The sequence below is a fragment of the Parasphingorhabdus sp. genome (assembly GCF_036963705.1).
Classification (GTDB): domain Bacteria; phylum Pseudomonadota; class Alphaproteobacteria; order Sphingomonadales; family Sphingomonadaceae; genus Parasphingorhabdus.
This window is the reverse complement of the sequence record NZ_JBALUT010000014.1, coordinates 1-57,671: the sequence shown is the minus strand read 5'-3', so window position 1 is coordinate 57,671 and position 57,671 is coordinate 1. Positions and strand designations below refer to the sequence as shown.

Annotated in this window: 48 protein-coding genes, 1 tRNA gene and 1 pseudogene (1 of these 50 running past the window's edge); 27 read left to right on the top strand and 23 right to left on the bottom strand. The window is 56.3% G+C overall.

Features of this window, described 5'->3' with window-relative positions; translation table 11 throughout:
- Window positions 1-525: the 5' portion of a TIGR00730 family Rossman fold protein gene (locus V7680_RS05370; RefSeq protein WP_335652260.1), read on the bottom strand. 45 nt of this gene lie to the left of the window's left edge; the window shows 525 of its 570 coding nt (coding positions 1-525); its start codon is at window positions 523-525; its stop codon lies beyond the left edge, outside the window.
- A 126-nt stretch (window positions 526-651) separates the two neighbouring features.
- Between V7680_RS05370 and V7680_RS05365 the strand changes: the two genes are divergently transcribed.
- Complete coding sequence (locus tag V7680_RS05365) at window positions 652-1,293, top strand: queuosine precursor transporter (protein ID WP_335652259.1); 642 nt, start codon at window positions 652-654, stop codon at window positions 1,291-1,293.
- Between the two features lie 19 nt (window positions 1,294-1,312).
- Here the strand turns inward: V7680_RS05365 and V7680_RS05360 are convergent, their stop codons facing one another.
- From V7680_RS05360 to V7680_RS05340, 5 genes are all read right to left on the bottom strand, one after another.
- Window positions 1,313-1,915 carry a nucleotidyltransferase family protein gene (locus V7680_RS05360; protein WP_335652258.1) on the bottom strand — a complete coding sequence of 201 codons (603 nt, stop codon included), beginning with the start codon at window positions 1,913-1,915 and terminating at the stop codon, window positions 1,313-1,315.
- Window positions 1,912-2,379, bottom strand: coding sequence for a c-type cytochrome (locus V7680_RS05355; RefSeq protein WP_335652257.1), 468 nt, complete (start codon window positions 2,377-2,379; stop codon window positions 1,912-1,914). The genes V7680_RS05360 and V7680_RS05355 overlap by 4 nt, the downstream gene beginning before the upstream one ends.
- Before the next feature lie 13 nt (window positions 2,380-2,392).
- Window positions 2,393-4,600 carry a xanthine dehydrogenase family protein molybdopterin-binding subunit gene (locus V7680_RS05350; RefSeq protein WP_335652256.1) on the bottom strand — a complete coding sequence of 736 codons (2,208 nt, stop codon included), beginning with the start codon at window positions 4,598-4,600 and terminating at the stop codon, window positions 2,393-2,395.
- 2 nt (window positions 4,601-4,602) lie between these two features.
- Window positions 4,603-5,082, bottom strand: a complete 480-nt coding sequence (locus V7680_RS05345) for a (2Fe-2S)-binding protein (protein ID WP_335652255.1) — start codon at window positions 5,080-5,082, stop codon at window positions 4,603-4,605.
- Window positions 5,083-5,184: 102 nt separating this feature from the next.
- The gene (locus V7680_RS05340) at window positions 5,185-5,943 is read right to left on the bottom strand and encodes a YciC family protein (protein ID WP_335652254.1); all 759 of its coding nucleotides are present in this window, start codon (window positions 5,941-5,943) and stop codon (window positions 5,185-5,187) included.
- Window positions 5,944-6,065: 122 nt separating this feature from the next.
- Between V7680_RS05340 and V7680_RS05335 the strand changes: the two genes are divergently transcribed.
- The 8 genes from V7680_RS05335 to V7680_RS05300 all read left to right on the top strand — a co-directional run bounded on the left by V7680_RS05335 (window position 6,066) and on the right by V7680_RS05300 (window position 14,717).
- Window positions 6,066-6,734 carry a hypothetical protein gene (locus V7680_RS05335; RefSeq protein WP_335652253.1) on the top strand — a complete coding sequence of 223 codons (669 nt, stop codon included), beginning with the start codon at window positions 6,066-6,068 and terminating at the stop codon, window positions 6,732-6,734.
- On the top strand, window positions 6,731-8,011 hold the full coding sequence (locus tag V7680_RS05330; protein ID WP_335652252.1) for a DUF4350 domain-containing protein: 1,281 nt from the start codon (window positions 6,731-6,733) through the stop codon (window positions 8,009-8,011). Before V7680_RS05335 ends, V7680_RS05330 begins: the two co-directional genes overlap by 4 nt.
- The gene (locus tag V7680_RS05325) at window positions 8,008-8,964 is read left to right on the top strand and encodes an AAA family ATPase (RefSeq protein ID WP_335652251.1); all 957 of its coding nucleotides are present in this window, start codon (window positions 8,008-8,010) and stop codon (window positions 8,962-8,964) included. Before V7680_RS05330 ends, V7680_RS05325 begins: the two co-directional genes overlap by 4 nt.
- Window positions 8,961-10,283 carry a DUF58 domain-containing protein gene (locus V7680_RS05320; RefSeq protein ID WP_335652250.1) on the top strand — a complete coding sequence of 441 codons (1,323 nt, stop codon included), beginning with the start codon at window positions 8,961-8,963 and terminating at the stop codon, window positions 10,281-10,283. The genes V7680_RS05325 and V7680_RS05320 overlap by 4 nt, the downstream gene beginning before the upstream one ends.
- Entirely contained in the window at window positions 10,280-11,302 is a 1,023-nt protein-coding gene (locus tag V7680_RS05315) for a stage II sporulation protein M (protein WP_335652249.1), read from the top strand. The genes V7680_RS05320 and V7680_RS05315 overlap by 4 nt, the downstream gene beginning before the upstream one ends.
- Entirely contained in the window at window positions 11,299-12,243 is a 945-nt protein-coding gene (locus tag V7680_RS05310) for an RDD family protein (protein ID WP_335652248.1), read from the top strand. The genes V7680_RS05315 and V7680_RS05310 overlap by 4 nt, the downstream gene beginning before the upstream one ends.
- A 120-nt stretch (window positions 12,244-12,363) precedes the next feature.
- Window positions 12,364-13,560 carry an acyl-CoA dehydrogenase family protein gene (locus V7680_RS05305; protein ID WP_335652247.1) on the top strand — a complete coding sequence of 399 codons (1,197 nt, stop codon included), beginning with the start codon at window positions 12,364-12,366 and terminating at the stop codon, window positions 13,558-13,560.
- A gap of 23 nt (window positions 13,561-13,583) precedes the next feature.
- Window positions 13,584-14,717 (top strand): acyl-CoA dehydrogenase family protein, encoded by a 1,134-nt coding sequence (locus V7680_RS05300; RefSeq protein WP_335652246.1) that lies wholly within the window; start codon window positions 13,584-13,586, stop codon window positions 14,715-14,717.
- Window positions 14,718-14,797: 80 nt separating this feature from the next.
- Here V7680_RS05300 and V7680_RS05295 read toward each other — a convergent pair whose 3' ends face one another.
- On the bottom strand, window positions 14,798-15,538 hold the full coding sequence (locus V7680_RS05295; protein WP_335652245.1) for an SDR family NAD(P)-dependent oxidoreductase: 741 nt from the start codon (window positions 15,536-15,538) through the stop codon (window positions 14,798-14,800).
- 88 nt (window positions 15,539-15,626) lie between these two features.
- Here V7680_RS05295 and V7680_RS05290 point away from each other — a divergent pair, with 88 nt between their 5' ends.
- Entirely contained in the window at window positions 15,627-16,397 is a 771-nt protein-coding gene (locus V7680_RS05290; protein ID WP_335652244.1) for an SDR family NAD(P)-dependent oxidoreductase, read from the top strand.
- A 48-nt stretch (window positions 16,398-16,445) separates the two neighbouring features.
- On the opposite strand, the gene V7680_RS05285 is transcribed toward V7680_RS05290, so the two are convergent.
- From V7680_RS05285 to V7680_RS05275, 3 genes are read right to left on the bottom strand one after another with little or no spacing between them, the layout of a single operon-like run.
- The gene (locus V7680_RS05285) at window positions 16,446-18,311 is read right to left on the bottom strand and encodes a hydantoinase B/oxoprolinase family protein (RefSeq protein WP_335652243.1); all 1,866 of its coding nucleotides are present in this window, start codon (window positions 18,309-18,311) and stop codon (window positions 16,446-16,448) included.
- Window position 18,312: 1 nt separating this feature from the next.
- Window positions 18,313-20,367, bottom strand: coding sequence for a hydantoinase/oxoprolinase family protein (locus V7680_RS05280; RefSeq protein WP_335652242.1), 2,055 nt, complete (start codon window positions 20,365-20,367; stop codon window positions 18,313-18,315).
- Between the two features lie 30 nt (window positions 20,368-20,397).
- A complete protein-coding gene (locus V7680_RS05275) occupies window positions 20,398-21,318 on the bottom strand; it encodes a hydroxymethylglutaryl-CoA lyase (RefSeq protein ID WP_335652241.1) in 921 nt (306 codons plus the stop codon).
- 64 nt (window positions 21,319-21,382) lie between these two features.
- On the opposite strand from V7680_RS05275, the gene V7680_RS05270 reads away from it, so the two are divergent.
- The gene (locus V7680_RS05270) at window positions 21,383-22,564 is read left to right on the top strand and encodes a CaiB/BaiF CoA transferase family protein (protein ID WP_335652240.1); all 1,182 of its coding nucleotides are present in this window, start codon (window positions 21,383-21,385) and stop codon (window positions 22,562-22,564) included.
- Between the two features lie 3 nt (window positions 22,565-22,567).
- Here V7680_RS05270 and V7680_RS05265 read toward each other — a convergent pair whose 3' ends face one another.
- Window positions 22,568-23,224, bottom strand: a complete 657-nt coding sequence (locus tag V7680_RS05265; protein WP_335652239.1) for a GntR family transcriptional regulator — start codon at window positions 23,222-23,224, stop codon at window positions 22,568-22,570.
- Window positions 23,225-23,358: 134 nt separating this feature from the next.
- On the opposite strand from V7680_RS05265, the gene V7680_RS05260 reads away from it, so the two are divergent.
- Genes V7680_RS05260 through V7680_RS05250 form a run of 3 tightly spaced genes read left to right on the top strand, consistent with a single transcriptional unit; the run spans window position 23,359 to window position 26,934 of the window.
- Entirely contained in the window at window positions 23,359-23,670 is a 312-nt protein-coding gene (locus V7680_RS05260) for a hypothetical protein (RefSeq protein WP_335652238.1), read from the top strand.
- 57 nt (window positions 23,671-23,727) lie between these two features.
- Window positions 23,728-26,271: a TonB-dependent receptor gene (locus V7680_RS05255; protein ID WP_335652237.1), complete on the top strand. Its 2,544-nt coding sequence runs from the start codon at window positions 23,728-23,730 to the stop codon at window positions 26,269-26,271.
- A 39-nt stretch (window positions 26,272-26,310) separates the two neighbouring features.
- Window positions 26,311-26,934 (top strand): isochorismatase family protein, encoded by a 624-nt coding sequence (locus V7680_RS05250; protein WP_335652236.1) that lies wholly within the window; start codon window positions 26,311-26,313, stop codon window positions 26,932-26,934.
- A gap of 67 nt (window positions 26,935-27,001) precedes the next feature.
- Here the strand turns inward: V7680_RS05250 and V7680_RS05245 are convergent, their stop codons facing one another.
- Window positions 27,002-28,111 carry a glycosyltransferase family 4 protein gene (locus V7680_RS05245; protein WP_335652235.1) on the bottom strand — a complete coding sequence of 370 codons (1,110 nt, stop codon included), beginning with the start codon at window positions 28,109-28,111 and terminating at the stop codon, window positions 27,002-27,004.
- A 217-nt stretch (window positions 28,112-28,328) separates the two neighbouring features.
- Between V7680_RS05245 and V7680_RS05240 the strand changes: the two genes are divergently transcribed.
- Window positions 28,329-29,318, top strand: a complete 990-nt coding sequence (locus V7680_RS05240) for a DUF1702 family protein (RefSeq protein WP_335652234.1) — start codon at window positions 28,329-28,331, stop codon at window positions 29,316-29,318.
- Between the two features lie 27 nt (window positions 29,319-29,345).
- On the opposite strand, the gene glk is transcribed toward V7680_RS05240, so the two are convergent.
- Both glk and V7680_RS05230 read right to left on the bottom strand, forming a co-directional pair.
- A complete protein-coding gene (gene glk, locus V7680_RS05235) occupies window positions 29,346-30,317 on the bottom strand; it encodes a glucokinase (protein WP_335652233.1) in 972 nt (323 codons plus the stop codon).
- A gap of 80 nt (window positions 30,318-30,397) precedes the next feature.
- Complete coding sequence (locus V7680_RS05230; protein ID WP_335652232.1) at window positions 30,398-32,932, bottom strand: glycoside hydrolase family 3 protein; 2,535 nt, start codon at window positions 32,930-32,932, stop codon at window positions 30,398-30,400.
- 328 nt (window positions 32,933-33,260) lie between these two features.
- Between V7680_RS05230 and V7680_RS05225 the strand changes: the two genes are divergently transcribed.
- Together V7680_RS05225 and V7680_RS05220 are read left to right on the top strand one after the other, a co-directional pair.
- On the top strand, window positions 33,261-36,251 hold the full coding sequence (locus V7680_RS05225) for a TonB-dependent receptor (RefSeq protein ID WP_335652231.1): 2,991 nt from the start codon (window positions 33,261-33,263) through the stop codon (window positions 36,249-36,251).
- A 121-nt stretch (window positions 36,252-36,372) separates the two neighbouring features.
- Window positions 36,373-37,929, top strand: a complete 1,557-nt coding sequence (locus V7680_RS05220; protein ID WP_335652230.1) for a tryptophan halogenase family protein — start codon at window positions 36,373-36,375, stop codon at window positions 37,927-37,929.
- A 4-nt stretch (window positions 37,930-37,933) separates the two neighbouring features.
- On the opposite strand, the gene V7680_RS05215 is transcribed toward V7680_RS05220, so the two are convergent.
- Both V7680_RS05215 and V7680_RS05210 read right to left on the bottom strand, forming a co-directional pair.
- Window positions 37,934-39,223, bottom strand: a complete 1,290-nt coding sequence (locus tag V7680_RS05215; RefSeq protein ID WP_335652229.1) for an MFS transporter — start codon at window positions 39,221-39,223, stop codon at window positions 37,934-37,936.
- A 10-nt stretch (window positions 39,224-39,233) separates the two neighbouring features.
- On the bottom strand, window positions 39,234-40,259 hold the full coding sequence (locus V7680_RS05210) for a LacI family DNA-binding transcriptional regulator (RefSeq protein WP_335652228.1): 1,026 nt from the start codon (window positions 40,257-40,259) through the stop codon (window positions 39,234-39,236).
- Between the two features lie 191 nt (window positions 40,260-40,450).
- Between V7680_RS05210 and V7680_RS05205 the strand changes: the two genes are divergently transcribed.
- Together V7680_RS05205 and V7680_RS05200 are read left to right on the top strand one after the other, a co-directional pair.
- On the top strand, window positions 40,451-41,776 hold the full coding sequence (locus V7680_RS05205) for a glycoside hydrolase 5 family protein (RefSeq protein ID WP_335652227.1): 1,326 nt from the start codon (window positions 40,451-40,453) through the stop codon (window positions 41,774-41,776).
- A gap of 122 nt (window positions 41,777-41,898) precedes the next feature.
- A complete protein-coding gene (locus V7680_RS05200) occupies window positions 41,899-43,182 on the top strand; it encodes a Xaa-Pro dipeptidase (protein WP_442954976.1) in 1,284 nt (427 codons plus the stop codon).
- 8 nt (window positions 43,183-43,190) lie between these two features.
- Here the strand turns inward: V7680_RS05200 and V7680_RS05195 are convergent, their stop codons facing one another.
- Both V7680_RS05195 and V7680_RS05190 read right to left on the bottom strand, forming a co-directional pair.
- Complete coding sequence (locus tag V7680_RS05195; protein ID WP_335652226.1) at window positions 43,191-44,801, bottom strand: phytoene desaturase family protein; 1,611 nt, start codon at window positions 44,799-44,801, stop codon at window positions 43,191-43,193.
- Window positions 44,798-45,958 carry an aromatic ring-hydroxylating oxygenase subunit alpha gene (locus V7680_RS05190; protein WP_335652225.1) on the bottom strand — a complete coding sequence of 387 codons (1,161 nt, stop codon included), beginning with the start codon at window positions 45,956-45,958 and terminating at the stop codon, window positions 44,798-44,800. The genes V7680_RS05195 and V7680_RS05190 overlap by 4 nt, the downstream gene beginning before the upstream one ends.
- A 36-nt stretch (window positions 45,959-45,994) precedes the next feature.
- Here V7680_RS05190 and V7680_RS05185 point away from each other — a divergent pair, with 36 nt between their 5' ends.
- Window positions 45,995-46,594: a TetR family transcriptional regulator C-terminal domain-containing protein gene (locus V7680_RS05185; protein ID WP_335652224.1), complete on the top strand. Its 600-nt coding sequence runs from the start codon at window positions 45,995-45,997 to the stop codon at window positions 46,592-46,594.
- A gap of 120 nt (window positions 46,595-46,714) precedes the next feature.
- On the opposite strand, the gene V7680_RS05180 is transcribed toward V7680_RS05185, so the two are convergent.
- The 3 genes from V7680_RS05180 to V7680_RS05170 all read right to left on the bottom strand — a co-directional run bounded on the left by V7680_RS05180 (window position 46,715) and on the right by V7680_RS05170 (window position 51,362).
- On the bottom strand, window positions 46,715-49,114 hold the full coding sequence (locus V7680_RS05180; RefSeq protein WP_335652223.1) for a TonB-dependent receptor: 2,400 nt from the start codon (window positions 49,112-49,114) through the stop codon (window positions 46,715-46,717).
- A gap of 157 nt (window positions 49,115-49,271) precedes the next feature.
- The gene (locus V7680_RS05175) at window positions 49,272-51,092 is read right to left on the bottom strand and encodes a tetratricopeptide repeat-containing sulfotransferase family protein (protein ID WP_442954974.1); all 1,821 of its coding nucleotides are present in this window, start codon (window positions 51,090-51,092) and stop codon (window positions 49,272-49,274) included.
- 181 nt (window positions 51,093-51,273) lie between these two features.
- Window positions 51,274-51,362 (bottom strand) — tRNA-Leu (locus tag V7680_RS05170).
- Window positions 51,363-51,604: 242 nt separating this feature from the next.
- Between V7680_RS05170 and V7680_RS05165 the strand changes: the two genes are divergently transcribed.
- On the top strand, window positions 51,605-51,877 hold the full coding sequence (locus tag V7680_RS05165) for a hypothetical protein (protein ID WP_335652221.1): 273 nt from the start codon (window positions 51,605-51,607) through the stop codon (window positions 51,875-51,877).
- Window positions 51,878-51,895: 18 nt separating this feature from the next.
- Here V7680_RS05165 and V7680_RS05160 read toward each other — a convergent pair whose 3' ends face one another.
- Window positions 51,896-52,660, bottom strand: a complete 765-nt coding sequence (locus V7680_RS05160) for an MJ0042-type zinc finger domain-containing protein (RefSeq protein WP_335652220.1) — start codon at window positions 52,658-52,660, stop codon at window positions 51,896-51,898.
- 189 nt (window positions 52,661-52,849) lie between these two features.
- Between V7680_RS05160 and ftsE the strand changes: the two genes are divergently transcribed.
- The 6 genes from ftsE to V7680_RS05130 all read left to right on the top strand — a co-directional run bounded on the left by ftsE (window position 52,850) and on the right by V7680_RS05130 (window position 56,917).
- On the top strand, window positions 52,850-53,563 hold the full coding sequence (gene ftsE / locus V7680_RS05155) for a cell division ATP-binding protein FtsE (protein ID WP_335652219.1): 714 nt from the start codon (window positions 52,850-52,852) through the stop codon (window positions 53,561-53,563).
- Window positions 53,564-53,575: 12 nt separating this feature from the next.
- Window positions 53,576-54,472 (top strand): cell division protein FtsX, encoded by an 897-nt coding sequence (locus V7680_RS05150; protein ID WP_335652218.1) that lies wholly within the window; start codon window positions 53,576-53,578, stop codon window positions 54,470-54,472.
- Window positions 54,473-54,481: 9 nt separating this feature from the next.
- A complete protein-coding gene (locus tag V7680_RS05145; protein WP_335652217.1) occupies window positions 54,482-55,015 on the top strand; it encodes a YdcF family protein in 534 nt (177 codons plus the stop codon).
- 1 nt (window position 55,016) lies between these two features.
- Entirely contained in the window at window positions 55,017-55,706 is a 690-nt protein-coding gene (locus tag V7680_RS05140; protein ID WP_335652216.1) for a lysophospholipid acyltransferase family protein, read from the top strand.
- A gap of 165 nt (window positions 55,707-55,871) precedes the next feature.
- Window positions 55,872-56,477, top strand: a complete 606-nt coding sequence (locus V7680_RS05135) for a hypothetical protein (RefSeq protein WP_335652215.1) — start codon at window positions 55,872-55,874, stop codon at window positions 56,475-56,477.
- A 44-nt stretch (window positions 56,478-56,521) separates the two neighbouring features.
- Window positions 56,522-56,917, top strand: a complete 396-nt coding sequence (locus V7680_RS05130; RefSeq protein WP_335652214.1) for a cupin domain-containing protein — start codon at window positions 56,522-56,524, stop codon at window positions 56,915-56,917.
- A gap of 85 nt (window positions 56,918-57,002) precedes the next feature.
- On the opposite strand, the pseudogene V7680_RS05125 reads toward V7680_RS05130, so the two are convergent.
- Window positions 57,003-57,671: pseudogene (locus V7680_RS05125) on the bottom strand (spinster family MFS transporter); the annotation flags it as partial.

Below are 57,671 nucleotides of genomic sequence, written 5' to 3'. Positions count from 1 at the left end.
GCGATCGAGGCAGTCGTCGATATTGTCGGACACGATCAGATGTTTGCGCCGTTCGGCCGAAACGAACCCCTGTTCCGACATTTTGTCGAGAAAATCGATCAGCGAATCCCAGTAGCCACCAATATTCAATATCGCGAATGGCTTGTTATGATAGCCGAGCGCGTTCCAGCTCCAGGCCTCGAACAATTCATCCATCGTGCCGACTCCACCCGGCAAGGCGACAAAGGCATCGGTCAAGTCGGTCATCTTGGCTTTGCGTTCGTGCATATTCTGGACGATGTGCAGCTCTGTGACCCCTTGATGGGCGACTTCGAGATCTTTCAGCATTTCCGGAATAACGCCGTGGACCCGGCCGCCTTCGGCGAGCACAGTGTCGGCAATAATCCCCATCAGGCCGAGCCTGCCGCCGCCATAGACCAGATCGACATGGCGAGCTGCCATGGTCTTGCCAAGCAATATCGTCGCTTCGGCATAGGCCGGGTCTTGTCCGGCATTGGCGCCGCAATATACTGCAAGTCTCTGCAAACTGTCCCCCGATCGTGCGACTTAATGGGCCGCGTCCTGCTGCTTTCAATATTCTTTTCCCTATAGAAAAAATCGCACCTGTGACTATTTCTTTTTTTTCGTCGCAGACCGCGCTAGGCAATCGCGATGATTGAAACTGCAAAAACCAACCTCATCCCGCGATCCCTGTTTGTCTTCGCCGTGCTTTATGGCGGGATGACCTGCATTGCCGGAATATTGGGTGCGAAACAGGTCGCGCTTGGGCCCTTGGCCGTCGAATCGGGGATTTTTCCGTTTCTGCTTCTGGTCGTATTATCCAGCGCAGTCGCGGAATTGCATGGCCGGGATGTTGCCAACCGGCTGGTCCGCTTCGGCTTCATTCCTCTGATCACCGCGATCATATTGATCCAGATCGTGCTGGCATTGCCGACCGACCCGGGGATGTACGAACCAGCGAAAGAAGCCTTTCCGATCATTCTTTCCCAAGGCGCACGGCTGATGTTTGCCGGGATTATCGCTTATGGTGTGTCGCAGTTTCTCAACGTCTATATCTTTTCCCGTCTGGCCAATATGAAAGGCGCGATGCTGGCATTGCGCGCTGCCATTGCCAGCGCCTTGTCGCAACTTGTCGATACGGTCATTTTCATCACCATCGCTTTCTATGGCGAGCGCCCGATCGGCCAATTGCTGCTTGGTCAGGGTTCGGCCAAGGTCGTCTTGTCCTTCCTGCTGGTACCATTTTTGATCATCTTCTTCGTGAAACTGGGGCAAAGACTGGATCGCGACTGAATCCATTTTTAGCCAATAGCTATTTGCTCTGTTTGAAGTTTCGGTTAGCGTCTGCCAAATCTTCCGGTGTGTCGATATCCGTCAGCAGCTGATCGCTGCCCGCAATTAAAAGAGCATCGCCCAGGAGCTTTCTAGCCCCAGCATCTCCTGTCAGGTCCAATAGCGTTTCCAGCGCGCCGGAAGGAAAAATTGCCGGTGGCATCGGCTGTTCGTGGCGGGCGGATGCAATGGTGCGGGTCCCGCCTTCTTGCTCGAAGGCAGCAATCAGTCTTCCGATATGCCCGTTTGTTACAAAAGGCATGTCGGCAAGCATGATGCACAATGCGCTGGCTCCGGATGCAATCGCCTGGGCAGCGGCGAGGCGGACAGATGTTGCCTGACCTTGTGCGGCGGCTTCATTGGCGATCATTTGATAGCCGAGCGCACCCCATTGCGGCGCACAATCATGTGCGGGCGAACCGATCACAAGCTTCCGGGCGAAGGGAAGGTCCGAGGCAGCATCGGCTGCGTACAGGCCCAGCATCTTGTCGCCCAGCAAGGCGCTGAGCTTGTCCTTATCACCGAATCTGCTCGATTGTCCGGCAGCCAGCAGCGCCAGCATGATGCCGAAGCTCTCGTTCAATTGGTGGTAGCACTTTCGATATAGGCGATGACTGCCTGTCGTTTGGCCTGATCCGCAATTGCGCCGGCAACCATCGTCGTGCCGGGAATTTTTGCGGCTGGATCGGCGATATAGCTGTCCAGTTCGGCTGCGGTCCAGGTGACGCCCGATGCCTTTAGCGCATCGGAATAGTTAAAGCCGGCAACAGACCCGGCCGCTTTGCCGACAATCCCGAAGAGATTGGGGCCAGCGCCATTGGGCGCGCCCTGTTCCAGCGTGTGGCAGGCAGCGCAATTGGCGAATGCCGCTTTTCCATCGGCGAGCATCGTGTTGGCCGGAGCAGCATCGGTCGCGGCAGCACTTGCCACCGGTGTGGCTCCCGGTTCGCGGACGATGATCTGTTCCACTGGTCCCGGTGCAGGATCGGCACCGCATGCGGCGAGCAGAAAAATGGAAAGGCAGGCAAGGTTTCGCGCTGTGGTCATGTCTAGACTCCGATCAGGCAAAGCTATGTTTGGATAAAGGCAGTTCACGAATGCGCGTACCGGTGGCAGCAAAAATCGCGTTGGTGACGGCCGGTGCAATCGGCGGCAGGCCGGGTTCACCGCCACCGCCGAGACGTTCGTGATCGCCGTTGATCAGCGCCACTTCAACGTCGGGCATTTCGTCGATCCGGAGCATCGGATAGTCGTGGAAATTGCTTTGCTGGACCGCGCCGTCCTTGATCGTGATATCGCCATAGAGCGCTGCTGTCAGACCATAGACAATCGCGCTTTCCATCTGCGCGGTAAAACCGTCGGGATTGATGACAAAACCGGGATCTGCAGCGACATAGACTTTTGTCACCTTCGGCTTGGGTCCGCTCATGTCGACTTCGGCAACCTGTGCGACAATCGATCCGAAGGACGGCACAAAGGCGATACCGCGACCATGTTTTTCGGGAAGCGGGCTGCCCCAGCCCGACATTTTCGCGGCGGTCTCGAGTACCTTCAAATGGCGCGGCGATTCTGCCAGCAGTTCGCGGCGGAAGGCATAGCCATCCTTGCCGGCAGCATGGGCCATTTCGTCGACAAAGGATTCGATGAAGAATCCGTGCTGGCTGTGATCGACCGAACGCCAGGGCCCAAAGCGCAGATGCATTGGCACATCGACCTTGCGGATCTTGTGACTGGCGATGTTATAATAAGGCACGGTCGGCGCGTCTGCGGGATCAAAGAGATGGGTGTGGATATTGTCCCAGCTGACCAGTTTTCCGTCCTTGTCGAGCCCGCCCTTGAAGCGACTGGTCGCCGACGGACGATAATGATCCTGCGCCGTGTCCTCTTCCCGCGACCAGATCATCTTGACCGGATAGCCGGTTGCCTTGGCAATCCGCGTCGCCATGATGATAGCGTCGCTGTTGGACCGGCGTCCGAAACCGCCGCCAAGATAGGCGTTATGATAGGTCACATCCTCGAACGGCAGGCCGGCGGCATCGGCGGCTGCCTGACGCGCATTGACCGGTGCCTGATGGCCCGACCATACGTCGCATTTGCCGTCGCGCACCCAGGCGGTGCAGTTCATCGGCTCCATCGTCGCGTGGGCAAGAAACGGCACTTTATACTCCGCTTCGACCTTGGTTGCTGCCTCGGCAAAGCCCTTGGCGACATCGCCCGCTTCGGTCTGCATATCGCCGCCGTCTTCACCGGCCTCGTCGAGATGGCTGGCGTAACGGGCGAAGATTGCGTCCTGATCAAGGCTGTCGCCTTCGGTTTTGCTATATTGGGTGTCGATCGTACCCAGCGCTTGCTGCGCCTGCCAATAGCCGTCGGCCACCACGGCGACAAAATCGCCCATGTTGAGGATCTGCAGCACGCCGGGCATGGTCTTGGCGGTGGTTGCATCCATCGATTCAACCGTGGCGCCTATCACCGGAGGGGCCTTGACCGCTGCATATTTCATCCCCGGGACATCGGCATCTATGCCGAAAACCGCACTGCCATCGACCTTTTCCGGAATATCGTGGCGGGCCTTTGGCTGACCCATGATCTTGTAATTTTCTGGTGATTTGAGCTTGGGCTTGGCGGGCAGGCTTTGCTCCGCTGCGGCGAGGGCAAATGTCGCAAAGGGTTCGGACTTGCCGCTCTTGGCATGGATGAGCATGCTGTCCGCGGTGCTGATTTCGCTTGCCGGAACTTGCCATTCGCTGGCTGCGGCTGCCACCAGCATTTCGCGGGCTGCGGCGCCGGCGGTGCGCATCGCGCGCTGGCCGGTGGCGCGGACCGAGTAACTGCCGCCGGTAAATTGCAGGCCCATTGCCTGCGCCAGTTCCAATATGCCGCCCGCGACCGTCGGTTCGAACAGCGCCGGGACCTGGAGATTGGGAAACAGAAAATCGCGGCCGATCGAATCGGATACATATTGCATGTCGGCAGGCGCTTCGAGAATCTGCACCTTGTTCCAGTCGGCATCCATCTCGTCCGCCAGCATCTGGGCCAGTGCTGTATAGACTCCTTGCCCCATTTCGACATGCGGGATGACGGCGGTGACGACATTGTCGGTATCGACCTTGACCCAGGCGTTGAGCAGTTGTTCATTCTCGCCGTTTGTGAGTAGCGGACTCAGCCGGTCGATCGGATTGCCCTGACGGACCGCTACGCCGACAACCAGTGCGCTACCGGCAACTACACCGGCTCCGATGAACGCGCGTCTTGACCATTTGCCCATGACTACGCCTCCACTTTCGCGGGTTGTTCGATGCCGGCAGCCGCCTTGATCGCCTTGCGTATCCGGCCATACATGCCGCAGCGGCAGACATTGCCGGCCATGGCAGCATCGATCTGCGTGTCGGTTGGTTGGGGATTTTCCTTGAGCAATGCAGTGGCCGACATGATCTGGCCCGATTGGCAATAGCCGCATTGCGGAACCTGCGCTTCGATCCAGGCCTGCTGGACCTTGTGCAAAGTGCCGTCTTCGCTGGCGAGGCCTTCGATGGTGGTGATTGTCTTGCCTTCAGCGGCGGAAAGCGGCGTCGAGCAGCTGCGGATCGGCTTGCCATCGAGATGTACGGTGCAGGCGCCGCACTGGGCGATGCCGCAGCCGAACTTGGTGCCGGACATTTTCAGATTCTCGCGCACAACCCATAATATTGGTGTCGCCGGGTCGACATCGACCTCTTTGCTTTGACCGTTGACGTTCAGCTTGATCATGGAAGTTTCACCCGGGTGATTGAATGGCAATATGCAACCTATAGGCAATTAAGCCTCTTATGCCAACAATCCTGTTGGCTGGTGCGAGTCGACTGTTCCGGTTCAGGCAAACACATCTGCCAGCGCGTCTGTGTTGCCGCCTTCTTTCACTATGCGAAGATCAACATAGACCGCAGCAATACCTGTCCCCTGTATCGCGCCGGAAAGGGTGTTGATGATCAATCCAGCGATCGCGATTGCGGTGGTGCCGGCAAAAGCAAAAGGGATCATGAACATTCCCAATATCATGGTGATAATGATGTAGACGATGAACAAAAGCACAATCCAGCGTTTTGAACCCTTGGTCAGTTCCGCACTGCGCTTCAATGAATCGATAATTCCTTTGTCTTCAGCCATCATGACCGGCGAGGCTACAATCCACATCAGCGCCAGTATGAGGCCGGGGATGACGAGCAACATCATGCCAAGCATGATGCCCAATATCATTAATATCGCCAGACCGATCAGAGGCACTATTTTGACGACCGCATGGCCGATACATTCGCCCAGACTGACTTTTTGTCCATTGAGGTCCTTGACCGTGGCGATGATGAATGTGGCCTGCAATAGAACCGATAATATGATGAACAAGAGCCATCCGCCGAACGCCGCTGCCATCAACGACGGGGAATCGAACATCGCCATCATCGCGGCTGCGTCGCTGCCAGCCATCGAAGTGCCGGTCGCCAACTGAATAAGCGACTGGGGCAGAGCGACGATCAAGAATGACAGGCCGAGGAAGATCAACGGATTGCGCGCAATCACGCCCAAAGTGTTATTGAGCACCCTGCCAATATCCAAATGTTGTGCTGTGTCCGCCATCTCATATCCCCCTTTTTTGTTGTCTGTTGGTCAAGTTGTCATAATTTATACTAGAGGTAAAGCTTAACAAAACGACGATCTTCGCCCTTGCCCGATCGGCTTGTTTCTGCAACATCTTCACCGTGGCAACGGACGCACAAGTACAAGGTGACAGTAACACCGCTTCTTTCAACGTTGCTTGGGACGAGGTAAGCGCTGACGCGGATATCCAGTTCACGCCAACCCCGGTCCCCAAGCCGCCGGAATCACCGCAATGGTGGCTGGATTTTGTCGACTGGCTTGGCGAATTGCTCAAGCCTGTGTTCGAAATTGTCGCTGAGGCTTGGCCGATATTACGCATCCTTTTGATGCTTCTGCTCGCAGCCGGTGTGCTGACGTTATTGTGGATCATTATAGCGCCTTATGTCGAACAACGGCGCGGCCGGAAACGTCCGGCGAGGGATGACTGGCAACCGCAACCGGCAGAAGCCCGGGAATTGCTCGCGCAGGCAGAGGCGCTGGCCGCCAAGGGACAATTTGATCAGGCGGTTCACCTGCTGCTCCATCACAGCATTGACGATATCGAAAAACGGCGGCCGGATTTGCTGCGTCCATCGAGCACATCACGCGAGATCGAGCGGTTTGAAAGTCTGCCCGAAACCGCGCGAGCGATGTTTGCGGTGATCGCAGGCCAGGTCGAGCGCGGCATATTCGCAGCTCTGCCGATTGACGAAAGCGGTTGGCGGGTATCGCGGGATGCCTATGCCGGTTTTGCGCTGAAGGAAACCTGGCGGAAAGCGGGGAAAGGATGAGCGTTCAGGCGAACCCCTTCCGGCGGACGACGATCATGATCATGTTTGCCGTCGGCTTTTCGGCGTTCATCGTGCTGCTCTATGGACTGGGTGCGGCTGATCCGCTTGCTTCGGGTAAAAACGGCGATGCGCACGGTGCTTCCAACAGCATCGTCGGCTATAAGGCGCTCGCCAACCTGCTCGAAAAAACCGGTGTGCCGGTGCAATATTCCCGATCTCAGGCGGGTATGGATAATGGCGGTCTGCTGATTTTGACACCAGGTCCGTTTACCCCCGCTGCAGAAATTGATGCCGTGATCCAGCAGCGAGCCTATGTCGGACCGACAATGATCATCCTGCCCAAGTGGCAGATCGGCACGAGCCCCGACTTGCAGAAGGGCTGGGTCCACCGTGGAGAACCGTGGGGCGGAAATCCCGGCACAGAAATGCTGAAAGATCTGGTCGAGGTCAATATCACCGTCGAGGACAAGTCCCTGGCCGGACGCTCGGTGGCGTCCTCGGTGGGGGGTAGAGTGAAGGCGCCCGAAATGCCGGTCACGATCAAGGGAGATACCGTTCGCACCGTTGTGCGGGGGCCGTCGTCCGAGGGTGCATTGGTCGCCTATCTTGATGACGGGGGCGTTTACGACCAGCTGGACAGCCTGGATGCATCACAAATTGCGGTTGAAGAGGAGATTGATGAATCCTTCTACCCGGTGGTGATCGTCGCCGATGCCGACCTGCTCAACAATGCCGGCATGGCCGACAAACCAACCGCGCGTCATGCTCTGGCATTGATCAAGGCGGTTGCAACCGCCAGCGATGGCGATGTGACCTTCGATCTTACCTTCAACGGCCTGGGGAGCGCGGAGAATTTGCTGACTCTGGCTTTTGCGCCGCCGTTTCTTTCCGCGACCATTTGCCTGATCACCGCCGCACTGGCTGCGGTGTGGATGGCGTTCAACCGCTTCGGGCCGCCGATCATGGAAAAACGCAGCATGGATTTCGGTAAATCCGCTCTGGTCAACAACAGCGCCGCTTTTATCAGCCGTATGCAGCGCGGATATCTGGTCACCGATCCCTATGCCGAGATTATAAGGACGCAAGCGGCCAAGGCAGTCGGGATCAGCCCGAAAGCGACCGAACAGGAAATCCATCAACGACTGGATGCACTGGGGGAGAGCGGCGGAAATAGCTTCTCCGCCTTGTTCCAACAGCTCGTTCGCGCGCGCAAGCCACAAGAAATAGCTGACGGGGCCGCAGCCCTTCACGCCTGGAAAAAGGAAATTATCGGATGAATATCGACGAACTCAAGTCTCTGGCAGACAATATCCGGGGTCAGGTGGCCAAGGCGATCATCGGGCAGGAAGAAATTGTCGACCATCTGCTGATTGCGCTGTTTTCGTCCGGCCATGTGCTGCTCGAAGGGCCGCCGGGGACAGCGAAAACCTTTCTGGCGCAATGTTTTTCGGCCACGCTCGGCCTGGATTTCGGGCGTATCCAGTTCACCCCCGATCTGATGCCCGGTGACATTATCGGGTCCAACCTGTTCAACTTCCAGACCAGCAATTTCACTCTGACCCGGGGGCCGATTTTCTGCGACTTGCTGCTCGCCGACGAAATCAACCGTACGCCGCCGAAAACACAGGCGGCGATGCTGGAGGCGATGCAGGAACGGTCGGTGACGATCGATGGCGAAACCCACGCGCTCGGTTCGCGCTTCATGGTTGTTGCCACCCAGAACCCGATCGAACAGCAGGGCGTCTATCCGCTACCCGAGGCCCAGCTCGACCGGTTCCTGTTCAAGCTTCTGGTCGAATATCCCGATGCCGAGGAAGAGAAGCAGATCGTTATTCAATATGGCGAGCGCGTTGGCGCGCCGGTGCCAAAGGACTTCGGCATTGAAACGCAGGCAGATGGTGCGATGCTGACTGCCGCGAGCGAGGTGGTGAAGTCGGTGAAGCTGGTCGAGGATGTGGTAGACTATGTCGTCCGTCTGATCCGGGCGACCCGCGAAACCGCCGATCTTGAAAATGGGGCCAGTCCGCGCGCGGCGATCATGCTGGCCAATGCGGCGCGGGCACGGGCGGCGATTGCCGGCCGAGACTATGTCATTCCCGATGATGTCAAAGCGCTGGCGCCATCGGTGCTCCGCCACCGGACCATGCTTTCTCCGGCAGCCGAGATTGAAGGCCGTCAGATCGACAGCATTATCACCGGGCTGGTCGAACGGACGGAAGCGCCTCGTTGAATTTCTACCCGACCGGGCGGGCCATCTGGCTCATTGCGCTTGGTGCGCCGATCGCTGCGGTCCTGGCGGCGATCATCCCGTCGCTGTGGGCGATTGGTGCTGGCTGGGCGGCGATGCTGCTGCTCCTGCTCATTCTCGATGGACTGGTCGCTGCCAAGGCAAACGAGGTGCGTTTGACGGTGTCGAGCAGCACTGAGATTGGTGAACCGCTCTTCCTGGGACTGGCGGCGGATTTTTCCGGAAAGATCGGGCCGCGGAAATTGTTCGGCAATCTCGGTCTGGACGAGCGGCTGGCGGAGGATGGAACGGTCGCCTTCTCCCTGAGCCGGAGCGCTGCAGATGGTTATTCCTATTCCGGGCAGGCGACCACAGTTCCCGCCAGACGAGGGATTGGAGACATCGGCAAGCTGTGGTTGAGATGGACCGGGCCGCTTGGTCTGGCCTGGCGGCAGATTCAAAAGCAGAGCAATCAGAGTGTCGCGGTGATGCCGAATATTTCGGCGGTGCGCAGTCCAACGCTGCAAATGTTCATGCGCGATTCGATATTCGGTTTGCTCGCGCGGAAAATTCGCGGCGAAGGCAGTGAATTTGAAGCCCTGTCCGAATATCAGCCGGGCATGGACCGGCGCAGCATCGACTGGAAAGGATCGGCCCGGCACAGCAAATTGCTGGCCAAGGAATTTGACACCGAGCGCAACAACCAGATTGTTTTCGCGCTGGATTGCGGGTCGGCCATGTGCGAACCGGTTGACGGCTTGCCGCGTATCGACCGGGCGGTCTCAGCGGCACTGCTGACTGCCTATATCATGCTCAAGGCGGGCGACCGGGCCAGCCTGTTCAGCTTTGCCGCCAAACCCGAACTGTCGACACCCTTTCTCTCCGGTAGTCGAAATTTTTTCCGGTTGCAGCAGGAAGCGGCGACCATCGACTATCGCCATCAGGAGAGCAATTACACATTGGCGCTGTCGAGCTTGCAGCACCGGCTCAAGCGGCGCTCGCTGATCATCATCTTCACCGACTTCACCGATCCGACCGCAGCCGATCTGATGCTCGAGGCGGCAGGCCGGTTGATCGACAAGCATCTGGTGCTCTTCGTGGTTCTTGAGGACCGGGAACTGACCTTGATTATCGACAAGCCGCCCGAGAGCGCGGAGGATGTCGTGCGAGCGGTGACCGCGCAAAATTTGCTCGATCAGAAAAAACTGGTGCTGACCAAACTCAGGCACATGGGAATTGATGTAATCGAGGGAGCGCATCAGGAAATCGGACCGCGACTGATCAACTCCTACCTCAAGATCAAAAGGCGGGGCGCCCTGTGAGTACAGAACAGGCATTGAGCGCAGCGGTGTTGCGGAGCGACCGCTTCCGGCTGGAGCGGGAGGCGGACTGGATCCGGCTGGAAGATATTGTCACCAAGATGGAGAAGGGCAAGAATCGGCGGCTGTCTGATGACGATGTGCTGGCGCTGCCGACCCTGTACCGCACATTATTGTCCAGCCTGTCGATCGCCCGGGAAAATTCGCTCGACGCCGGCCTGATCGACTATCTCGAAGGTCTGGCGCTGCGGTCCTATTTTCTGGTCTACGGCACCCAGACCAGTTTCGGCCGCTGGCTTGGCAGCTTTTTCGGCGGCGGCTGGAGTCGCGCGGTTCGCGCCATCCATCTCGATATCTGGATTGCCTTGTCGGTGATGATCGCCGGAGCGGCGATAGGCTATATACTGGTCGCTGGGGATAGTGACTGGTTCTATGCTCTGGTACCGGGAGGTTTCTCCGAAGTGCGGGTACCGGGCGCGACTGAAGAAGCACTGCGCGGGACGCTTTTCGGCACCGAGGAATCCGATGGCCTGGGTGTGTTTGCGGCATTTCTTTTCAGCAACAACGCGCAGGTCGCGATTCTAGCCTTTGCGCTAGGATTTGCCTTTGCCATTCCCAGCATATTGCTGCTGATTCACAATATGGCGCTACTCGGAGCGATGCTCTGGGTGTTCGCGCAACGCGGCCTGACGGTCGATTTTGTCGGCTGGTTGTCGATTCACGGCACGACCGAACTATTCGCGATTCTGCTGGCTGGTGCGGCAGGAATTCATGTCGGTCGTTCTATGGCCTTTCCTGGCGCGCGTTCCCATCTCAAGGCTGCCAGCGATGCCGGCAAGCGGGCGGCTCTGGTGATGGCAGGCGTCATCATCATGCTGGTCTGCGCCGGATTGCTCGAGGGTTTTGCCCGTCAGCTTATCAACAATACCGCGGGCCGCTTTGGCGTTGGCGGCGGGATGCTGCTGCTATGGCTTGTCTATTTCATCGGCTTTGGCCGGGACAGGCGGAGGCCCAACGCATGAGTCGCAGCAAAGCCGTCGACCCCTGGATTCGCCATTCCGCCGATCCGAAACTCGACCGTATCATGGTTACGCCGGAGGGTGTCCCGCTCAATGTCACGATTGCCAGTGCCGGTGCAAGGGCCGGAGCTCTGCTGCTCGATCTGATATTCATCCAGCTTGTCTCAACGGTGATCGCGCTTTTATGTCTGGCTTTGGCATTTCTTCTTTTTGCGGGAGGCGACGATTTTTTTGATCTGGATGGTCCGTTGGGAGTCGTCGGGATTTTCTATTTCATAGCCAATTTTCTGTTACTCAACGGCTATTTCATATATTTTGAATTGGGGCACAGGTCGGCTACTTGGGGAAAAAGGATCGTCGGGATTCGGGTCGCCAGTCGTGACGGAAGTCGCCTGACCGCAGAAGCGGTTATCGCCCGCAACATTGTTCGTGCGGTCGAACTTTTCCTGCCATTGACCTTTTTGACTTCGGCAGGAGCCGACGGGACGATGACGGATTTCACCGCCTGGGCCGGGTTTCTCTGGGTGTTGATGTTTCTGCTCTTTCCGTTGTTCAACAAGGATCGGCTACGCGGCGGTGACGTGATCGCCGGGACCTGGGTGATCCAGAATGTGAAAAGAAATCTCGGTGATATTGTCGCACCTTCGGTGGCACAGATATCGTCAGACGGGGCTCCTGTTGCTGGGCGCTATCAATTTTCCGATGCAGAATTGTCGGTCTATGGCGAATATGAATTGCAGACATTGGAAAATGTCCTGCGCAGCGACCAGGATGAAGCGCTTGAAAAGGTTGCGACTTCCATTTGCCAGAAAATCGGATGGGAACCGGGCAGCGGGGACGAGCGGGCTTTCCTCGAGGCTTATTATACCGCGCTGCGGGCCCGACTGGAGCGGAGTATGAAATTCGGCAAGCGGCGCAAGGACAAGTTTTCGCCGCACGAGTAAAGTGGACAAATGGCAGCGATCCGGCGGTTCCGTAGCGTCACCTTAATCGCTTGGTTAATTGCTTGTTTTCGGCGGGTTTCGCCCTATAGTCCAGCCAAATTCTGACCAAGGAGCATTCCCATGAATCTGGAATTCACAGAAGAAGAAAAAGCCTTTCGCGCAGAAGTGCGTGAATTTATTGAAAATAATTATCCCGAGAATATCGGCACGCGCGGAGTTCAGGATGACCTGAGTCCCCAGGATATGCTCGCCTGGCACAAGATTCTCGGCAAAAAGGGCTGGTCCGTTCCGGCCTGGCCGACGGAATATGGCGGCACCGACTGGACGCCGACCCAGCGCTATATCTGGTCGGAAGAAAATGCGCGGAAAAACACCGTGATGCCATTGCCTTTCGGCGTCGCGATGGTCGCGCCGGTGATTTACACATTCGGAAATGAAGAGCAGAAAGCCCAGCATTTGCCCGGCATTAGATCGGGTGAAGTATGGTGGTGTCAGGGCTATTCGGAACCTGGTGCGGGCTCCGATCTGGCGTCGTTGAAAACGACCGCCGTGCGCGATGGCGATGATTATATCATCAACGGCCAGAAGACCTGGACGACATTGGCGCAACATGCGGACTGGGGATTCTTCCTCTGCCGCACCGATCCGGACGCACCCAAGCCGCAAATGGGCATCAGCTTCATTCTCGTCGACATGAAGACCCCCGGAATTGAAGTGCGCCCGATCAAGCTGATCGACGGTGGCTATGAAGTGAACGAAGTGTGGCTCACCGATGTCCGCGTGCCTGCGACCAATTTGATTGGTGAAGAGAATAAGGGCTGGACCTATGCCAAGTTCCTGCTCGCGCACGAACGCTCCGGCATTGCCGGCGTCGCCCGTTCCAAACGCGGTGTCGAACAGCTCAAGGAAATCGCAGCCTCCGAATTGCTCGACGGCAAGCCTCTGATCGAAGATATGGGTTTTGCCCAGAAGATCAGTCAGCTGGAAATCGACCTCTCGGCGTTGGAAATCACCGAATTGCGGACGCTCGCCGGCGAACAGGCTGGCAAGGGACCGGGACCGGAAAGTTCCTTGTTGAAAGTCAAAGGCACGGAAATCCAGCAGCGCCTGACCGAACTGACACTGGAAGCGGTCGGCCATTATGGCACGCCCGATTTCCGCAGTTTCCCGGATGATGGTTCGAACGACTTCCCGATTGGTCCGGACTATGCCCATCATGCTGCGCCGACTTATTATAATATGCGCAAGACATCGATCTATGGCGGATCCAACGAGATCCAGCGCAATATCATCACCAAAATGATCCTCGGCCTCTAACGGACCGATACAGGAGAAATATAATGGATTTCGATTTTACCGACGAACAAAATATGGTGCGCGACGGAATTTCGCGCCTAATCCGTGAGCAATATGACTGGGATACGCGCCGCGGCGTGATTGAAAGCGACGCTGGCTGGCGTCCGGAATTTTGGGCGCAACTGGCCGAACTCGGTATGCTTGCTGCGCCGTTCTCGGAAGAAGACGGCGGCTTTGGTGGAGCGACCGAAGCGATGATCATCATGGAAGAATTCGGCAAAGGTCTTGCGGTCGAGCCGTTCATTCCAAGCGTGGTCTGCGCCGGTGGTTTTCTGAAGCATGGCGGTAGTACAGCACAGCGCGAAGAATATATCGGCGGAATCATTTCCGGCGAGATGGTCTTTGCTTTTGCCTATGCCGAACCGCGCGGCCGCTATGATCTCGCTAATTTGGAAACCACGGCTAAGGCCGATGGTGGCGATTATGTCCTGAACGGCCACAAGGCTGTTGTCATTGGCGCGCCTTGGGCGACCCATTTTGTCGTTACTGCGCGCACATCAGGCGGACAGACCGACAAGGACGGCATCTCCGTATTTGTCGTCGATAAAGCCGCCCAAGGAGTGAGCACGCGCGACTATGCGACGGTCGACGGCCGCCGCGCTTCCGAGGTCTATTTCGAAAATGTGAAAGTCTCTGGCGATTCGCTGATTGGCGACGCCGGCAATGGACTGCCACTGATCGAGAAGGTCGTTGACGAAGCAACTGCTGCGGTTTGCGCCGAAGCGGTCGGCGCGATGAAGGTGACCAACGCAACAACGCTCGATTATTCGCGCCAGCGCAAGCAGTTCGGTACACCGATCGGTTCCTTCCAGGTGCTTCAGCACCGGATGGCGGACATGCTGATGGAATATGAGCAGTCGGTATCGATGTGTTATCTTGCAACGATCAAGCTTGATGAAGATGACGCGACGCGTAAGAAAAACGTCTCTGCAGCCAAGGTCCGTATCGGCCAGGCCGGACGCTTTATCGGCCAGTCGGCCATCCAGACCCATGGCGGCATGGGCATGACTGACGAGCTAGCGGTGGGCAGCTATTTCAAGCGCTTGTCGATCATCGAAGGCGAATTCGGCAGCGTCGATCATCATATGCGGCGGCATATCGCCTTGGCCGCAGCCTGATAGTCGAGCCCAACCCAAATAAAAAGGGGGCGAACCAAGCCGGTTCTGCCCCCTTTTTTTGTCCGTAGCTTTCTCGCAAATTATAGCAGCAAACCGCCGTCGGCGATAATCGTCTGGCCTACGATATAGCCCGCCAGCGGGGACGCGAGGTACAGGGCCAGCCCCGCCATGTCGTCGGGATCGCCAATCCGGCCCACCGGAATCGACCGGATGGTCGCTTCCCGGCGTTTGGGGTTGTCGGTGGTGACCTTGGTCATCTTGGTTGCGATCAGGCCCGGCGCTATACCGTTGACGCGGATGCCGTCCGGAGCCCAAGCCTTGCCTAGAGTGCGCGTCAAGCCAGCGGCGCCAGCCTTCGAAGCATTATAGCCGGGGTTGCCGACGGTAGCATGGAAGGCGGCGGTCGAACTGATGATGATCAGCGACCCCCGTGCCACTTTCAGCAGATCGTGAAACTCGCCCGCGCAGGTCATCAGGCTGTTGAGATTGACCTGGACGACCTTGGCGAAATTTTCCGGTTCGAATTCCGCGCGCTTGTACATCACCATACCCTGCGAGCAGACGAGTATGTCCAGCTTGTCGAACTTCTGCCGCAACGCGATGATCGCAGCGTCATCGGCGGCATCAAGCTGATGATAGGTCAGGCCCGCCAGATCAGATCCTTCATCGGCGTCATAATCAGATGTGTTGGCCCGTGTTCCGGTCACATGCACCTCCGCGCCACGGCTGCGAAATGCGTGAGCGGTGGCATTGCCAATGCCGCTGGATCCGCCGATGATGCAGACGGTCTGGCCGTTATAGTCGAGCGATGGGTCGATCATTTATCTGTCTCCTTTGCAATAGACTATTGGCCGAGCATTTGCCGATCGTCTAGAGTCTGTTGCATCATCAAGCCGGAGCAATGACATCATGGATATTCCCTTTTCCCTCGAAGGGCGCACCGCGCTGATCGCCGGCGCCTCGTCCGGGTTTGGCGCGCGGTTCGCGATCCTTTTCGCGGCGGCGGGAGCCAATGTCGTGCTTGGCGCGCGACGAACCGACCGAACAGATGCTTTGGCAAAGGAAATCGCTGATGCCGGTGGCAGGGCGCTCGCGGTCCCGCTCGATGTCACCGATGAAGCGTCGATCATTGCCGCTTATGATGCGGCGGAAGCGGTATTCGGAACGGTCGATACCATTGTCGCCAATGCCGGGATGGCGGCATCCGGTCGCGCGACCGACGTTCCGGAGGACCGGTTGCAGATGTTGCTCGATACCAATTTCAAGGGAGTCTATCTGGTGGCAAGGGAAGGCGCGAAGCGTCTGATCGCATCGGGTAGCCGCGAAAAGGGCAACGGCCGGATCGTAATCGTCGGATCAATCACCTCGCGGATGACGGGCGATGGCGATAGCGCTTATGCCGCAAGCAAGGCCGGGATCACCCATCTCGGCCGCAATTTTGCCCGCGAGTGGGTGCGGCAGGGGGTCAATGTCAACACCATCCATCCCGGCTATATTGCAACCGAGATTCAGGGCGACTGGTACCAGACCGCTGGCGGCGAAGCGCAGATTGCCGGTTTCCACCGTCGCCGCTTGCAGGACATTGAATCGCTCGACCCGATGATGCTCTATCTGTCATCCGACGCATCGCGGATGGTGACGGGGTCGGATATCGTCGTTGATGACGGACAATCGCTCTGACCCGCAGACCGGGCCGAAGGCCCCGGCCATGCAGGTCGGCATCATAGTTCAGGCGGCAACGCTGCCGGGCTGAACCGGGGCCGGCAATCCGGTTTCTACCAGACAATTGGCCCGCAGCGTTTCGATATCGGGACCAAAGTTGAACGGTCCGTCGGTCTCAATGACGTTCTGGGCCATTTCCGCGCGCAGGCTTTCTGTTGCCGGACCATCGACGCTTCCGTCTGTCGCGATGACCACACCATAGTCGCGGGCGCCGTTCACGGTGACCAGCCCCTGACGAATTTCCAGAGCGACCAGTTCGGGATCGCGCTCGAGCGGGTTGCCCCAACCGCCGCCACCCCAGGTAATGAAGTGGAGCAGATCACCTTCGCGAACTTCGATGCCATCCTGCTTGTTGCCTACAACCTCAGTCGATCCGTCAGCGCGTTCCAGGATCTTGGTCGCGCGGTCACCCGGCTGGCCGCCATTCACGCCCCACGGATAGGTGAACCAGCGGTCGTCGTGAATCGCCACAGTTCCGGGCTCGAGGAAGCAATATGTCATGTGAATACCATTGCCGCCACGGAACAGACCTGCGCCGCCGCTGTCGGGCTTGGCTTCGTAGCGTTCGATCCGCAGCGGGAAATATTTCTCGAGAAACTCGTTCGGAACATTGGTGAACCCGGGCCAGAGAGAGTGGCCATCCGGACCATCGCCAAACGGTCGGCCGGGAATGCCGCCAAAGCCGATCTGGAACAGCTGGAACCATTCGCCCGATTTGTCGAAGCCGGAATACATCAGGTGCGGGCTGGAGGAGAAGCCTGCACCATTGAGGAATTCAGGCTGACGCTGGCCGAGCAGGCCACCCAAAATGTCAAAAATCCGGCCGAGCGCATGGGTGCGTCCGGCAAGTGCCGCGGGATATTTCGGCTTGAGCAGCGAACCTTCCGGAATCCGGACATCGACGAGATCGTAGAAACCGTCGTTGAACAATATCTGGGGATCAAAAATCATGATCATGTAGATGCCGAAAAACATCTTGAACATATTCTCGTTGAGATAGAAGTTGATCGAGCTAGGCGCTTGCGGATCGGTGCCTTCAAAGTCGAGAATGACCTTGCCACCTTCGCGCCACATCTTGCAGCTGATCTTATATGGTCCGAACCCGACGCCATCATCGCAGATATAGTCGGAGAAACTGACCGGTTCCTCGCCGATGCTGGTCTCGATCAGATGTTTCATCGCGCGATGGTTGCGCGCCAGCAGCAGATCGGTCGCGCTGGCAAAATCATCCTCGCCAAATCGTCCGCACATTTCGTCAACCCGGCGGGCTGCCACCCGGCAGGAAGCGATCAGGGCGTTGAGATCGGCTGCGCACCAGTCCGGTTTGCGGCTCTGGTGAAGGATGACCTTGACCATCTCTTCGTTATACACGCCCTTCTGGTAGATTTTAACCGGCGGAATCCGGACGCCTTCTTCAAAGACGCTCTTGCTGTCGATCGGGATCGAGCCGGCGACCTTGCCGCCAATGTCGGACTGGTGACCGAACATCGCGGTCCACGCGACCAGCCTGCCGCCGCGATAGACCGGCAACAGGATCAACCAGTCATTATTGTGGCTGACCGCGCCTTCGCACGAATAGGGGTCGCTGAGGAAAATCATGTCGCCTTCCTCGATTGTGCCGGGATAGGCGCGCAGGAAGCCGTCGATGAAACTGCCAAATTGGCCGACAACCATTTTGCCATTGCGGTCGGCGATCAGGGGAAAGGCGTCGCCTTGTTCTCTTATACCGGGCGACATCGCAGTGCGCACGAGGGTTGCGTCCATCTCGATGCGGGCGTTGCGCAGCGCATTTTCCATGATGTCGAGTGTGACTGGATCAACCTCGACCTTGTTGAAAGGGGCGTTGTTGGTTTCGATAATCTGTGCGGGCATCTTAAGCTCCTTCAGCCAGATTGATGATGAGATTTCCGTGATCGTCGACCAGCGCCTCGCAGCCGCTGTGCACGAGCGTGGTGCTATCCATTTCGGTGACGACGGCAGGGCCAGGGATGCGGTTGCCAGCCTTCAACAGGGCGCGGTCATAAATGATCGCTTCCTGCATTTTCCCGTCCATATAGAGCTGGTGATCGCGGGTTTTAGCACCCGATGGATCGGGTCCTCCCTTGTCGATGATCGGCGGCGCGACGTCGGCGGTCTTGCCCAGAGCAACGGCACGGACGTTGACAATCTCGTGCGGCGTTTCATCGAGATTGAAGGTGAAAAGGCGCTCATGCTCGGTATCAAAGCGCGCGATCAGGCTTTCGATCGAAAGACCGTCGGGTTCAACCGACAGCGGAATTTCAAACGCCTGACCGGCATAGCGGATATCGATTTCGTAGAGCAGTTCGACATCGTCCGGCGCGACATCCTCGGCCTGCAGTTCCTGTTTCACCTGGGCGCCGAGATTGTCGAGATAGGTGGTCAGTTCCTCGTCGCTGGTGTTTTGCACCATCTTGTTGAAACTGCGCTGGGTCTCGACCCGCTGGCGGGTGGTAGCGTCGCCATAAGCGCAGAGCACGCCGGGCGATGGCGGGATGATCACCGGCCAGCTGTTCATCAGCTTGCCCATCGCATTGGCATGCAGCGGCCCGGCGCCGCCGAAGCCCATCAGAGCAAATTCGCGTGGGTCATAGCCCTGTTGAACCGAGACCAGCCGGAGCGCGCCGAACATATTTTCGTTCACGATGTCGATGATGCCCGCGGCCGCAGCCATCAGGTCGATATTCAGCGCATCGGCAATGGTCTGCACCGCTTTTTGGGCGCCTTCCCGATCGAGTTTGAAACTGCCACCGAGTAGAGATTCCGGTAGATAGCCGAGTACAACATTGGCGTCGGTCACCGTCGGCAATTCGCCGCCCTTGCCATAAGCAACCGGCCCGGGTTCGGCGCCGGCACTTTCCGGTCCGACCCGCAGGGCCTTGGTCAGTTCGGGGACAAATGCAATCGACCCGCCGCCTGCACCGACGGTTTTGACGTCGATCGACGAAGCGCGGACATTGAGATCACCGACCGATGTTTCCCGCTGCAGCCGCGCTGCTCCATTTTCGATCAGTGCGACATCGGTGGACGTGCCGCCCATGTCGAGGGTGAGGACATTTGTGACCTTCGCGCTTTTCGCGACCCAGACCGCACCAGCCACGCCGCCAGCCGGTCCTGACATCAGCAGGTTGACAGGAGCCTCTGCGCTTTTTTCTGCCGACATCAAGCCGCCGTCGGAGCGCAGCAGATTGAGCTTCGCCTTGGTGCCCCATGATTTCAGTTCTTTTTCGAGATTGCCGACATAGCGCGCTACTGCCGGGCGGACCGCGCTGTTGGCAACGGTGGTTAGCGCACGCTCATATTCCTGCATTTCGGGCAATATGTCCGAGGAAATCGAAATCGGGATATCTGGAAAGACTTCTGCGCATATGGCAGCGACGGCCTTTTCATGCCTGCCGTCAACATAGCTGTTCATCAGGCAGATGGTCAGAGCTTCGATTTCTTCGGCTGCTTTCAGCTGCTCGAGCCGAGCGCGCATCTCTGCTTCGTCCAGCGCGCGGACGGTCTGCCCTTTGGCGTCCATCCGTTCGGGTGCTTCAATGGTCCGTTGCAGCGCTGCCATCGGCTCGGGCTTCGGCCAGATGATCCAGGCGGCGAGCCCGCCAGGCACAAGGCTGCGGGCAATTTGCATCAGGTGGCGATGGCCCTCGGAAACGACCAGTCCGACCTTGGCAATCTTCTTTTCCAGCACCGCATTGGTGGCAACTGTCGTGCCGTGGAGGAACAGGTCGATATCGCCCGGAGCGATATTTTGACGCTCGCATAACCCTCTCGCGCCATTGATCACTGCCTGTGAGGGATCGCCGGGGGTCGATGGAACCTTGTCCCGGAATGTCTGTCCGGTTGCTTCGTCAATCAGCAGAAGATCGGTAAATGTTCCGCCAACGTCGACGCCCAATCGATACCCCATATTGCAATCTCTTTTCTATCTAACAGTCATTCAGGATTCGGCCCTCGCCACCAGAGATGGCAACGGACGGCCGATTATAGTTTCGAACCATTGGTTGGTGGCGATCGCTTTGCGCAGATCGAGATCATGTTCGACACCAGACCGGTCGAGCAGATTGATCAGGTCTTCCGTTGCAATATTGCCGGTGGCATTGGGCGCAAAGGGGCAGCCGCCGAGGCCGCCAAGGCTGGAGTCCAGCGTCGATACGCCCGCCTGAGCGGCAGCCCATGCGTTGGCGATGCCGGTGTTGCGGGTGTCATGAAAATGCGCGCGCATAGAGATATGCTCGGGGAGCAACTCCCTGAGCCTTCCAAACAAATCGGTCACCTGCGCGGGAACCCCCACGCCGATCGTATCGGCGAGTGCGATTTCCAGCGGATCTTCTGCCGCCATTTCTTCGGCGATCTGCAAGACCGTCTCCGGCTTGACCGCGCCTTCGAACGGGCAGCCGAATGCGGCCGAGATGGTGACCTGTGCTTTCAGTCCCTCGGACTTGGCAAAGCGGATCATCTCGCGATTCTCCTTGATGCCCTGCTTTATCGTCTGACCCTGATTTTTTTGTCCGAACGTGTCGCTGGCCACGACAACGCAACCGGCTTCGTCGATCCCGCGCTTGTTCCCATCCCGGGTTGCGAGGCCTCGGAGGACGCCGCGCTTGTTCAGGCACAGGCCGATATAGGAAACATCGCTCCGGTCCGGCAGACCCGCGATTACGTCTTCGGCATCGGCCATTTGCGGAACGCGCCCCGGATGGACGAAACTCGCGACCTCGATTCGACGCACACCAGCATCCAACAGGCGATTGATCAGGCCCAGCTTATCTGCTGTAGAAATAACCTCGGACTCGTTCTGCAGGCCGTCGCGCGGGCCGACTTCGAGAATATTGACAAAGGCTGGGGTTTGTTGCGCCATAAAATTTGTATACAATTATGATCCTCCTTTGTATAGAAGAAAGGATGATGCGGGAGTATTTTTAATGACGCAAGGGGCATTGACGGGGCTGCGGCTGATCGAAATGGGCCAGCTGATAGCGGGGCCGTTCTGCGGTCAGCTGATGGGCGACCATGGCGCCGAAGTAATCAAGATCGAGCCACCGAAAGTCGGCGATGCGATGCGGACCTGGGGTCAGGGCCTCCCGCTCTGGTTTTCTGTGGTCGGCCGGAACAAAAAGTCGATCACGCTCAATCTGCGCGAAAAAGAAGGCCAGGAAATCGTCAAGCGGCTGGTCGGAAAATCCGATTTCCTGCTCGAGAATTTCCGCGCTGGAACGCTGGAAAAATGGGGTCTCGATTACGACACGCTCAGCGCGATAAACAAGGGCCTGATCATGATCCGGGTATCCGGCTATGGTCAGACCGGGCCTTATTCGAAGCGCGCCGGCTATGGCGCGATTGGCGAGGCGATGGGCGGTATGCGCTATATTGCCGGAGAGCCAGACCGGCCGCCAAGTCGCGCAGGGCTCTCGATCGGTGACTCGCTTGCCGCCACTTATGCCTGCCTCGGCGCGTTGATGGCGCTCGAGCATCGCCATAAGACCGGCGAAGGACAGGTGGTTGATTCAGCGATCTACGAGGCGGTGCTGGCCAATATGGAATCGACCGTCGCCGAATATACGGTGGCCGGGCATATCCGCGAGCGTACAGGATCGATCCTGCCAAAGATCGCGCCCTCCAATGTCTATCCGACGCAGGATGGCAGCGTACTGGTGGCGGGTAATCAGGATAGTGTCTGGAAACGCATGTCGGCGATGATGGGGAAGCCGGAACTGGCCACTGACGAACGTTTTGCGACGCATGTGGCGAGAGGAGAACATCAGGCGGAACTCGATATCATGGTTGCTGACTGGACCAGTAAATTTAGCAGTCAGGATGTGCTGACATTATGCGAGAATAACGGCGTGCCGGCAGGAAATATCTATCGCGCGCCGGAAATGCTCGCGGATCCACATTTCAAGGCGCGCGAGGCTCTGGTCGAAATAGACCATCCGCATCATGATAATTTTGTCATGCAGAATGTCGCCCCGAAACTGTCCAAGACACCCGGCCATATCGATAGTGTTGGCCCGGAACTGGGCGCGCATAATGAGGCAATTTATGGTGAGATGCTCGGCATGAACAGCGCGCAAATGGCAGATCTGCAGGATCGCGGTATCATCTGACGCTCAGTCTTCGGCGCTGCTTTTTGTGGCGACGCTGAAACTGTGGAATGCCCGACGGATATGGCTGGTCATGACCGCGGAGGCCCAATTCTGGTCCTTTGCGGTAAAGGCGGCGATCAGTTCCTCATGATCTGCGCGCGATTGCATTAGATCTTCCCGTGAATAGTGGTGGGCGGTGCGGCGCACCACCGGCTGTTCGACCAGCGCAGGGAGCAATTTGCTCAGTCTTGGCGATTGTGCACATTCGAGGATCAAGTCGTGAAATTGCCGGTTGGCGTCTAGGAAAGTCGCTATATCGGGCGTTGTCTGATCGACAGCTTTTGTTAGTGCTTCGTTGATTTCACGTAATTGTTTCAGGCTGCCGGCGTTCATTTTTTGCGCGGCGCGCTGGGCGGCATGGGATTCCAGCATCCCTCGCAACGTGAACATTTCGTCGATTTCATCATCCGACCAGTCGGCTACAGAAAGTCGCTTGGACGCACTGCGGACCAACAACATCTCGTTTTCCAGCCGCTGGACCGCATCGCGCACCGGGGTTCTCGAGACGCCGGAAATTTCCGCCAGCTGTTCCTCGGTCAGTTGCATACCCGGATGGGCCTCTCCGGACAGGACGAAGCTACGGATCTTTCTATAGGCGGTATCGGAAGCTCGGCTCATCATTGGGCTATTGGCGCAATAAATGGTGATGAGCAAGCACTGACCAATCTGGCAGTTTACGCTTGACGGATCACAATTGTATACAATACAACGGTGTCAGGGAGTTTTCTCATAACCATGGCCGAGCGGGGTTTGCTATGAAATGGATAAAAGTCATCGTTCCGATTCCGATGGACGAGGCAGGCGTGTCCGATCGTGCCAAGCAATTGCTTACTGATACTGTTCGTACCGGTTTCCAGCCGGAATGTGATGGCGTCTCGTCGAGCGCGGCACTCGCTGATTTCACAGATAATGAAGGGAACGGACGAACTGTGGCCTCTGTTGTCACTGAGTCTGCCGCTTACGATGAGGGTATGGCCCTGCTTAACAATAGAAATCCCTGGCGGGTTCGGGACGGGAAATTTCAAGAAGTCTATGTCTATATGAGAGGAGCCAACGTGCTCGTCTAAAATATTTCTGACGGGCCAAAACGAGTCCGCAGATGATTCCATTCAGGGAGAAATACCATGCGTTGCATCAGAACAGCTCTTTCACTTTCAGTGGGCTTCGCCGCGCTGGCTGGCTCTAATCCGGCTTTCGCGCAGACGGGCGGGGAACAGGCCAGCGAAACTCAGGACAGCAATGTGATAATCGTGACGGCACGACGTCAAGACGAATTGCTCGCCGAAGTTCCGGCATCGGTTACGGTCTTCACCTCTGAAATGCTGGATCGTACAGGCGTTCAGCAAGCTGATGAATTTGTCCAGCTAACCGCCGGTGTAACGATTGTTAGCGGTACCGCAGAAGCGGGCGACACCCAGATCAACATCCGCGGTATCAATGGCGCGCGCGACGCCGAAAGCTCGGTCGCGCTGGTCGTTGACGGTATTCTCAAGACCAACACCGCCCAGCTCAATCAGGATCAGGGCACGTTGCGCCAGATCGAAATATTGAAAGGCCCGCAAGGCGCCCTCTATGGTCGTAACGCTGCTGCCGGTGCGATTGTTATCCAGACGCTCAAACCAAGCGACATATTGGAAGGCGGCATCAAGGTCAGCGCGGCGGAAGATAATACCTATAAGGCCTCGGCCTATATCTCCACCCCGGTGGGCGATAGCGCCGGTCTGGTGCTGTCCGGCTCCTTCAACACCACCGACGGTTTTTACCGCAACAGTTTCCTCGGGAACAGCAAGGTCGTGGACGATCAGGAGACCTGGTCGGTCGACGGCCGCTTCGTGGCCGAATTGGGTGATTCGACCGAAGTTGACGTCAAGGCGCGCTATGCCGACCTTTCGGGCGCGTCGATCAATTTTAACACGTCTTTCCACCTTCCCAATTTTGCGGCGGTCAACCCGGCCTTTTATGAAGATGTGAACACCCATCCGTTCGGCTATTATTCAAACATTCGCCCTACCAACGACCAAACAACGTTCGAGACCTCGGTCAAGCTGACCCATGAATTTGAATCAATGACCCTCTCGGCCTGGGCACTCTATAGCGATGTCGACCAGTCACTGACGGCAGACGGCACTTCTGCAGATTTTGCGCGCTATACTTTTCCCGGCGCAACGCCTGCATCGGTAGCGGCTTCCAACAGCTGTTTCGCGACCACTGCGCAACTAACCGGCTTTCCGTTGAATCAGCCGACCTTTGTCGGCAACAACCCGATCCCGTTCATTTTCGATCCGGTCAATGGTTCAACGTTCGGGGCCTATAGTCCGACCACCTGCGACGGCACCCAATATCAAATTCGCGAACAGACCGATATCAGTGCGGAAATCCGGCTTTCGTCCAATGGCGACGGACCGCTGGCCTGGCAGATAGGAACATATTTCCTCAATATCGACCGTGATGTCGGAGTCAGTCTCGGCGCCGATCTGGGCCAAGGCATCACCCGGCAATTATATAACGACGCCAATAGCAGCAATCCGACTTCGCAGCTCTTTGCCGATAATTTCAACACCAACGTTTATGCAGTTTTCGGCTCGGTGGATTATGAAATTGCCGACAATTTTGATGTCGGGCTGGCGCTGCGCTATGATATCGAGGAACGCAAAGTGTCCAGCCGGGTGCCGGTCGTGGCTGATCCCATCACCGGTGCTCCGATCAACCCTGGACAAGCTTTTGGTGCGATTCCGGACCAGCAGCAGACGTTCAAGGAACTCCAGCCGAAACTTTCGCTGCGCTACGGTCTGACCGATAATCTGAATTTCTACGCCAACTGGGGCATTGGTTTCAAATCGGGCGGATTCAATAATCAGGGATCGGCCGCCATCGTTGACCAGAACTTCAATCAGTTCATCGGCACCAATGTTCTGATCAATGACAATTTCCGCAAGGAAACATCGAGCGCATTCGAGGCTGGTTTCAAGGGCTCTGCGGCAAATGACGCGATCACATTCGATCTTGCCGGCTATTATACCAAAGTCGATGATATGCAGTTTTTCGAATTTTTCGTCGGTTCTTTCGGTCTGCTCCGGGTGGTCTCGAACATCGACAAAGTCGACATTTACGGAGTGGAATTCAACGCCAACGCGGAAATCGTAAAAGGCTGGGATATTTTCGGATCGGTCAATGTTACCGAAAGCGAAATCAAGGCCAATTCCTCTCGTCCTTATACCGTCGGCAACAAGTCGCCCCAGACCGCAGACTATACGATCAATCTCGGAACGCAGATGGTCGCCCCGATTGCCAAAAGTTTCGATCTGGTGATGCGCGCAGACTACCGCATCACCGGCCCGACATGGTTCCATACGGTGCAGGAAGACACTGGCCCGACCCTGTTTAGCGGTCTTTTGCCATTGCCCGCGGACGCAGCTTCCCCGAACAAACTGGTGTTACCCGCATTTGTCGGTGATGCCGATTTGTCGGTTACCGAGCGCAAGGCTTTTGGCGTTCTTGATCTTCGTTTTGGACTGGAAGGTGACAACTGGAATATTACCGCGTTTGCCGACAATCTGCTCGACGAGAACTATCTCAACGAAGTGATCACCGCGGTCGAATTTGGTGGATCGTTCATATCGCCTGGTGGCCGGCGGCGCTTCGGTGTTGAAGTCGGGTATAAATTCTGATGATTGCGCCGTCCTGCGGCGGCGTATATCGTTGCCGCTATGACGGATGATCTAAAGGATAATTATGCTGGCGTCTTCGACGGCGGGCTCGGATTTGGCAGCAAACCAGCGCTAATTCTGGTTGATTTCGTCCAAGCCTATTTTGCCCAAGACTGTGATCTCTATGCCGGTGTTGACGACACTCTCGCCAATGCCATCGCGCTACGTGATGCTGCCCGCCGTGCCGGGATACTGATCATCTACACCAATGTGGCTTATGCACCTTCTTTGATTGACGGCGGCAGATTTGCACAAAAAGTAGCGCCGCTTGCAAATTTCGTTGCTGGCCATCCGATGGGTGCCTGGCCCGAGGGATTGGCACCGGCAGACAATGAGCTGGTCATTTCCAAACAATATGCCAGCGCCTTTTTCGGCACGACTTTGGCATCAACGCTGACCGCCAACGGCAATGATAGTTTGATCATCGCCGGCTTGACGACCAGCGGTTGCGTTCGGGCCACCTGTGTCGACTGTTGTTCTCATGGCTTCATTCCGATTGTCGCCCGACAATCCGTGGGCGATCGACATCAAGGGCCGCATGAAGCAAGTCTGTTTGATATGCAGGCAAAATATGGTGAAGTGGTTCCTGACGCGCAGGTCATGGACTATTTGAGCAATTTATAGAGCAGGGTTCGAACGCTCCGATCCAGCACGAGGCGTTGGAATTTCTGACGATGGACGGGTGACAGACCTAGATCCGCGAAGTCTTGGGTTTAGAACCCAGTTCTGCAGCCTCATTGGCGAATATCTGATCATAGACCCGGATCGTCAGGTCGGCAATTTCTGCCCATTGCGGGAATCGACCGGCATTTACGCGAAATAGATCCGGATTGGCGTTGGCCCGATTGAGCGCGCTGACCATGCTCCGTATGTCGTCCGGTCTGAAATAATGTTTGGCGTTGAGTCTTAGATCCCGGTTTTCCGGCAGGTCGCTCAACAATACCGGACAGTCAAAGCTTATCGCTTCGAGCAAGGTGTTGGAATGGCCTTCGCGAATAGACGGGTTAACGAAAAACCGTGCCCCGCGATAGAGCGGGGACAATTCCGGCCGTGATATACTGCCCAATATCACTATCCGGTCGTCGCCCAAGGCCTCGATCTTTTCGCGACCCGAATCCTTCTCCCAATCACCGACAATCACCAGCTTCATTTGAGGATGGTTTTTGACGAAGACGCGAAAGGCCGCGACCAGGCTGTGAATGTTCTTTTGTCGAGATATCTGGCCAACGAACAGAATATAGTCCCCGCTGACCGGCGGGCTTGAAGCATTTGCCGAATTTTCTGTCGGATCGACGGCGTTTCCGATGACATGGATATTTTGCTTGATCCCCGCAGCGTAGAGACTTCTCGCCAGGGCGGGCGTGACGGCGATGATATTGTCCGCCCAACGCAATTGATATGTGGCGCATCGCATGACCCATTTGGCCGATCTGCTCCACGGACGATGGTGACAATCGGCGCCCAGGCGGACGACGATCTTGCAACCCATCAGCTTGTAGGCCCAAAGCATGAAGGCCGGTTCCAGCCCCGCGAAATGGACAAGATCCGGTCGCATGCGAAGCGCCTTGAACAAGGTCGAGATCGCGTAGAGCATTTCACTTTTTCCGAGAAAACCCGGTATCGGGGCAGGCCATAAGGCGACGCCCTTATATTGTTTGGCTTCAACAAAAGGTTTCCAGCCGGCGATGCACACTTCCCAGCCTCGGTTTACGATCAGGGGGAAAAGGCGTTCTGCATTTTTCTCTACGCCACCGATAACATCCGGTATACCGCGGGCGCCGATGACCAATATAGATTTCATTGCATGTCCCTTTGGCTGGTCCCAAAATTTTGCTCATATCACAGCAATCGGGTTAACAAATTCAACTGTAACCGAGCCAGTTGGCCGCTTAAGACAAGTATTCGCTTTGATTACCGGTAACTCGCGCTATTTTGGTCTATCGAGACGTTTTGCGAGAAGTATTTGATTAGTATATGGTAATCGCTGCATGGTTGAAGATGTAACGAACCGAAATATAATGGACAGGGTGGACCGGATCAAAATAGTTGAAAATATTGCCGATCAGCTAAAGCCGCTGCCTGCTGTGGTCCGGAAGTTTCTGGCGCTCAATCCGAGTCGCGTGGAATTTCGTGTTCGCGGATTTGCCCTCGCTGAAAAAAGTCATGAGGAAAGGCTGGAAGCAATCGGCAAGGCATTTCTGCGTGGTTATAATCTGACGCTGGCGGCCCGGTCGTTCGGCGAATTTGACCAGGCCCTGGCGCAAGAATCTGATTTGTTGCGAGGGTTTTTTATCGAAGGCGGGGCGATGGGCAGCGCGCTTGTCGATAGCGTTCCGTTTCGCAAGCCGATGTTGCCGCGCTATATTGCCCGGTTCGGAACGCAATATCCGATATTGGTTCATGCCGGTGTCGGCCTGACGATCTCGAAACTGGCCTGGCGAGAGAAAGGAATATTGTCCGAGCTCGACCCGTTCTATCGCTGGCTGGCTTATGACGGCCGCGGCTACCACAATATGTATTTTGAACCGGAAAAAACCTTGGCTGGCCCGAGGCACAAGTTGCAGGGCTATGCCGCCCGTGCATATGATCAGGGCGCAGGACGAGGCATCTGGTTTATCAGTGGAGCTTCTGTCGACAAGGCTGCGGACACAATCGCGGCCATGGCTAGCGAGCGGCGGCCAGATCTTTGGGCCGGGGTTGGACTGGCATTATGCTATGCAGGACCAGCAGGCGCGAAGGAATTTCTGAAGGCAAAAATGCTGGCCGGTGGTTATGCTGCCAACATGGCAACCGGTGTGGCCTTGGCCTGTAACGCTAGAATCAAGGATCAGTCTCTATTGCCCGAAACCAGAGAGGGGATAACCGCTTTGTGGGGTGTCACACCGGAAGTCCTGGCAGGGCGAGTCGAAGCTGCACGACTATCGATATCGTCATCCGATCTTGACGGTGGCTATGCCGTGTGGCGAGAAATGATTGCCCGGGATTTTATCGAGCAACAATCTCTTTGATTCAGTGATGATACTTGTTGCGCGTGATCAGTTTGGATATTCGATTGCAAAGGCAGCCGCGGCTCCCAGCAGACCGGGTTCGGGATGGGTTATGAGCTTGACCGGCAGGCTTTCCATCAATCCGCGATAGCGGCCCTTGGAGACAAACCGGTCAGCAAAACCCGATTTGTTTATGTGCTTGGCCAGACGTAGGCCCAGGCCGCCGGCCAACACAACAGGGCCGGGTCCGTGGGTTAGCGAAATGTCACCGGCAACGGCTCCCAATGCTTGAAGAAAACGGTCGAGCGCGGCGATTGCAATGCTATTTTCACCTGCCAGAGCCATTGACCAAAGCGCTTTGTCATTGCCTAGCGGCATCGCTCGACCTTCCATTTCGCACAGCACTTCGAATATCGCGCGAAGGCCAGGTCCGGCTACCACTCGCTCTACCGCTACCCGGCCATGTTTGGCACGGAGGTTCTGGAGAATGCGATCCTCTACTGCATCCAGAGGCGCAAAATCACAGCGGCCCCCTTCCGACGGAAGCACCTGGGTCCGTCCGTCATTGATAACCAGGGCGGCAACGCCAAGACCGGTCCCCGGGCCAATCACGCTGATGACGCCATTTCGGGGCAGCGGCAGATCCGGCCCGCTAATATGCATCAGCTGGTCTTCATCGACCAAAGCAACCGCATGGGCGACAGCGGCGAAATCATTGATCAATATATGCCGGTCGACTCCCAGTTTTTCCGGTATCTGGGATGGCCGAACAATCCACGGATTATTGGTGAGTTTGATCAGATCGGTCCTGATCGGCGCAGCGATGGCGATCGCGGCCGCGCGTGGAAGGTCGCGGCCGATCTGCTCGCCGAATATTTCCCATGCGATCTGGAAGCTCGGATGATCGGCGGTGGCCAAAGTCACCGGGGAGGAAAGCGACAATATTTTACCATGCTCGATTTCCGCGATGGCAAAGCGAGCGTGGGTTCCTCCAACATCTGCGACAACGATTTCATTCATGATTTAAACCACCGCCTTTGAGGGCATTTGAGATCCTGCTTGCCGGACCGCATTAGATCGAGACTGAGATTGGGACTATTCTATTCGCAGCCCAATATGGTGTCGGCCACGGTACCCAGCGCTACCCGCGACAGGCTGAAGTCGATCGATCCCGCCGTTGAAATTTGAAACGGAGCATCCAGTTTGCTCACGTCCGCCCCGGCGTTGGCAAAACATTTGATCGGCACGCCAACCGTCTGCCATTTACCAACCTCCAGCCTGCTCAGCGCCGCCGGCGCAATTTGGCCGCCGCATCCTTCGCCGCAGCGCATCGACAATTTGATCGGTGCGCTGGACAGTTGCTCATAGCGCATCGTCACCAACAGCAAGACGTCGCCATTGGTCTCGCGGCTGATGTCTATCGGCGCATGGGTTACCAGCTCGATCAGCGTGGGACCGCTGCCGCTAGAGGTGAACTGCCGGGCACCTTCCTGGGTCAAATGATCGACCGCTTTGACCTGAACCCGGCCTCCGATCGCTTCCACCGGGGTGGTGGTGATCCGGGTCCGGTCGGATTGGCCGTCCGACACCAGCAGCGACCAGGATGCGGTGGGAAGTCCCTTGTCAAAAAATGTCCCGGCACTGGATTCTTGACTGACGACTCCGGAGTCTTCGGGCAGCATGCCCATATTGGAAGCGCTGTCCGACGTCAGGCCATAGCCGAGCTCGAACAACCGAGGTCCTTTGGCGTTTGCGGTCATCGGCCAGGTGAAGCTCAATTTTCCTTCAAATTCACGGGCGATTTTCCCGTCCTTGTCGCGGAACAGGACGTCGGCCACGCCGCCGCCTTCAGAGCCGGGCAACCAGGCCGCGACAAAAGCGTCGGACGCGTTGAGTTCTTCATTGGTCCACAGCGGACGTCCGGTCAGAAAGACCGCGACCACGGGTATGCCCTGGGCCTGCAATTTGCGCATTGTTGCCAATGGGCCCTTCAATTCGGATTTGAGCTGCAGAGTTTTCAGATCACCCTGGAATTCGGCATAAGGCGTTTCGCCAAAGATCACGATGGCCGCATCCGGCTGTTGGACGAAGCTGCCATCGGGCGCGTGATGGACGGTACCATTCGCTCCGGTAACAGCCTCTTCAATCCCTTTAAGGATTGATGTTGCACCGGGGAATTTGTCGTTGCCGATACCGGTTCCCTGCCAGGTCAGCGTCCAGCCTCCCGAGGCGCGACCGATATCGTCGGCGCCATCCCCGGCAACCAGGATATGGCTTTTAGGGTTCAGCGGCAGAACCCGATTATTGTTCTTCATGAGAACTAGCGACTTGCGCACCGCTTCGCGAGCGAGGGCGCGATGATCGGCGCTACCGAGCAGCTGGAACCGACCGGAATAGGGCCGGCTGGACGGCCGTCCGGCTTCGAAAAGTCCGGCGCGGATCTTTACCCGCAGGATATTGGCCACCGCGTCTTCAAGCCGGTCCATCGGCACTGTGCCGTTTTTCGCCTGAGCCAGCAGACTATCATACAGCGGTTTCCAGGTGTCGGGAGCCATATACATGTCGAGCCCGGCGTTTATCGCCTGCGGACAGCTTGCATTGGTGCAGCCCAATACCTGACCATGGGCATTCCAGTCGCTGACGATGAAACCGCCAAAGCGCATACGTTCCTTCAGAACATCGGTCAGCAGTCCTTTATGCCCGGTTATTTTAGCGCCATTCCAGCTTGAAAAGCTGGCCATGATGGTCTGAACACCGGCGTTGATAGCCGAGACATAAGGCGTGCCGTGGATATCCCGCAATTCGGTTTCGCTGATTTTGGCGTCGCCTTGATCACGGCCCTGGTCGGTGCCGCCATCAGCGAGAAAATGTTTGGTGCTGGCCAGCACATGGGGCCCCGATAATATCGGTTCGTCGCCAGGCTTGCCCTGCAGGCCCTCGATAAATTTTTCGACATAGCTGGCGACAAGCACCGGGTCCTGCGAATAGCCTTCGTAAGCGCGGCCCCAACGACCATCTTGCGGCACAGTTATGGTCGGAGCAAAGGTCCATTCCATTCCGGTCGACCGCAGTTCGAGCGCGGTTGCTTCGGCGATACGTTGTACCAGGTCGGAGTCATGCATCGCGCCGAGGCCCACATTATGCGGAAATATCGTCGCCCCGACAATATTGCTATGGCCGTGGACGGCGTCGGTGCCCCAGATAATCGGAACAGCGGTCCGGCCGCCGCTGGTGTCAACCGATGCATCATAAAAGGCATCCGCGAGAGCAAGCCACTTTTCCGGCGGCGCAAATTCATCATTGTCCGGTGCCGAATTGCCGCCATTCAGGATTGATCCTAGATGATAGCGCTTGGCGTCTTCTGGCGTAACACTGGCGATATCGGCCTGGATCACCTGCCCAATTTTCTCTTCAAGGGTCATGCGCGCGATAATGGCATCGATCCGAGCCTCCACTGCAGCATCCACAGGATAGGGCCAATCGGCCCGCGGCCAAATCTCGGGATGAATGGTGGTCGCCGGATTTTCGACAGCTGTTGTCACATTGATGGGAGGCGGAGGAACGCGAACACAGGCCGTAGTGACAGTCAGTGCCAGCAATGAGCTAACCAGATGGCGACGCACTCTTAAGGTCAATTTTGTTTCCTCTCACGATATCCGTACCACTCATCGGTAGCATTGAGACTGCTAATAAATATAATTGACAACGTTATCAACCATTTTTGACAACCTTGTCAATTAGTCGTTGACAACGTTATCATTTTCTTGCAATTCAGAATGCGAGGTGGAATTCGTTCAATTATTTTGATTCCATTGGTGCATCTGGGGCGTGCATTTTGCCCTTTAATGCCTGCGAGTCGTTACGGCCGCGGGTGAATTGGAATTAAGTGATTGCACCACGAGGTGCGACATTTGGGAGGATATCAGAATGATCGGTCGAAAGTTTATATCGCGGCGTAGCTTGATGGCTGCTGCATCCTTATACGCGATTGGCAGCGCAAGCGTTGCGATGGCACAGGACGTAGATGCGCAAGGCGCAGCATCTCAGGATTCGGGTAGCAATGTAGCTTCTGAAGACGTTATCGTCGTCACCGGGTTTCGCGCCTCGCTGGAAAATGCACTGGCTGCAAAACGTGAATCAAACCTGATCATTGAATCGATCACTGCAGAAGATATCGGTAAATTCCCCGATCAGAATATCGCTGAATCGCTTCAGCGTCTTCCCGGTGTCCAGATTGATCGTGAAAATGGTCAAGGCACCAAGGTTCGTATTCGCGGCCTCGAGCAGAATGTCACATTGCTAAATGGGGACCTGTTCGTCAGCGGCCTCGAGAATTTCAAAGTCGGTGAAGGCAATTTCGTCCGTCAGGATTCGCTCGAAGGCGTGCCTTCCGAACTGATCGGCGGCGTGGAAGTATTCAAATCACCCAACGCATCGCTGTTGGAAGGCGGGCTTGGCGGCATCGTCAATCTGAAAACCCGCAGTGCACTAGACATGAAGGATGGCCTGACACTCGCTGGCAACGCGCGTTTGAACAAAGGCTCTGAAATCGGAGGCTGGGAGCCGACCGGCGCGCTTATCGCCGCTTATAATTTCAATGACACATTGGGTATCATTGCTTCTCTGAGCTATGACAAGACCAACGATCATCATAATGTTCTGGGCGGTGAAAATCGTGGTAACTGGGCTTTTGCCGACGGTCGTCGTGATCAGGCAACCACACCAACCAACTATTACGCGCCGGAATATCGCTACATCACCGATCGCGATCAATATCGCAAAAGGTGGGGCGCATCTTTGGGCATCAATTACCGGCCTACCGATTCGCTTGAATTGAGCGCCAACTATATTCATTCCGAATTGAAGGTCGATACGCGCGAAGTATCGCTGAAATTCCCGTTCGGTCAGGGTGAATTGATACAGCTCCGTCCCGGCGCAGTCATCGATAGCAATGGCATCCTCCAAAGCGCGACGATTCAGGGCAATTCCGCTGAAGCGATCTCTTTTGTCGATATCTCGAATATCAAATCTGACAATCTTCAGTTCGGAATTGATTTCGACAATGGAAGCAACTTCCGCGCAAATATCGCAGCCAATTACTCAACCGCCGATCTCAACCGTGAGTCTGCCAATAACGATGTTCGCCAAACCGCTTACACCGTCAGGCAGAATGGCGCTGGCGGCGCATTGGTTGATGGTGTTGCCGGTAATCCGGCTGCTCCGGCGACTTGGGACTTCACCTATCAAAACGGTAAATTCCCGGTCTTTGGATTTGGTGCGGGAACACCAACAGATCTGTTTACCAACCCGGCTTACGGACTTTTCAAATCGCATTGGGCTTTTGGCGATCGTTCGAAAGTTGACGGCCACTCGATCAAGGCGGATTTTGCTTATGATATCGATGATAGCGCTGAAAACGGGATCACGTTGAGCGCCGGTTTCCGCTATGGTCAGCGTCAGGTCGAATTTGCTTCCGGTCGCTATCTGGCAGATTATTCGGGCAGAGGGGAAATCGATGCATCGGCGATCCCCGAGGCGGAACGCGTTGCAGGTTTCTCTTACAACTGGACGCCATATGGATATTTCCAGGATCCTGCGATAGGTTTCAAGATTTGCGACTTGCCAGAGGTCAACAAGCCAGCGGCATTCGCTGGATGTAGTCGTTTCGGGAATTCTCCTGTCGTGATTTCACCAATCCAATCCTTCCTCTCGAATCCAGAGCGTCTGGAAACGATCGCAAACTTTGCCGGTGGTGCGAATATTCCCGGCGGTTCGCTGACGGTTCAGGACCGGGCGCAAATGACGGATGCTATCGGATGGCTCCAGGCTCTCTATCCCGATACCCCGTTCAGCTTCTTTGAAGATCCACTGCAAGCCTATCTGGTGAAGGAAGAAACCAAATCTGCCTATGTGATGGCTGATATGGGTAGCCCTGACGATCCTTATCATATCAATGTCGGGCTTCGTATCGTGAACACCAAATTGCGTGTTGACCAGAATCAGCCGTCAAACGCCGATCCGGTCTATTGGGGTACCGATAGCTGGAATGGTGTGTTGCGTGATTTCCAGACCGATACCACGACCCAAAGCACGACGGACTTCCTGCCAAGCATCAACGCGGTTGTTGATGTGAATGATGACTCGAAGATCAGATTCTCTGCGGCACGCGTTGTTGCGCGCCAGAAACTGGATGATCTGGGTCGCGGTTTCTCTACCCAGTTTACCAGAGATTCTACGGTTGGTTCACCAACAGAAAATCTCTTCCTGTTCACCAACGGGTCTCGCGGTAATGCCGGGCTGGAGCCATTTCGTGCCTATCAGTTTGATCTGGCTTACGAGCTATATCTGGGACGTCAGGGTCTGATTTCTGTCGGTGCGTTCTGGAAAGAAGTCGACTCGTTCATTGTGACCGAAACTATTCCGGTCTTTGTCAATGATCAGGGCGGTGGTCGTTTGGGACCAGTCAACCAGCCGGCAAACGGAACCGGCGGTCGGGTTCGTGGTTTTGAACTCGCGGGACAATATGCCTTCGATTTCGGACTGGGCTTCACCGGAAACTATACCTTCTCGGACACCAAGACCAACGGATCGAATGACTTTGATTCAAACTTGCCGCTGGAGGGCGTATCGAAACATTCGTTCAACGGTCAGGTCTATTTCGAGAAAGACGGATTTGCGGCGCGGGCTTCCTACTCATGGCGTTCGAAGCAGCTCTTGGGCAACTTCGGCTTCGGAGATGGTGGTGTTACCCGGTCTCTGGGTATCTACGGCCGGGCCTATGGTCAGCTTGACGGTCAGATATCCTATGACGTGAACGAGAATTTCGGCGTATTTGTCGAAGGGATCAACCTCACCAAGTCCGACCAGTCCGCCTATCTGCAATTCCCGGAATTGCCGTTCCGTTATGAATCCGGCTCTCGCAGGATCTATGTGGGTGGCAAATTTAAATTCTAGGCTCCCTTAATGCGGGCCCGTATCCATCACGGATACGGGCCCGCTTTTTTTTGCAAGTTTGTTAGAGGGCCCTGCAACTGCTAAGTCACAGTCCGGCCCTTGGGAGTGCATGAAAACTGTCATGACTGAAGCTAATCGGATCAGAAAAATCGCGATTGTCGGCGGCGGCACTGCCGGTTGGTCGGCAGCCTGTCTGCTGGGCCGGATATTCGCCCGCGACGACACAGAAATTACATTGATCGAATCGTCTGCCATTCCGACCATCGGGGTCGGCGAGGCAACGATCCCGCCAATTTTCGAATTTCTCCAATTGCTTGAAATTGACCCCGTCGATTTTGTCAGGGAAACTCAGGCCACTTTCAAACTGGCGATCGAATTTCGCGACTGGCTGAAGGTCGGGCACAGCTATTGGCACCCATTTGGTAATTTTGGGCTTACCATCGACCGCAGGCCCTTTCACCATTATTGGTGGAAAAACGAAGCCCAGGGTCATGATGATAGCCTTGCGGATTTCTGTCCATCGATAGCGCTGGCCGAGCAGAATAAATTCCTCTTCCCGCCAGTGGATGGCCAGTTCCCGGGCGGCGCTCTTTCTTACGCTTTGCATTTCGATGCCGGCTTGGTTGCTGCTTATCTGCGCCGGATATCCGAAAAACTCGGCGTCATCCGCCTCGACCGCAAAGTTGAACGCGCGACCGTCAATGATCGTGGTCATATCGACGAGCTGTTTTGTGATGACGGATCAACCGTGTCCGCTGATCTCTTCATCGATTGCTCGGGGTTCCGCGGATTGCTGATCGAACAGAGTCTGAATGCCGGATATGAAGACTGGACCAACTGGCTGCCTTGCGATCGCGCCGTCGCGGTCCAAAGCGAGGCGGCGGGGCCGAAAACCCCTTATACGGTATCAACCGCTCGCGAAGCGGGCTGGCAATGGCGCATCCCGCTGCAGAATCGCGTGGGCAACGGTTATGTCTATTCCAGCGCGTTCATCAGCGATCACGATGCCGAGGAACGATTGATCGGTTCGCTTGAGGGAAAGCCTATGACGGATCCGCGAGTGATCGGCTTCACCGCCGGCCACCGCAAGAAATTCTGGGACGGTAATTGCGTGTCGATCGGATTGTCGGCGGGATTTCTGGAGCCGCTGGAATCCACCAGCATCCATTTGATCGTGACGGGTCTGAACCGGTTACTCGACTATTTTCCGGATCGCGATTTCGATCCTGCGTTGCAAGCAGCCTATAATCGCGAAACTTTGACCGAATACGAACATATTCGCGATTTTCTGATGCTGCATTATTACCCCAATCAACGGGTAGGCGAACCTTTCTGGGATCATGTCCGCGAGGCACCACTGCCGGACAGCCTCGCTCAAAAAATGGAATTGTTCGAGAATAGCGGCCGGATCATATCGCGGCGGCGCGAACTGTTTCATGACCTGAGCTGGTTCTTTGTCGCGCGGGGTATGGGGCTGAAACCGAAAAATTACGATCCGCTGGCAGACATCCCGGATTTCAAAGATGTTCGCGATGTCATGGGCCAGTTAAGTTCAGCGGTCGGGCAACTGGCTAGCGCGGCGCCGACCCATGACCAGTTTCTGGAAGCCTTGATCACTCCCGGAAATCATCTTCGTCCGACCTTTAACGCGCCATCGATTGCTGGGTTCGGGCGCTGACGGTTTAGGAATGCAAGTCGGGCTGCGAAACGTTTTGCGCTCTTCTGAGTGGCCGGTAGAGGATCATGGTAATGCCGCAAATCAAGGCAGCCAGGATCATGCCAGGCAGCACGGCTCCACCCTTTAGCGTGGCATCGCCGCCACCGGTCAAGGCAAGGCTCAAGGCGATGAATTGTGGCGCCACTGCCTGCCCCAATTTGCGGGCGACGTTGGAAATTGCGTAGACCCGGGCGGCGCATCCGGTTCCATCGGGTGCGGTTTCAAGATTGCGAATTGTGATAGGAACCATAGTCCAGAACATCACGGACATGCCGCAGGTAGCAGAGATTGCTATTGCCAGTATGACGGTCGCAACCGCGAGACCCTGGGCGTAAAAAATCCACAGGGCCACCAAGGCTGCGGCATGCAGCAAGACCGCCGTAATCAGGGTGGTCACCAGACCGATCCGCGACGACAAGGCGACCCATAGAGGCGTCGTTATCAGCAAAGCGGCGGACGGCAACAGCGCCGCCCAATAGCCCCATTGCGGATTTTGCAGATCACGGTCGAACAGGAACAGGATAGATTTTGCGGTTACCGTCGTGCTCAGTCCGGCGACCACGATAGTCACCAGCAAACGACGCAGTCCGCTATTGTTTCCGATCAGTGTGAAATAGTGGGAGATTTCCTGGGTAGGGCGCAGGGCAGATGCCGGTGGCGGGGCAACACGCTCCTTCACCCCCAGCCACGTGATCAGGAAACAGGGTTGGGCGAGGGCTCCCAGAATCAGGGCACCAACCAGAAAAGGTGTGTCGCCACCGGAGACCAGAGCATAAATCGTAGCAGCGGTCAGACCACCCAGTGCGGCACCCTGCATTCTCAGACCGGTCAGCTTCAATTGCTCGGACGGATCACCGGTAATCCGTGCGGTCAGCACTGCATAAGGAATATTGCCGCAGCCATAGGCAAATCGCAATCCGATATGGGTCACCGTTGCGTAGATCGCGAGATCCAACCCTTCCAGTGGAGGAGATCGGAAGGCCAGCCACAAAGCGACAGCGATGAGCGGGCCGCTCAGCAAAACCCACAGGCGCATCGGATATCGGGCTGCTTTGCGGTCTGCGACGGCGCCGATAATCGGATCAACAAGCCAGTCGACCGCTGCGCCGATCAGAAATATACCTGCGGCAACGCCCAGTGGCAGATGGAGCACCTGAATGTAGAAAAACAGCAGGTAGAGCTCGATCGATTGCCAGACCAGGTTGAACCCGAGGTCTCCCGAAGCATAGCTCAGGCGTTCGCGCCGCCGGATCATGTCTGGGTTGTCACCGGATTGCGGGTGCCGCCGTCGACTGCCGGATAATCAATTCGCATGGTTGCGTTTCCAGCATGGTAAACGGCTTGTTCTCGAGCTTTGCGATCAAAGCATCGGTCGCGTCGCGAGCCATGTCATATACCGGCTGGTGGATCGTCGTGATCCGCGGCCATACAATCTGGGCAATCGCACTGTCATCGAAGCCGGAGATGGAAACATCGGCGGGAACATTCAGACCAAGGTCACGAGCGGCCATGATGGCGGCTGCAGCCATGTCATCATTTTGCGCGAAAATGGCGGTAGGGCGATCGGCTCGATCCAGCAATTTATGAGCAGCTACAAGGCCGGATTCATAGGTGTAGAATCCTTGCTCGACCAAATCTGGCGAATGGGACAATCCGGCTGCTTTCAGGGCATCCAGAAAACCGGTCAATCTCGCGCCGCTCGATGGGTGGGTAGGGTCGCCCTTGATCACTCCGATCCGGGTGTGACCGAGACCCAGCAGATATTCGGTCATCTTTCGCGAAGCGTCAACGTCATCGGTTGTCCGGCTCGGGCCAATGTCGAGAGATTGGGTTGGAGCGATACGCGAAAACGGAAAGTCGTTCTGCCGAAGCTCGCTCAAGATTCCAGGATGATCGGAGGCGGGCGGGGAGAGGATGACGCCATCAAGCGCCGCTGCACGCAACACGCTCATTATCTTTCCTGCGACCTCCACCACGGATTCTACCGGCAGCACGAGCAGCCGGTATTTCTCTCCGTGCAAACGGTCGAGCGCCCCGTGCTGCAGCTCCACAACATAGTTGGGGCTGGGATTTTCGTAAATCAGGCCAAGCAGATAAGACCGTCGTCCGACCAAGCCGCGGGCCATGATGTTGGGATGATAATCCAGCTCCGCTGCCGCTTTCAGGACCTTGTCACGCAATATCTTGCGGACATGTGGTTCGTCGTTGAACACCCTGGAGACGGTTTTGGTGGAGACGTTAGCAGCAGTTGCGACGTCGATGATTGTGGCCCGCTTTCTGGAATCTTTCATTAGGCGAGCAATCTCTCTTTGATCTTTTGATCCAGGTCGCAATATCCGACATTTCCAGACCCGCTGATCTTAGGTGGTTTTCGGCTGTTTTGCAACAAAATCAGTCCCGAATGGCGTGAGGGCACATAAGCATGACAACGAACGTCACTACTGCTACGCTTTACCGATATTTTAAGGAGGGGGCAGAGAGAATGAGGAAGACGACAAGACGTCGGATATTGGTGGCCGGGGTTAGCGTCACTGCTCTGACCCTATTTGGCTGCAGCGCGGCAACGCCGGCAGTGCCGCATTTTGTAAAGCGGGAAGGCTGTCGCCTGACACTGGATGGAGAAAGCTACCGTTTTGCTGGCGCCAACCTCTGGTATGGCGCCTATCTCGGTGCCGATGCCGCTTATGGCGACCGGCCGCGACTGGGACGGGAACTGGACCGGCTTAAGGCACTGGGTATCACCAACTTGCGGATCATGGCGTCGGCTGAAGAAGGCCCGCTAAAGGCTGGGATAAAGCCGGGATTTCGCACCAAAGATAGCTGGAACGAGACGCTGTTCGAAGGACTGGACTATTGCTTGGCGGAAATGGCCAAGCGAGACATGAAGGCGGTGCTGTGCCTGACCAATTTCTGGGAATGGTCCGGCGGGATGATGACCTATCTCTATTATACGACCGGTGAATATGTCGACATGAATGACCCGGCTCATCCGTGGCCGGAATTTCCCGACAAGAATAGCGACTTTTACCGGTCAGAGGCTGCGATTGGTCTTTATCATGATCATGTCCGGCGGATGGTCGGGCGGACCAACAAAGTGACCGGACAACCATATAGCGACGACCCGACATTGATGAGCTGGCAGCTGTGCAACGAGCCGCGCCCCGGCGTCACTCCGGCGGTGATCGATCGGGCATTGCCGGATTATTATGCCTGGATCGCCGCGACCGCCAGGCTGATCCGGTCGATCGACAGCAATCATCTTTTATCGTTGGGGCAGGAAGGCACCACGGCCAGCGCAGGCCGGGAGGATGTGTTTGTCGAGGCGCATAAGGAGATGGACTATGTCACCGCCCATATCTGGCCGCTCAACTGGGGTTGGATAGATGGCAAGGATCTAGTGGGCACGTGGGACGCCGGAGCAGCCAAGGTGGCTGACTATATCGACACGCATATCCGCCTAGCCACCGAAATGGACAAGCCGCTGGTGTTCGAGGAATTCGGCTTCCCGCGCGATGGAGAGCTTTACGATCCCGAGATTACGACCGCATTCCGCGAGCGCTTCTACGGCATTATATATAAAGCGGTAGAAGACAGTGTCGCGTCCGGTGGACCGGTTGCCGGCAGCAATTTCTGGGCATGGAACGGCGAAGCGCGCGCAGCCCACGATGATCATATTTTCTATCCCGGGGATACCGCCTATATGGGTGACCCCCCGCATGAACCACAGGGTTGGTACGGGATATTCGATAGCGACGCGTCGATGCATGATATCATCAAAGCACATGTGGCAGAGGTTTCGCCCAGCTGAACATCGCGTAATGATCTGAATAGCGGAAAGAGCAAAAAAGATCGATAGTCGCTACTACGACGATGAATATCGTTGTCTTTTTTGCTAGTCTGGAAAAAGACCAATCACGGAGTGTGACGATGATGAAAATGTTACCGGCTCTTGTTTCCTTTTCCTTTGCGATGCTCGCAAGCACATCTTCCGCCTCGGCAAGTGCAGTATATTTGCAAACCGGGCAGTTGCTCGACGTGCAAACCGGTGAACTGAAGGCAGATCAATGCGTGTTGCTGCAGGATGACAGGATCATCAAAGTTGAGCAATGCGGGGAAACACCCGAAGACGCCCGCCGACTGGATTGGTCAGCATATACCGTTCTTCCCGGGTTGATCGATTTGCACACCCATTTGGCGGATACCGGACAAAGTTCCGATCTGGCCGCGCCGCTCACGACTTCGCCAGCCGAGACGGCGCTGATCGGCGCTCAAAATGCGCTGACCACGTTGAAGGCCGGCTTTACGACTGTGAGGGATGTCGGCACATACCGGGGGCTGACCGATGTCGTACTACGCAATGCCGTCAACGCGGGACGAGTGCCGGGTCCGCGGATGTTTGTCGCCGGTGCCTATATCACTATCCCGAAAGGGGGCGGCGAACTCAACGGCGTGGTTCCCAATGACGAGTTGCCTGCCGATATGCGACTGGGCGTGGCGAGTGGCCCGGAGGAAACGAAAGCGCGGGCCGAATTCCTGTTCGATAATGACGTAGACTTTCTCAAGCTGATCGCCACCGGCGCGGTGTTGGCTATCGGGACCGAACCGGGCGAACCGGAACTCACCGAAGCGGAGATGCGCTCCGCCGTCAACGTCGCCACAGCACGTGGAAGCTATGCGACTGCTCATGCCCATGGCGCGGAGGGTATCAAGGCCGCGATCCGTGCGGGGGTGCGGTCGATTGAACATGCCAGCCTGATTGACGAGGAAGGTCTGAGAATGGCCAAAGCGGCTGGGGTCTGGCTGGTTATGGATATATTCAACGGCGATTATATCAACGAGATTGGTACCAAGGAAGGCTGGCCTGAGGAATATCTCCGCAAGAACCGCGAAACCACAGATGTTCAGCGGCAGGGATTTGAAAAAGCAGTAAAAATGGGTTTAAAACTAGCCTTTGGCAGCGATAGTGGGGTCTATCCACATGGCATAAACGGTCGGCAATTTGCTTATATGGTGAAATACGGAATGACGCCATTGCAGGCCATTCAGGCGGCTACGCTAGAAGCTGCACGTCTGTTGTCGCGGGAAGCGGAAATTGGAAATATTGCAGAAGGCCATTACGCCGACTTGATCGCGGTTCAGGGCAATCCGCTGGACGATATACGGCTATTGGAAAATGTCGCACATGTGATCAAGGGCGGCACGGTGATCAAGTGACGGAAGGTTCAGCCTGCGCGTCTGAACCTTCCCCATATCGATTGGTCAGCCATCACTTCATGCGCACAATTATGGCCCGGCGCGCCGGTCACGCCGCCACCCGGATGGGTGCCGGCACCGCACATGTAGAGGCCTTTTAGCGGGCCGCGATAGCTGCCATTGCCAAGGACAGGCCGCGCGGACCAGAGCTGATCGAGCGACATATTGCCATGCATGATGTCACCGCCCGCAAGGCCCAGTTTGCGCTCGAGGCCCTTGGGACTCAAAATCTGTTGTCCCAAGATTGAAGCTCGGAATCCCGGTGCTTGCGCCTCGACCGTATCGATAATTGTGTCGGCGGCCTTGTCCTCTTCTGCGTCCCAATCACGGCCATCGGGCAGTTCGGGCGCGAATTGCTGACAGAACAGGCTCGCGACATGCTGGCCCTCGGGCGCAAGACTGTCATCAACGGTCGACGGAATCAGCATTTCGACAATCGGCTTTTTTGACCAGCCGTCGGACTTGGCGTCAAGGAACGCGCGGTCCATATAATCCAGCGTTGGTGCGATAATGATACCTGATTGATGATGTTCGCCAGGCTCTGGCAGGCAGGTAAATCTTGGTAATTCGGACAGGGCGACATTCATCCGGAATGTCCCTGATCCAGCTTTGAAACCCTTGATCCTGCGACGGAATTCGGGAGCAATGTCACCTTCCTCAAACATCCGTTCGTAGAGGATTTTTGGCCCGACATTGGCTATCACCCGCGGTGCGAAAATCTCTTCCCCGCTCTCCAGACGAACACCGCAAACCTTGCCGCCATCGACCAGCACGCGCGACACCGGAGCTTCGAGGCTGATCTCGACACCGGAATCCCGGCAAACTTTCGCCATGATCTGGGTGATGGTTCCCATCCCGCCGATGCAATGGCCCCACGCACCTTTCTTGCCGTTCACTTCACCAAACACATGGTGGAGCAGGACATAGGCGGAGCCGGGCGTGTCGGGCGAGGCATAATTGCCGACCACGGCGTCAAATCCGAACGCCGCCTTGACCGCCTCGCTTTCAAACCAGCTATCGAGAAAACTGCGAGCCGACTTGGTGAACAGTTCCAGCACATCGCGTTTGCGCGACACTGACAATTTCGCAAGATTGCGGCCCTGCAGCGCTCCGTCGATGAGCGTTTTGATGCCGTCGCCGATATTGGGTGGGGATTTTAATGCCAAGTCCCGCAACACATCGGCTACGCCTTCCAGCGCGTCATAATATTCGGGCAGCACATCTGCATCGTGGTTCGAGAATTTGCGAAACTCCGCCTGTGTGCGTTCCAGTCCGCCGCCGAGTTTCAGATAACCACCATCTTCCTGCGGCAGGAAATTCGATATCGGACGCTCGACCACTTTATAGCCGTGGTCGACCAGTCGCATGTCATCGATGACCTTTGGCTGCAGAAGGCTGACCGTATAGCTTGCCACTGAATTACGGAAACCGGGATGAAATTCCTCGGTGACCGCTGCGCCGCCTACGATGTTCCGGCGCTCGACAATGCGGACTTTTAGCCCGGCGCGAGCGAGGTAGAAAGCGCAAACAAGGCCGTTATGGCCCGCGCCAATGATGATGGCGTCGTATTTCTGTGTCATTTCTGATTCCATCCGGCTGGAGGGCGATGTTCCTGACGAGCTTCGGGAATGATATCGCGCATCTTGCTACAAAAATTGCGCAGACAGACTTCGCTCTCTCCCAACGGGCCGATGCTGAAGCTGCGCGAACCCATGCCTTGCTGTACCCGGGATATCAAAACTGTATCTTCTGCATTGACCTGCCGGTTGATCCGCCAGTTCAGATATCGCGAAGCCTTCATTTCACGGCGTGCATCCGGCAATACATAGCTGATTTCGCGGATCAGTGTTTCGGTTGGCGAGACCGGTAGAAATTGCATGAAGTCGATCTGATCGGGATAAATATCAAAGGCGACATTGGGCCAAAGCTTGAAATAGAGCCAGCGTTTCTGGCTGGCTTCGGGCAAATGCGGGACATCGGGAAGCAGCGATTGATAGAGCCGTTCGGACCAGTTGGCGGACGGCTTGGTGATCAGATTGCCCCACATCCGGTCGACATTTGTTTCCGCTTCGACGCCATAGCTGCGTCCGAACAGGCGTGTCAGACCGGGATGGGCAACGGGAATATGCAGTCCGTCGGAATAATTGTCGGCGACGTTTTTCCAGTTTACATCACGCGGTCGTAGCGTGACGCGGCCCAGGGCGACGAGCTCTTCGAACCGATAGGGCGCGACTTGTTCCTCATAAGGCGCCATCATCTCTGCGACCGATGGCCCTTCGCTGCGCAGACGCACGAAGACAAAGCCGTGCCAGATTTCAATGTCCACCGGAACCAACCCGTGCCGGCTGGTATCAAGGCCGGGATAATCCGATTTCTGAGGGACACCAGACAGCCGACCATCCAGATCGTAGGTCCAGGCATGATAGGGGCAAACCAGTTTTTTTGCGCACCCACTGCTGCCATCGACAAGACGCGAACCCCGGTGGCGGCACACGTTCGTGAACGCGCGAATTCGATCATCGTCGCCGCGCACGACGATAACACTCTCGCCGATATATTCCAGACTATGCCAGTCACCCTTGTTCGGAATATCGCTGAGGTGACATACCACTTGCCAGCTTGTGGCGAAAACCCGCTCGCATTCTGCGGCAAAGAAATCCGGATCATCATAGGTCCAGGCCGGCAGGCTCCATCCGTCAAGCGGGTCGATGCCAGATTCGAGATTGCGCGTTGCCATAAGCGATTCCTTGTTATACAATCGTATAATAAGGCAATGTCAGCAAAGCAATCATCTTTTACCCGCGAACAACCCGATGATCGTCGCCAGAGCCTGGTCGAAGCCTGTGCCCATTGTCTCGCGACGCTCGGCGTTGGCAACACTTCGGTCCGCGCCATTTGTAAGGAAGCCGGCGTGTCCCCCGGACTGCTGCGTCACTATTTCTCCGGGGTAGATGCCTTGATTGCAGCGACCTATCGCTGGACCGGGCAGCGCGTGTCCTTCGCGTTGGACCAAGCCGTGGAAGTTGCAGGCAACGACCCCCGGACGCGCTTGCTCGCTTATCTGACCGCGAGTTTCCGGCCTCCGATCGCCAGCCCGGAATTATTGGCGACATGGCTTGCGTTCTGGAGTCTGACCAAAACCGACGCTTTGATCGCCAAGCAACATGCCGAGATTTATGCCGATTATCGCAGCGATATCGAAAGGTTGATTGCCGAATTTCGACCGGATCAGAAAGATGCTCGCCTCGCCGCTGTGGCACTTACGGCGCTGGTCGACGGACTTTGGCTGGAGCTAAGTCTGGGCTCGGCGCCGTTCACCACCGACGAAGCCGCCGCGCTGGCGGAAAAATGGCTAGACCATCTCTTGGACTGATACGGTTTGTCGGCGGGTCTACCGTGCTGATCGTACCTCGGCCGCCAACGCAGCTGCCATGAAAAGGCCGGGCTTTTGGCCCGGCCTGACTAATTATTGATCAAGGGGTGATCCCATCAATCAAAACCTTCTTGCCACCTTCACACCGACGATGCGCGGCTTGATAGTATAATCATAGAACACACCACCGGTACCGCTGGCATTGCCCGGATCACCGCAAATGCTTTCTCCGCATTGTACGGCCGCGTTTACGACCCCATTGCTGTTGAACAGATTGGTTGCGAACGCTTCAACATTCCATAACTCGTTCTTCATTCCAAGGCTGAAATCAGCGGTTGTATAGGCACCGAAATTGCCGACAATCGCATTCTCGAACGGTCGAAGGTCGCTGCGACGGTTACCGATGTGGTTGACCGCAAACTGAATATGCCCATCCCATTCCTGAACCGGAAATACATAACGCGCCACGGCGTTACCCTTGAATTTTGCGGTTGTCGGCAAACGGCTTCCGGCAGGGGCCAGCAAGCTGTTCGCCTCACCCGCGCCGCCGGGAATGGTACAGTCAAACGATGCATTGGCGATCGCGCAGAAGTCGCGGCGGATTGTCGCATCATTATAGCTCGCACCCACATTGAGCGAAAAGCCTTCGCTACGGAACGAGACATCGGTTTCGACACCGCGGATCCTGGCGATACCGGCGTTGCGTATTTCGGTCAGGCCATTGGCGCCGAGGAACGACAACTGGATATTATTCCAGTCTTCCTGATAAACGGCTCCGTTCCAACGGATCGGTCCCAAAGTGGTTTTCCAGCCAAATTCATAATTGTCGAGTTCATCGGCCCCGTAAGGCGGCAATGTTCCGCGACGGTTGATACCGCCGGGACGGAAACCGCGCGACCAGGTGACATAAACCAACGCATCGTCATTGATCTTGTAGGTTGCGTTGAGCTTGTGAATAAAATCGGTATCTGACGTGGTCTTGTCCAGATTGGTACAAGGTGATCCCGGTACCTGCGCTGGTCCGAAACAAGCTGCCTCACCCGTCCGACTGCTGAATCCTGCTGAATAGCCGAAAAAGCCGACAAGCGAGTTTTTGTAATGATACACCCGAACGCCGCCGGTTAGCGTCAGCTGATCTGTAATATCATAGCTCAGTTCGCCAAAAACGGCTTGATCGCGATCGATCCGCTTTTGTTTTGTCAGCCAGATGTTGCTGTCCGTGCCAGTGACCGTGATTGAATCGGCGATGCCATCGACGATATAATTCTGCTCGATGATATGCTTTTGCCGCTGATAGAAAAGGCCGCCAATGAAACGCAGCGGCGCATCAGCAGGCGATGCGATGCGGAATTCACCAAAATTCCGGCGGTATGTGTCCGAGCCTTCAATATATTGATTGGGACTAACCAAGGTTCCGGCATTGTCGTAGAAATAGGCGCCATAGCCATAGATCGCATCATAGAAAAAAGCATAGTCGGAATAATCCGAATCCGCCTTGCCCTTGCGGCGCAAATGACCTCCGGTGGTGGTGATATCCCAATTACCAATCTTTCCTTCGATGGTCAGGGCCGCCTGTATCCACTTATCTTCACCGCGCTCGGGATTATACTGGACGGTTTGCTGCCTGCGGGTAACCGCTGAACTGCGTTCCTGTGCAAAGCTGCCGTTGTTTTTCTGGATTTGACCCATGATGGTCGGCTTCACCGTCCAGCTGTCATCCAATTCGATGCCGAGAGACAGCCGTCCGCCGTAGGTTTCTACATCATTATAATCATTCTCAATCAAGGCAGCATTATTCTGGGCAATACCCGATGTCGGATAAGTGCGGCTGCCAAAAATATTATCGATATAACCGCCATCTTTGCGGTACCAGCCTACCAGGCGCAGCGCGGCATTGTCGGCAAGCTTTGCGTTGATGAAGCCTTCGACTTGGCCGCCGAGATCACCGCGCGAAACCCGGTTCAATTCGACGCCAATTTCGCCATATGTGTCAGAATAGTCAGGCTGGTTACTGATTAGCCTGATCGTACCAGCCATTGAACTTGCGCCATAAAGCGTGCCTTGCGGTCCCGCCAATGCCTCAACCCGCGCCATGTCATAGACATGAAGGTCGAGAGATCCCTGGATTGTGGTGATCGGCATTTCATCGAGATAGACGCCAACCGTCGGCAAGGAAGCCGAGTGATTTGCGTTCTCGCCCGATGCTACTCCGCGGAAATAGACCTGGCTGAAGCCGGGTGCGGTGCTCTGGATGGTGACGGACGGCAGGAATTTTACGTAATCCTGAAATTCATTCACTTGTAACTGATCGAGCTTTTCAGCGCCGATAGCGGTCATTGCAATCGGGACATCTTGCAGATTTTCACTGCGCTTTTGCGCGGTTACGACGATGACATCATCACTGTAACGGCTTTTGACAGCTTCCTGCGCGATTGCCGTTCCTGATGCACATAATATCGTGGTTGTGAGTAATAGTGCCCGTGCTCCGCGTCCCATCTTGGGTAGATTGCGATCAATCATAAACGTCCTCCCGTAACCAGAATTTACACAGGAATGATCCTTTTAGCCTGAAGCACAAGTCAGCTTCGGCAAAATAACCAAAGTTTTCGATCAAAATACCACATAATGTGACCCAAAAAGCACGATTTCAGGACCGTGATCGATGACCTGACAGGATTCAGGGGTAATTTGTCCACAAATCGCCAAGGGCCTCTTTTAGCGGACCGAGCCATTTTTCGTAAGGCTTCCACTGATCCATGCCGTCCCGGTTTATCGGTTTGCGAACCTGTTCGCTGGACGCGGTCCGTACGGCGCGATCATTTTTGTAGAACGACAAACAGTCTGGTTCAAATGACTGATCGAGATAAGCGACCATCGACCGCACTTCGGCTTCTGGATTATCTACCAGCGCCTCGTGAATGACCCGGTGCACACGGCCCGGTTGAACCGCGTCGATATGCGCCATCAATCGCACGTAATCAGAATAATATTGCCCCATCGTTTCAAGATCATAACTGAATGCCTGACCCTTGGCATAATGTTGGCGGAAATTGGAAAAGCAGCAATCCAGCGGGTGGCGACGCGCATCGATGATTTTTGCATTGGGTAGAATCAGCATGATGAATGCCGTGTAGAGCCAGTTATTGGGCAGCTTGTCGATATAGAATGGCTTGTCTGTTTTGCGTTGCACCGCCGTCTTGCTGAGAAAATTGGCACCCAATTGTGCCAGCTCGTCCTCATCCATTGCCGCCACGGCATCAACCCAGCGGTGACCGTGGCCACCAAATTCCCGGCCCGCCCCCAAAGCCATAGCCGGAATGTCGGGGAGCTCCATCGTTCCCTCGATCGCCGAATGGCTAGCCAATATTTGTTCGATGAGAGTCGAGCCAGCGCGCGGCATGCCCAAAATGAAAATCGGATCGGGCGACGGCTCTCCGCATCCTTTTCGATCTTCAAAAAACTTATTGGTGAACGTGGCGATGGCTTGATCGACCTGGACGCTTGTGTCTTTGGAATCATAATCCAGTTGTTCGGCGCGAAGCCGATTGCCTTCGACATAGTTCGAAATGGACAGCGCGGCGTCGCCCTTGTCCTCTCCGGCTTTGCCAAGCGCAAAATGCAGATGCAGGCGGTGACTGAGAATTTCCTCATCCTGACTATCGACCGGGATAAGCCGCAATTGCTTTTCCATCGCCGCGAGATCCGCAGGGCCAAACCGGATCGTTTTGAGATTGGCGAGACTCCACCAGACCTCACCGAGTTCCGGCTGTATTTCGAGCGCCCGGCGATAAGCGGCTATACTATTTTCCAATTGACCAACGGTCTTGAGCATATGCCCATAGCTCATCCACAGTTTCGCATGATCGGGATAGCGCTCTACCAGTTCAGCATATAATTCTATCGCCTCATCATAACCACCGATCCGCCCCAGAGCAGCAGCCTTGAGATTTCGATGCGAAGGATTTTCCCCCTCCCGTTCAAGTACAAGATTGAGCTGTTCCAGTGATTCCTCGAAACGGTTCTGCTTATAAAGGACTGTTGCGAGATTTGCCCGGGCCGCCCCGAATGCAGGTGCCAGCTCCAATGCACGGGTCAGCAGTGTCTCGGAATCCTTGAGCCTGCCAATCCGCGCCGCCAGTTCGGCCATCAGACGAATTGCGGCCACATCAAAGGGTTGCGACTTCAACCGAGCGCGCAACAATGGTTCGGCAGTGGGCAAATCATTTGCCAGCATCGCATCCGCGATTTTAAGCATCTGCGGATCAAAAGCAGTCGCCCGGACGGCCGCGATTTCGGCTTCCTCGGCCTGACTGGTCTCCCCCAGCGACCGCAACGCTCGGCCCAAGGCTCGATAAGCCTGAGCATTATGCGGATCAATTTTGATGATTTCACGAAGCTGGTCGGCTGCCTCACCCGGGTTGTCGGCAACCAGCTCCCGAGCCCGGGCCAACTGCCGGGCAGTTGATAAATTATCAGTGTACGAACTCGTATCAGACATCAGCAGCACATATCACAATCATCCGGATTGGACATATATATTGAGCGTCCCAACATGGCGGTGACATTTTCGATATCATTATCACGGCTTGTCAAACTGGAGATGATCTCTGGTTTGCTAGATCGGACTTCGCTATTCGCCCTCTGCGCTGCACCCATCCCAACGACCGATGCTTGGGAAATGGTGCGGTCGAGAAGACTCGAACTTCCACGGGGTATTAACCCCACAGCGACCTCAACGCTGCGCGTCTACCAATTCCGCCACGACCGCACTGTCTCTAGCTTGGGACACTTGTGTCCCGGGTAGGCGCGAGCCTCTAGCAAAGGGGTTGGGTAGCCGCAACAGATATTCGTTCCCGGGCGGTTTTGATGTTAACCGGCGCAACGAATCCGTCCCGGATCCGTACATTATCTGTCATCTCGGCCGTTTGATCCAAGATATTAGCGGTGAGGGGCGCTGTTAACCTTTTATTTACCTTGTCCGGGAGGGGGGCAGGGCGCTCTATTATTTTTATGGATAGCTTACTTCTTGTTCTTCTTTTGCTCGGCGCTGCGCCCGAGGGGCCTTCGGCTGAAGCGCCACGCTCCCGGTCGCACGCGCAAGCGGTGGCAAGCGCGACGATCTTGCGCGGAGAAGTGATCAACTTCGGGCCGTCTGCTAGCACGAGCAATGGAGAAGCCCGGAAAGACGATCGCAATATCTTTAGGATCGCTACGATACGTTCCGAGGGCAGGATCGATAGTGTTGATGGCGGCAGGCTAGTCCAGCTGCAGGAATTTCACTGAGCGGTTTCGACTGACGGGCTATTCGCGGGCCTGATCAGCCCATCCAACTTCCAGCTGGCTGGCGGCGCGTGGCACATCAAGCTTGGCTTCGTTGAAATTTATCTTTGCTCCGGGTGCCAGCGTTGGCGCGGGGGCCTTCATTTTCCAGCTGTAAACAACCCGGCCGCCGGCATCGCGCAGGATTACCAGCATCGGCGGGACCGTCTGTTCGTCTCTGGTGGGATTTATGATCGTGCCGCTGGCGGCAAAATATTCGGTGCCGTCTGGCAGCGTTCTGCGGTCCTGTTTCTGGCTCAGTTCGATCAGCAGCGGCGTTTCCTCGACCGCGGCAAATTGATAGTCGGAAATCCATTGTGGCGGCCCGAAAATATAGAGCGCGGCACCCAATGCCAGGACCAGTGCTGCGAAGGCAACCGCTGCGATCGTCCACAATTTGGCCGGATTCCGCCGCGGCTTGAACGGCGGTTCGTGCGCGAAGCTACTGGCCTCGGCACCATATTCAGGAGTGACGGAAATCGGTGGAGGCGGTGCTGACCGAGTGACCGGAGAGGCCGGCGGTGTCGCTTGCCAATCGTCCTTGGCGACAGGGCTTGGCTTGATGACCGGCGGCGCTGCCGCGACGGCTTCCGCTTCGACCAGCTCTTTTTCCGGAAGCGCGGCTTCCTGGAACCAGCTATGGCGACAGGACGCGCAGCGCACCGAACGGCCATTGAGCCCAATGGCGCTGTCGGGTACGAGATAACGGGTTTTACAAGCCGGGCAATTCAAGATCATGACGGCCATCTAAACACGCCATGACGGCAAACTGCAAGTGGCTGCTTGGCCGATTTGAGACCGAAGCATCATTTTTCGCGTTTTCCCGCAAATTAGACTCCTTGGTAGAGATAGCGGAGTTGATTTGGAGGGGCTTCCCGGCCTATTGGTCCCGGAGCCTGGCAATATAAGGCCACGATATTGGAATGTAGAACCTAAATGGATGAAATTGTTCGGTTTGAGAATGTCGGCCTGCGCTATGGCGCAGGAGCGGAGACGCTGGCTGATCTCAACTTCACCCTCTATCCGGGTAGTTTCTATTTCCTGACCGGAGCCTCGGGAGCAGGGAAAACCTCGCTGTTGAAACTGCTCTATCTGTCGCAGCGCCCCAGTCGTGGCGTCATAAAGCTGTTTGGCGAAGATGCAGTTACCATGCCGCGGGAGCGCCTGCCCGGTTTCCGGCGCAGGATCGGGGTGGTTTTCCAGGATTTCCGTCTCGTCCCGCACCTTTCGGCCTTCGACAATATCGCGCTGCCGCTGCGGGTGGCCGGAGTTCGCGAAAAAGATCTCGAAGTGCCGGTGGCAGAGATGCTCGAATGGGTTGGCCTGGGCGACCGGACATCTGCTCGGCCGGCGACGCTTTCTGGCGGCGAGCAACAGCGTGTGGCGATTGCCCGGGCGGTGATCGGCCGGCCGGAAATATTGGTGGCCGACGAGCCGACCGGTAACGTCGATCCCGATATGGCGATCCGGTTGCTGCAATTGTTCGAGGCGCTCAATACGCTCGGCACGACGATCGTTGTCGCGACCCATGACATTCATCTGCTCAGCAAGATACCGGGCGCGCAGATGATGCGGCTGGAAAAAGGCATGCTCGCCGATCCAACCGGATCTCTGCGCCATCCGCCGCTTCCCAACGACCAGCAGCAATAGGTCGCAGGGGGCGTGTTCAAATTCTTTGTCATTCCCGGACATGACCGGCGCCTGATACCCGAAGGCCGTCTATCCGGCCCGATGCCCTGGGTCATCGCGATCATGATTTTCCTTACCGTGTTGGCCGCAGCGGCCGGGCTAGCCATGACCCGCGCGATGGGTGATGTGTCGGACGAACTCTCCAGCCGTGCGACGGTGCAAATAATTGAAGCCAATCCCGAAATCCGCAGAGGTCAGGCAGCGGCGGTTGCCGATCGATTGCGCGCCTTGCCGCTGATCGAAGAGGTTCGGCTACTGCCCCCGGAAGAAATCGAGGCTCTGATAGAGCCGTGGCTGGGCACGCAGGACCTGGCCGACGAAATTCCACTACCGGCGTTGATCGATGTGAAACTTGTCCGCGTCGCTACAGATGCGGAATATCAATCGCTGCGCGGTGACCTTCAATCCATCGCTCCGGGCGCCCGGGTCGAACCGAGCAGCGGCTATATCGCGCCGGTTATCTCTCTGGTTCGTTCCTTCCAGTGGATAGCCTTTGGCCTGGTCGCATTACTCGCTCTGGCGACGGCCTCTGCGGTGATCATCTCGGCGCGATCGGCGCTCAACACCCATACTGAAACCATCGCGGTCGTGCATTTGCTGGGTGGAACAGACGAGCAGATCAGCCGTTTGTTCCAGCGGCGTATCGCGCTGGATGCGCTGCTTGGCGGATTGATCGGACTGGTCGGGGCTAGCGCGATTATCTGGCTGATCAGCGGTCAATTGTCCGCGCTGGGTTCCGGGCTGGTCCAATCGGTCGGTCTCGACTGGTGGAGCTGGTTGATAATTGCTGTCATTCCGATATTGGGAATGTTCCTTGCCATGATAACCGCCAAATGGACGGTCATCGGCGCTTTAAAAAAGATAGTGTAGCCCGGCTGAATGATATTGCGCCTCTTCTCTTTCCTGCTTCTGTTGTGGATCATAGGTTTTGCCTGGTTCACCATCGATCTGCCGCGCCCGGCAGTCGATGATGCCCATACCGGCTCGGTTGTGGTGCTGACCGGCGGAGGTGGCCGGATTGACCGCGCGCTGGATATACTCGAAGCAAAGACAGCAAGCCGCCTGCTGATCTCCGGGGTCGACCGGGACGTGAAGCCGGCGGAACTGGCTGCGGAATATGACCGGCCGGACGATTTGTTCGATTGCTGCATTGATCTGGGCTTTCAGGCGGTGGACACGCGTTCAAACGCGCTCGAGATCGCCCGCTGGGCGGCAAGACGGGGCGACAAATCGGTCCGTCTGGTGACCTCAGACTGGCATATGCGGCGTGCTCGGCTGGAGCTGGAAAGAGCGATGCCGCCGGATGTTCGGATTTTGTCGGATGCGGTGCAGACCCAGCCATCGCTGCGCACCTTGTTCACCGAATATAATAAATATCTGATGCGCCGCCTCGCTGCCCTGGCGGGTGTCTGAGATGCTGGCGTTCATCCGGTCCCTGATCTTCATGGCGGTCTTCTATATCGGCTCCGTTCCGATCATCATCGCCACTTTCGTCGGCGCCTTTTTCTGGCCGAAGACCATCTATTATATGGCGCAATATTGGAGCCGCTATCACTATCTCTGCGCGCGCCTGATCCTCGGCATCCGGGTCGAGGTCAAGGGCGAGATCCGCAACGAACCTCTGCTCTATGTCTTCAAGCATGAAAGCATGTTTGAAACAATCGACCTGCTGCGCCATTTCGACAAGCCGGTGGTGATTGCCAAGAAAGAGCTGCTGGTCATTCCCTTATGGGGATGGATCGCGACCAGACATGGCCTGCTCGGCATCGATCGCGACGGCGGTGGCGCGGCGATGCGGCAAATCATCAAGCAGGCCAAGAAAGCGGTCGCGGAAGGCCGTCCGATTGTCATTTTTGCCGAGGGCAGCCGCGCCCATCATGGAGAGCGACCCGAATTGCAGACCGGCTTTGCCGGTATCTACAAGCTGATGGGCATCCCCTTGGTCCCGGTCGCCCTGAACAGCGGAATCGTCTCTCCCCGCGATACATTCGTCCAGAAAAGCGGTGTGATCACTTATGAGGTGCAGCCAGAGATCGAGCCGGGCCTCGACCGCGACGATATCCGCGACCGGGTGCACGCGGCGATCAACATGCTGAACGACTGACCGCCATTCGCCGTACAGAGTTTTCAGCATCCGCTGGCCTGACCCGGGCCTACTGGAAAATACGTACTTACAAATCTCCGTCGCTATTGTTTAGTCACTGGACCCCCGGGCGAAGGACAGAGCCACGCTCCATCGATTCGCCGACAATCTCTCGGAGTCCAAGTCATGAAAAGAACAATATCCACCGTTGCCACAGCATTGGCACTGTCCCTCGCGATCCAGGGCTGCACCCCCCAAACCGAATCCGGTGAAAAAGCGGAATGCGCCACATCCGAAGATGACGCGATGGACGAAGCGCGACAGAATATGGACGATGCGAAACACGCTGCCAGCAGAGCGGCACTGGAGGCGCATAATGCCGCAAGAATGTCGGTGACGGCGGCCAAGCTGGCGGTCTGTTCCGAAGCGCAGAAGGACAAGGAGGCCGCAGCGCAAATGGCGATTACGGTGGAAGCTGCAGCCGACCAGGCGCAAGCCAGAATCGTGGAAGCCAATGCCAAAGTCGATATGGCAGTGAATGAAAATGCCCGAAAAGCCCAGGATTTGGCGAAAGCGGCGGTGACCGCAGCGAGTGAAGCCGTTCGCGCAACCAATGCGTCGCTGATGGCCGGGCTTGAATCCGATGCAGCTGCGGCCAAAACAGCAGCGGACACAGCACAAAAGGCTGTGATCAAGGCTGCCGCCGCCACTGCCGATGCTAGCAAAGCCGCTCAGGTTGCTGCAAAGGAAACGTGGGAAAAGGAAATGCAGTCAGGCGGAGAAGACGAATAATAGTCTGACCAAGCCAGCTGCTGAACGAACAAGAGGAAAGCCATATGCAAGGATTTGTCGACAATATCGAAGCTTTGACCGAGCAGAATGATGACTTCCGCCGGGTGCTGTACACCGGGCACAATCTACAGCTGGTGCTGATGACGCTGCAGCCCGGCGACGAGATTGGTGAAGAAGTCCACGATGACCGCGACCAGTTTTTCCGGATCGAAGAGGGAAAAGGCCAGATCTGGATCGACGGAAAAGCCAATGAAGTGAAAGCCGATGACGGCATTATCGTGCCTCAGGGTGCCAGCCATAATGTGGTGAACACCGGCAAGGAACCGCTTCGGCTTTACACCATTTACGGTCCGCCCGAGCATATCGACGGAACCGTTCATGCCACTGTGGTCGATGCTGCAAACGAGCATGAACATTTTGACGGCAAGACCACCGAATAGCTCCCAGATCCATTTTCGCTATCAGGATCGGAGGACGGAGACTTTGCTATAGCCAGCAAATTGTCCCCGTCATCCGATCCGGATATTAGCGGCCCATGTCGCGTTGAATCGTGCGGCTGGCCATGTAGAAGTGGAAAACTGCCCAGATATAGAGACATTTGAACAGGACCATCGACCACTGCAGTCCATCCGCATTGGCCGAATCACAAGCGGCTTGCGCAGCAACGGCGAGATTGCTTGCCTTGCACGCCTCCAGCGTCAGTGCCGGATCCAGTCCTGACAGGAATGTCGCATTCAATATCGTCGACAGCCCGCCGATCAGTGGCGGACCAAGGCCGTAACCCAGCAAATTGACGATGAACAGGGTGACGGCGACTGCCGTGGCTCTCATCCGGCTGTCAACCACGCCGCTGGGGACCGCATAGAGCGGGCAGAGATAGGTATAGAGCAGCATTTGACCGACCATCATCAGTGGAATGGCCAGCCACAGGGAATCTGCCAGATAGCCGACCACATGCATAGGTATCACGCCTATCAGCGCAAACATCGGTATCAATGCCAATGCCTTGGGAAAGCGTTCTGCATATTTGTCCGCCAGATAGCCCGACATATAGGTGCCAATCGATGCCATGACCGCCAGTGCCAATGCGAATTTTACCGAGGCGTCAAATATCGACAGTTCATGGGTGCGGATCAGGAAGGACACGAAAAACTGGCCGACGCCATAATTGACGAACGAGGCAATGGTGACACC

Bases quoted from the DNA above. Each gene is read 5' to 3' on its own strand.
- V7680_RS05345 (WP_335652255.1), bottom strand. From the start codon at position 5,082: ATGATCAAGCTGAACGTCAACGGTCAAAGCAAAGAGGTCGATGTCGAC.
- V7680_RS05340 (WP_335652254.1), bottom strand. From the start codon at position 5,943: ATGGCGGACACAGCACAACATTTGGATATTGGCAGGGTGCTCAATAAC.
- V7680_RS05220 (WP_335652230.1), top strand. From the start codon at position 36,373: ATGACTGAAGCTAATCGGATCAGAAAAATCGCGATTGTCGGCGGCGGC.
- V7680_RS05265 (WP_335652239.1), bottom strand. From the start codon at position 23,224: ATGATGAGCCGAGCTTCCGATACCGCCTATAGAAAGATCCGTAGCTTC.
- V7680_RS05365 (WP_335652259.1), top strand. From the start codon at position 652: ATGATTGAAACTGCAAAAACCAACCTCATCCCGCGATCCCTGTTTGTC.
- V7680_RS05145 (WP_335652217.1), top strand. From the start codon at position 54,482: ATGATATTGCGCCTCTTCTCTTTCCTGCTTCTGTTGTGGATCATAGGT.
- V7680_RS05200 (WP_442954976.1), top strand. From the start codon at position 41,899: ATGAAAATGTTACCGGCTCTTGTTTCCTTTTCCTTTGCGATGCTCGCA.
- V7680_RS05245 (WP_335652235.1), bottom strand. From the start codon at position 28,111: ATGAAATCTATATTGGTCATCGGCGCCCGCGGTATACCGGATGTTATC.
- V7680_RS05355 (WP_335652257.1), bottom strand. From the start codon at position 2,379: ATGACCACAGCGCGAAACCTTGCCTGCCTTTCCATTTTTCTGCTCGCC.
- V7680_RS05305 (WP_335652247.1), top strand. From the start codon at position 12,364: ATGAATCTGGAATTCACAGAAGAAGAAAAAGCCTTTCGCGCAGAAGTG.
- V7680_RS05250 (WP_335652236.1), top strand. From the start codon at position 26,311: ATGACGGATGATCTAAAGGATAATTATGCTGGCGTCTTCGACGGCGGG.
- V7680_RS05165 (WP_335652221.1), top strand. From the start codon at position 51,605: ATGGATAGCTTACTTCTTGTTCTTCTTTTGCTCGGCGCTGCGCCCGAG.
- V7680_RS05185 (WP_335652224.1), top strand. From the start codon at position 45,995: ATGTCAGCAAAGCAATCATCTTTTACCCGCGAACAACCCGATGATCGT.
- V7680_RS05310 (WP_335652248.1), top strand. From the start codon at position 11,299: ATGAGTCGCAGCAAAGCCGTCGACCCCTGGATTCGCCATTCCGCCGAT.
- V7680_RS05195 (WP_335652226.1), bottom strand. From the start codon at position 44,801: ATGACACAGAAATACGACGCCATCATCATTGGCGCGGGCCATAACGGC.
- V7680_RS05210 (WP_335652228.1), bottom strand. From the start codon at position 40,259: ATGAAAGATTCCAGAAAGCGGGCCACAATCATCGACGTCGCAACTGCT.
- V7680_RS05140 (WP_335652216.1), top strand. From the start codon at position 55,017: ATGCTGGCGTTCATCCGGTCCCTGATCTTCATGGCGGTCTTCTATATC.
- V7680_RS05180 (WP_335652223.1), bottom strand. From the start codon at position 49,114: ATGATTGATCGCAATCTACCCAAGATGGGACGCGGAGCACGGGCACTA.
- V7680_RS05295 (WP_335652245.1), bottom strand. From the start codon at position 15,538: ATGATCGACCCATCGCTCGACTATAACGGCCAGACCGTCTGCATCATC.
- V7680_RS05135 (WP_335652215.1), top strand. From the start codon at position 55,872: ATGAAAAGAACAATATCCACCGTTGCCACAGCATTGGCACTGTCCCTC.
- V7680_RS05300 (WP_335652246.1), top strand. From the start codon at position 13,584: ATGGATTTCGATTTTACCGACGAACAAAATATGGTGCGCGACGGAATT.
- V7680_RS05175 (WP_442954974.1), bottom strand. From the start codon at position 51,092: ATGTCTGATACGAGTTCGTACACTGATAATTTATCAACTGCCCGGCAG.
- V7680_RS05260 (WP_335652238.1), top strand. From the start codon at position 23,359: ATGAAATGGATAAAAGTCATCGTTCCGATTCCGATGGACGAGGCAGGC.
- V7680_RS05130 (WP_335652214.1), top strand. From the start codon at position 56,522: ATGCAAGGATTTGTCGACAATATCGAAGCTTTGACCGAGCAGAATGAT.
- V7680_RS05240 (WP_335652234.1), top strand. From the start codon at position 28,329: ATGGACAGGGTGGACCGGATCAAAATAGTTGAAAATATTGCCGATCAG.
- glk (WP_335652233.1), bottom strand. From the start codon at position 30,317: ATGAATGAAATCGTTGTCGCAGATGTTGGAGGAACCCACGCTCGCTTT.
- V7680_RS05190 (WP_335652225.1), bottom strand. From the start codon at position 45,958: ATGGCAACGCGCAATCTCGAATCTGGCATCGACCCGCTTGACGGATGG.
- V7680_RS05255 (WP_335652237.1), top strand. From the start codon at position 23,728: ATGCGTTGCATCAGAACAGCTCTTTCACTTTCAGTGGGCTTCGCCGCG.
- V7680_RS05225 (WP_335652231.1), top strand. From the start codon at position 33,261: ATGGCTGCTGCATCCTTATACGCGATTGGCAGCGCAAGCGTTGCGATG.
- V7680_RS05290 (WP_335652244.1), top strand. From the start codon at position 15,627: ATGGATATTCCCTTTTCCCTCGAAGGGCGCACCGCGCTGATCGCCGGC.
- V7680_RS05280 (WP_335652242.1), bottom strand. From the start codon at position 20,367: ATGGGGTATCGATTGGGCGTCGACGTTGGCGGAACATTTACCGATCTT.
- V7680_RS05350 (WP_335652256.1), bottom strand. From the start codon at position 4,600: ATGGGCAAATGGTCAAGACGCGCGTTCATCGGAGCCGGTGTAGTTGCC.
- ftsE (WP_335652219.1), top strand. From the start codon at position 52,850: ATGGATGAAATTGTTCGGTTTGAGAATGTCGGCCTGCGCTATGGCGCA.
- V7680_RS05275 (WP_335652241.1), bottom strand. From the start codon at position 21,318: ATGGCGCAACAAACCCCAGCCTTTGTCAATATTCTCGAAGTCGGCCCG.
- V7680_RS05160 (WP_335652220.1), bottom strand. From the start codon at position 52,660: ATGGCCGTCATGATCTTGAATTGCCCGGCTTGTAAAACCCGTTATCTC.
- V7680_RS05205 (WP_335652227.1), top strand. From the start codon at position 40,451: ATGAGGAAGACGACAAGACGTCGGATATTGGTGGCCGGGGTTAGCGTC.
- V7680_RS05325 (WP_335652251.1), top strand. From the start codon at position 8,008: ATGAATATCGACGAACTCAAGTCTCTGGCAGACAATATCCGGGGTCAG.
- V7680_RS05270 (WP_335652240.1), top strand. From the start codon at position 21,383: ATGACGCAAGGGGCATTGACGGGGCTGCGGCTGATCGAAATGGGCCAG.
- V7680_RS05215 (WP_335652229.1), bottom strand. From the start codon at position 39,223: ATGATCCGGCGGCGCGAACGCCTGAGCTATGCTTCGGGAGACCTCGGG.
- V7680_RS05330 (WP_335652252.1), top strand. From the start codon at position 6,731: ATGAGCGTTCAGGCGAACCCCTTCCGGCGGACGACGATCATGATCATG.
- V7680_RS05285 (WP_335652243.1), bottom strand. From the start codon at position 18,311: ATGCCCGCACAGATTATCGAAACCAACAACGCCCCTTTCAACAAGGTC.